This window comes from Methylobacterium sp. Leaf117 (assembly GCF_001422985.1).
In the GTDB taxonomy this organism is placed as follows: domain Bacteria; phylum Pseudomonadota; class Alphaproteobacteria; order Rhizobiales; family Beijerinckiaceae; genus Methylobacterium.
On sequence record NZ_LMNL01000012.1, the window covers coordinates 457700 to 513537 of the forward strand.

A 55838-nucleotide genomic window follows, 5' to 3' on the forward strand; every position below is an offset into this window, starting at 1 on the left:
GTGGCTGTTCGACGCCACACGGCAGGCCGACCTCGACGGGCTGGTGCGCATCGGCGTCGGCCGCGATGCCGCCGAGATCGCGTTCTCGACCCCCTGGGGCAACATGCAGCCGGTCAACCAGCAGATCCGGATCAGCCGCTCGGACGGGCAGGGCAGCCCGCCCCAGCGCACCGTCGACGCGATCTCCACGGAGGAGCCGGCCCCGCACGCGGGCGCGGCCTGAGGCGTCACAGGATGCGGTGATCCCCGGTTCCCCTGCCGGCGGGCGTACCGTACCCCTCGTGGCGAGCGGCGCGGCGCGGCCCATTCGCGGCTGCGTTCGAGGATGCGAATGTCTGTCCTTCAGGAGAGGGTCGAGCCATGGCCTATCGTCACATCGTCGGTCCACGCACCCACGTCTTCGCCGATCTCGCGACCCTGATGGCCAAGGCGACGCCGGTGCGCTCCGGCGACCGGCTCGCCGGCGTGGCGGCGGAATCGGCCGAGGAGGAGATGGCGGCGCGCTGGTGCCTCGCCGACGTGCCCCTGCGCGAGATCCTGGCCCGGCCGCTGATTCCCTACGAGGACGACGACGTCACCCGGCTGATCCTCGACACCCACGACGTGCCGGCCTTCGCGGACATCGCCCATCTCACGGTCGGCGACTTTCGCGAATTCCTGCTCACGGCCACGTCCGAGACCCTGGCGCGGATCGCGCCGGGCATCACCCCGGAAATCGCGGCGGCGGTCAGCAAGATCATGCGCAATCAGGACCTGATCCTGGTGGCGCGCAAGTGCCGGGTGGTCACGCGCTTTCGCAACACCATCGGGCTGCCGGGGCGCCTCGCGGTGCGGCTGCAGCCGAACCACCCCACCGACGATGCCGCCGGCATCACCGCCTCGATCCTCGACGGCCTGTCCTACGGCTGCGGCGACGCGGTGATCGGCCTGAACCCGGCCTCCGATTCGGTCTCGACCCTGAGCGGACTGCTCCGCCTCTTCGACGACCTGATCCGGCGCCTGGAGATCCCGACGCAGGGCTGCATCCTCACCCACGTCACCACCACGATCGAGGCGATGAACCGGGGCCTGCCGGTCGATCTGGTGTTCCAGTCGATCGCCGGCACGCAAGGGGCCAATGCCAGCTTCGGCGTGACCCTGCCGATCCTCCGGGAGGCGCACGAGGCGGCGCTGGCCCTCAAGCGCGGCACAATCGGCGACAACTGCATGTATTTCGAGACCGGGCAGGGCTCGGCCCTCTCGGCCGGCCAGCACCACGGCATCGATCAGCAGACCTTGGAGGCGCGGGCCTACGCGGTGGCGCGCCCGTTCCGGCCGCTGCTCGTCAACACCGTGGTGGGCTTCATCGGGCCGGAATACCTCTACGACGGCAAGGAGATCATCCGGGCCGGGCTGGAGGACCATTTCTGCGGCAAGCTCATGGGCGTGCCGCTGGGAGTGGACGTCTGCTACACCAACCACGCCGAGGCCGACCAGAACGACATGGACACCCTGCTGACCCTGCTGGGGACGGCGGGCTGCAACTTCGTCATGGGCATTCCGGGGGCCGACGACGTGATGCTGAACTACCAGTCGACCTCGTTCCACGACTCGCTCTACCTGCGCGAGGTGCTGGGCCTGAAGCGCGCCCCGGAATTCGAGGCCTGGCTCGCGCAGATCGGGCTCACCGACGCGGACGGCACCCTGCTGCAGGAGGGGCCGAGCGCCCGCCTCATCGCCGCCGCCCCCGGCCTGGGCGATCGGGGGATGGCCGCATGAGCGACGATCACACCGCGACGGACACCGATCCCTGGGCCCGCCTCGCGCGGCTCACCCCCGCCCGCATCGGCCTCGGACGGGTCGGGTCCGGCCTGCCCACCCGCGAGGTGCTGCGCTTCGGCCTCGCCCACGCCCAGGCCCGCGACGCCGTGCACACGCCCCTCGACGGGGAGACGGTCAGGGCCGGCATCGCGGCGCTCGGCTTCGACACCCTGGCGCTGGCCTCCGCCGCGCCGGACCGGGCGACCTACCTGCGCCGCCCCGACCTCGGCCGTGCCCTCGGGGACGAGGCGCAGGCCGCCCTCGCGGCCCGGGGCGACGGGCCGGTCGACCTCGCCCTGGTGGTCGCGGACGGGCTCTCGGCGCGGGCGGTGCACGAGGGCGCGGCCGGCTTCCTCGCCGCCTTCCAGCCGCACATCGCGCGCGCCGGCTGGCGCCTCGCCCCCGTCGTGGTGGCGACGCAAGCCCGGGTCGCCCTCGGCGACGGCATCGGCGCCGCGCTGAAAGCCCGCGCCGTAGTGGTGATCATCGGCGAACGGCCCGGCCTGTCCTCGCCGGACAGCCTCGGGCTCTACCTCACTTTCGGCCCGCGGGTGGGGCGCTCGGATGCCGAGCGCAACTGCATCTCGAACGTGCGCCCGGCCGGGCTCTCGCACGAACTGGCCGCCTTCAAGCTCGACTGGCTGCTGACCCAGGCCTTCGCCCTGGGGATCTCGGGCGTTTCCCTGAAGGACGGCAGCGGGCCGGCCCTGGAGGCGGCGCCGGACCCGACGAAGCTCGGGCCCGGCCCGACGGGGCAGCCGCCCGCCTGAAGGCCCGGCCAAGCTCCGCCAAGACGCCGGAGCGCGAAAACCGCTGCGGGCGCAGGTTGTTCGGAAGGTTTTCCGCACCAAAGCGTGGCTGTGGCGGGGTCGCAACACCCTGAAAGCATCCCGACTTTGCCTTGGGAGACCCCTTTCGCCGCCGCGATCCCGCCATAAACCGGGACCACCTCAGCAAGCGCGGTAAACGATAGTCCCCCCAACGCTTTACCGCGGAGTTCAGACGCTTTCCGAGAAACGGTCCGGTGGGACCGCGCGCCGTGGGTTTCCCCGGAACGCACCCACCTGTCCGCGGTCGCCCCGAGCTCACCCATGCGGATCAGGCCGGGGCGGCGAGACACCACGATGGACGCGCGTAAAACCGACAAGTCGAAGCTTCCGAGCCGCCATGTCACGGAGGGGCCCGAGCGCGCCCCCCACCGCTCGTACCTCTACGCCATGGGCCTCACCCGCGAGCAGATTCACCAGCCGCTGGTGGGCGTCGCCTCGTGCTGGAACGAGGCCGCGCCCTGCAACATCTCGCTGATGCGCCAGGCGCAGGCGGTCAAGAAGGGCGTCTCGGCCGCCAACGGCACCCCGCGCGAGTTCTGCACCATCACGGTGACGGACGGCATCGCCATGGGCCATGCCGGCATGCGCGCCTCGCTGCCCTCCCGCGAGGTCATCGCCGATTCGGTCGAGCTGACCATGCGGGGCCACGCCTACGACGCCCTCGTGGGGCTGGCCGGCTGCGACAAGTCCCTGCCCGGCATGATGATGTCGATGGTGCGCCTCAACGTGCCGGCGATCTTCATCTATGGCGGCTCGATCCTGCCCGGCTCCTTCCGGGGTCGCCCGGTGACGGTGCAGGACCTGTTCGAGGCCGTCGGCAAGGTCGCGGTCGGCGACATGTCCCTCGACGATCTCGACGAGCTGGAGCAGGTCGCCTGTCCCTCGGCCGGAGCCTGCGGCGCGCAGTTCACCGCCAACACCATGGCGACCGTCTCCGAGGCCATCGGCCTGGCGCTGCCCTATTCGGCCGGCGCCCCGGCGCCCTACGAGATCCGCGACAGATTCTGCATGACCGCGGGCGAGAAGGTGATGGAGCTCATCGCCAAGAACATCCGCCCGCGCGACATCGTCACCCGCAAGAGCCTGGAGAACGCGGCGGCCGCCGTCGCGGCCTCGGGCGGCTCCACCAACGCCGCCCTGCACCTGCCGGCGATCGCCCACGAATGCGGCATCAAGTTCGACCTGTTCGACGTCGCCGAGGTGTTCAAGCGGACGCCCTACATCGCCGACCTGAAGCCGGGCGGGCGCTACGTCGCCAAGGACATGTTCGAGGTCGGCGGCATCCCGCTCCTGCTCAAGACGCTGCTGGATCACGGCTTCCTGCACGGCGACTGCATGACCGTGACCGGCCGCACCATGGCGGAGAACATGGAGAAGGTGCATTGGAACCCGGACCAGGACGTGGTCCGCTCCGCCGCCACGCCCCTCACGCCGACCGGCGGCGTCGTCGGCCTGCGCGGCAACCTCGCCCCCGAGGGTGCCATCGTGAAGGTGGCGGGCATGTCGGAGGACAAGCAGGTCTTCACCGGCCCGGCCCGCGTCTTCGACGGCGAGGAGGCCTGCTTCGAGGCGGTCCAGAAGCGCACCTACCGGGAAGGCGAGGTGCTGGTCATCCGCTACGAGGGTCCGAAGGGCGGCCCCGGCATGCGCGAGATGCTGTCCACCACCGCCGCCCTCTACGGGCAGGGGATGGGCGACAAGGTCGCGCTGATCACCGACGGACGCTTCTCGGGCGCCACCCGCGGCTTCTGCGTCGGCCATGTCGGCCCCGAGGCGGCGATCGGCGGCCCGATCGGCCTGATCCAGGACGGCGACGTCATCACCCTCGACGCCATCAAGGGCACGCTCGACGTGGCCGTGACCGACGAGGAATTCGCCAAGCGCCGGGCCGCCTGGACCCCGCGCACCAACTCGGCCACCTCCGGCTACCTGTGGAAGTACCAGCAGACCGTCGGTCCGGCGGTGAACGGCGCGGTGACCCATCCGGGCGGCGCCGAGGAGACGCACACCTATGCGGACATCTAGGACAGCCCACGGCCGCGCCCTGCGGCCGGTCCGGGCCGCCCGGGATCGGCCGCTGGCGCTGCGCGTCCGTCGGCTCGCGGCGGCGGCGGGGCTCGTGTTCCTCGGCGCCGGTCCGGCGATGGCGCTCGACGCCACCGTGCGGACACCCGTGCCGACCGGCAACTATCGCAGCGCCCGCGAGGCCCTGCGCACGGGCGTGCGTGACTACAATGCCGGCGACAAGGTCGGCGCCGCCCGCGCCCTCGAATATGCCGCCGACCAGGGCCATGCCCTGGCGCTGTGGAAGCTCGGCCGCATGTATGCGGAGGGCGACGGCGTGCCCCACGACGACCTCAAGGCGTTCGAGTTCTTCTCGCGCATCGCCGACGATCCGACCGACGAGGGGCCGGATGCCCAGAACTCGGGCGTGGTCGCGAGCGCCTTCACGGCGCTCGGGGCCTACTTCCTCGACGGGATCAAGGGCACCTACGTGCGCCCGAATCCCGAGCGCGCCTACGACATGTTCAACTATGCCGCCTCGTATTTCGGCGACCCGAACGCGCAGTACAATCTCGGCCGCCTCTACCTCGACGGCACCGGCGTCGACACCGATGCGCGCCAGGCCGCGCGCTGGTTCAACCTCGCCGCCGAGAAGGGTCATGCCCCGGCCCAGGCCCTGCTGGGCCAACTCCTGGTCAACGGCCAGGGCGTACCGGCCCAGCGCGCCCGCGGGCTGATGTGGCTGTCGATGGCCCGCGACGCCGCACAGGGGCGCAAGGACGACTGGATCGTCGCCCTCTACGAGAAGGTCTGGGCCTCGGCGAGCGAGGAGGACCGCGCCGCCGCGATGGAGCAGGCCTCCCAGGCCAGCGCGCAGGTCACCGGCTCGGCCCGCCGCCGCCGCTGACCCGCGCGGGATCGGATGGATCCCGCAGCGAATTCGAGCGGAACCGTCAGTTCGCGCTCGTCCGCGCCGCCAGGGCGGTGACGAAGGACGGCCGCGCCAGGATGGCGTCGACATAGGCCGCCAGCTTGGGCCAGCGCCCGGCATCGACCCGCTCGCCCGCCAGATGCAGGTTGTGGAAACCCGTCACCACCGAGATGTCCGCGATGCTGAAGGCATCACCGACGAGGTAGGGCCCGTCGATCTGCGCCTCCAGGTAATCGTAGATGGGCGGCAGTTCCTCGGTCAGCGCCTTGGTGACGGCGGCCTCGTCGCCGGGCTTGCCCTGCATCTTCGGCTTCACGACCCGGTTGGCGAACGGCTTGATGATCACGTCGAACATCTCGGTGTCGCCGTACTTGTCGAACCAGATCGCGCGGCCGAGCGCCTTGGCGTCGGTCGGGTACAGCGCCGGGCTCGGAACCTTCGCTTCGAGATAAGTCAGGATCGCCGAGGAATCGGCGAGCAGAAAGCCGTCATCGTCGAAAGCCGGGATCTTGCCGAGCGGACTCGCCGCCTGGAAGGCCGGATCCGTGTCGTGGAAGAACAGCGGGATGTGCTCGAAATCCTGGCGCTTCTCGGCCAGGGCGACGAGGACCTTGCGGACGTAGGGCGAATAACCGGTGCCGTAGAGTTTCACGCGGGGGTTTCTCCTGGTGGATGGGGCAGCGTCTGCGCATAGAGACAGCGTAGCCCAACCCCCGGGGGAGCCGTTCGTTCGCTCACGCGTCGGTGAGTTCCACCGTCACCGGTACGTGGTCGGAGGGCTTCTCCAGGCCGCGCAGGTGCTTCTGCACCGAGGCCGAGACCAGCCGGTCGGCGGCCTGAGGCGAGAGCAGCAGGTGGTCGATGCGGATGCCGGCATTCCGGTTCCAGGCGCCGGCCTGGTAGTCCCAGAAGCTGTAGAGGCCCGGCCGCGGATCGCAGGCGCGGACCGCATCCGTGAAGCCCTCGGCCAGGAGGGCGCGGAACGCCGCCCGGCTCTGTGGCAGGAACAGCGCGTCCGCGCGCCAGGCCTCGGGATCGGCGGCGTCCTCGGGCTCCGGGATGACGTTGTAGTCACCGGCCAGGACCAGCGCCTCCTCGGTCTCGCGCAGAGCCCGCGCGTGGGCGCGCAAGCGCTCCAGAAAGCCGAGCTTGTAGGGGTATTTCGGGGTGTCGACCGGGTTGCCGTTCGGCAGGTAGATCGAGGCGACCCGGACCGGCCGCACACCCTCGCCGGAGATCAGCGCCTCGATGTAGCGGGCCTGCTCGTCGGTGTCGTCGCCCGGCAGGCCGCGGCGGATCTCGGACATGGCGAGCGGTGCCCGGACCAGCAGGGCGACTCCGTTATAGGCCTTCTGACCGAGGGTCTCGACTGCGTAACCCGCCGCCTCGATCTCGGCCCGGGGAAAGCCCTCGTCCTGACATTTCAGCTCCTGCAGGCAGACCACGTCCGGCTTGGCGTCGTCGAGGAACCCGACGAGGTGCCCGACGCGCTGCTTGATCGAGTTGACGTTCCAGGTGGCGATCCGCATGGGCAGGGGGTCTCTGAGGGCGTTTGCGCGCGAAGGTCCGTCATCGGGCCTTCGCTTCCGGCTGGCAAGGCTCGAAGCGGGCAAGGCTTGAGGCGGGCAAGGCTTGAGGCGGGCAAGGCTCGAAGCGGGCAAGGTTCCCGGAGCGCAAGGCTCGAGGCCTGGGATGGAGGGCCGGATGGCCGGGGACTGGTGGGCACCGATCTGCGCCTATTGCGAGCGGTCCGATCCGGGCTTCTGGGCAGAGCCGGTCAACGCCCTGTCGAACGGGGCCTTCCTGGCCGCCTCCGCCGCCGTGGTCTGGCGGATTCGGCGCTCGGGACGCTCCGACGGACCGGCGCTGCTCCTCGGCGCCCTGATGGCAATGGTGGGCCTGGGCTCGTTCCTGTTCCACACCCTGGCGGTGCGCTGGTCGCTGCTGGCCGACGTGATCCCGATCGCGCTGTTCATCCACGGCTACGTCCTGCTCGCCCTGCGGCGCTTCTTCGGCCTCGGCCTCGCGCCCGCGCTCCTGGCCACCCTGGCCTTCGCGGCCTTCGGCTTCGGCCTGGAGCCGGCCCTCGACGCGCTCACCGGGCGCTCGACGGAGGTGCTCACCAACGGTTCGGTCGCCTACCTTCCGGCCATCCTGGCGCTGGCGGGCGTCGCCGCCGGCCTGCTGCGGCCCCAGGCTTGTGCCCTCGGCCCGGCCCGCGCCGAGGCCGGGCGGGCGCTCCTGTGGATCGCGGCCCTGTTCTGCCTGTCGCTGACCCTCCGCACCCTGGACCGGGCAATCTGCCCGGTCTGGCCGCTGGGCACCCATGCCCTGTGGCATGTCCTGAACGCGGGCGTGCTCTTCGGGCTGACCCTCACCGCCGTCCGCTACCGCCGGCGCGGTGCGTGACCCGCACGGACGGCGGCGGACCGCCGTTTTGTTGCGCCCCCCGACAATTCGTTGCAGAAGATCGGGCCGCGTCGAGCGCGGCGCACGCATCCGCCGATCGACGCGAGACCCCCGCCGGGTTCACCGCCGGCGCGGCAGGTCCACGGCGCGACAGAGTGACGGACAGACAGCCATGACACAGAGCCTTCGCCTCGGCGTTGCCGGCCTCGGCACCGTGGGCGCCGCCGTCGTCCGCATGGTCGCCCGCCGGGCCGAAGCCCTCGGGCAGACCAGCGGGCGGGCGATTCGCGTCACCGCCGTCTCCTCGCGCGACAAGGGCCGCGACCGGGGCCTCGACCTCGCGGGCGTGAGCTGGTTCGACGATCCAGTGGCTTTGGCGCGCTCGGGCGAGGTCGATTGCGTGGTGGAGCTGATCGGGGGTGCCGAAGGCCCGGCCCGGGCCACCGTCGAGGCCGCCCTCGCGGCCGGCAAGCACGTGGTCACCGCCAACAAGGCACTGCTCGCCAAGCACGGCGCGGCCCTAGCCCGGCAGGCCGAGGCGGCGGGCGTGGCCCTGGCCTACGAGGCCTCCGTCGCGGGCGGCATCCCGGTGATCAAGGCCCTGCGCGAGGGCCTGACCGGCAATGCCGTGTCGCGCGTCTACGGAATCATGAACGGCACCTGCAACTATATCCTGACCCGGATGGAGCGCGAGGGCCTGACCTTCGAGGCCTGCCTCAAGGACGCCCAGGCCCTGGGCTATGCCGAGGCCGACCCGACCTTCGATGTCGAGGGCTTCGACACCGCGCACAAGCTCGCCATCCTGACCAGCCTCGCCTTCGGCACCGAAATCGACGCCGAGGGCGTCTCGGTCGAGGGCATCTCGGCGATCCAGCCCCTCGACCTGACCATGGCGGAGGAACTCGGCTACCGGATCAAGCTCCTGGGCGTGGCCCAGGCGGCGGCCGGCGGCATCGAGCAGCGGGTCCACCCGACGATGGTGCCGAAATCCTCCGCCATCGCGCAGGTCATGGGCGTGACCAACGCGGTCACCATCGACGCCGACGCGGTGGGCGAGCTCACCCTGATCGGCCCCGGCGCCGGGGGCGAGGCCACCGCCTCGGCCGTGGTCGCGGATATCACCGACATCGCCGCCGGCACCCGGCGCCCGACCTTTGGGCGGGCCGCGGCCGCCTTGAGTCCGTCGCAGCGCGTCGCCATGCAGCGGCACGAAGGCGGCTACTACATCCGCCTCACCGTGCACGACCGCCCCGGCGTCGCGGCCGGCGTTGCCACCCGCATGGCCGAGCGCGACATCTCGATCGAGAGCATCCTGCAGCGCCGCTCGGAGAGCGCCGCCACGAAGGACCCGCACGGCCGCTCGGGGCAGCCGGTGCCCCTGGTGCTGATCACCTACGCGGCCACCGAGGGCACCATCCGGGCGGCCCTCGATGCCATCGCGCAGGACGGGTTGCTGGCCGAGGCGCCTCAGCTGATCCGGATCGAGCGCGAGTAGCGACGGTTCCGTCCGGTTTGGTACGGTGTGTGGACCCACGACGATAAAGTGCGTGCTCGCGGCGAAACTTCGTGCCTCGCTCGCATTTTAGTTCATAAGGAGCGCCCGTAGAGAGGCGCAGGGGCGCGAGGCTCACATGTCCGGTGGCAATTTGGAATCGCGCGTGCCGGTGGCTCGCTCGCTGACGCTCGAACTCGCGCGCGTCACCGAGCGCGCGGCCATCGCGGCGGCCCGCCTGCGGGGGCAGGGCCGCGAGAAAGAGGCCGACCAGGCCGCCGTCGACGCCATGCGCCTCGAACTCAACCTCCTGCCCATCGACGGCACCGTGGTGATCGGCGAGGGCGAGCGCGACAACGCCCCGATGCTCTACATCGGCGAACGCCTCGGCACCGGCCACGGCCCCAAGGTCGATATCGCTGTCGATCCCCTGGAGGGCACCACCCTCTGCGCCAAGGACATGCCCGGCGCCATCGCGGTGACGGCCCTGGCGGAGGCCGGCTCCCTGCTGGCCGCGCCCGACGTCTACATGCAGAAGATCGCCATCGGGCCCGGCTATCCGGCCGGCCTCGTCGACCTCGACGCCAGCCCGGCCGACAACATCGCGGCACTCGCCCGGCACAAGGGCGTCGATCCGGCCCAGATCACCGCGATCATCCTCGACCGGCCGCGCCACATGCAGCTCGTGGCCGCCGTGCGGGCCACGGGGGCGGGCATCCGCCTGATCTCGGACGGCGATATCGCGGGCATCATCCACACCGCCAATGCCGACGCGACGGGGGCCGACATCTATCTCGGCACCGGTGCCGCGCCGGAGGGCGTCATCGCCGCCGGCGTGCTCCGCTGCATCGGCGGCCACATGCAGGGTCGCCTGATCCTCGACAGCCACGACAAGCGCGAGCGCGCCGCCCGGATGGGCATCAGCGATCCGAACCGGAAATACGAGCTGCGCGACATGGCCCGCGGCGACGTCATCGTGGCGGCCACCGGCGTCACCGACGGCGCCCTGCTCAGGGGCGTGCGCTTCAAGCCCGGCATGATCGAGACCGAGACCGTGGTCTACCGCTCGGCCACCGGAACGGTGCGCCGCATGCTGTGCGAACACCGCCAGGCCGACACCGCTGCGTCGTAGGGATCGGGCGCCGCACGGCGGGCGAACGCGAAGATCTCTTAAACCATCGAAGATCAAGATCGGCGGGCCGAAGACAAACGTCGGTCAGTGCTCGGCGCCGTCAGAGAAAGCACGGCAGAAGTTTCTCACGAAGATTTTTATGGGCCGTGAAACGCTGCTCGTGAGGACCGACGTCGATCTTCATACCTTGGCGGATACCTGGGCTTGAGAAGGTTCTTCCATGAACCCCGGGCCTGTGCCGACGCGGCGGGGCTTCGGACACCCGACGTTCGTTTCGGCAGGCCATCCCATGCTCACCACCATCAAAGGCCGCCTCGTCACGCTCCTCGGCGTGATGGGGCTTCTGCTGCTCGCCGCATCGGGGATCGGCAATCTCGCCCTGTCGGCCAACCACCAGAGCTTCAACGCGGTGTTCGGCGACCGCATCGTGCCGCTGCGCCAGTTCAGCCTGATCCGCGATGCCTATGACGACCTGCTGGCGACTTCGCGCGAACTCCGGAACCGGCACGGGCAGGCCAGCCGCGCGGAGGCGAAGATCGCGGCGGATCTCGGCAGCATCGGGACGCAGTGGTCGGCCTATCTCGCCACCTACCTGACGCCCGAGGAGAAGGACCTCGCCGCCGAGATGCAGCGGCGCATCGACCACAACGGCGCGGTCGCGGCCGACATCCTGCGCCGCCTCGCCGCCGGGGGCACACCGGATTTCGAGGCGACCCATGCGGCGCTGGTGAAGGGCATGGAGGAGGCCAACGCCGTCCTCAGCCGGCTCACCGCCCTGCAGGTCCGCGAGGCGCAGGCCGAGTTCGAGCGGGCCGAGACCGCGTCCGACGGGTCGCGCCTGGCGCTCCTCGTCCTGCTGGCCCTGGCCACCGCCGCGATCGGGGTCGGCCTCTACACCGTGCTGGCCCTGGTGGTGCGCCCGCTCGGCGGCATGACCGGCACCATGGTCCGCCTCGCGGGCGGCGATGTCGATGCCGCCGTCGCGGGGGCGCACCGCCGGGACGAGATCGGCGCGATGGCCCGCGCCGTCCAGGTCTTCAAGGACGCGATGATCGCCAAGCGCGACGCCGATGCCGCCGCGGCCGTCGAGGGCACGGCGAAGATGCGCCGGGCCGAAATCCTGGACGCGGCCACGCGGGCGTTCCAGGCCCAGGTCTCGCAGCTGACCCATGGTCTGTCCTCCGCCGCCACCGAGATGGAGGCGACGGCGTGGGCCATGAGCCGCACCGCCGACCAGACGGCCGACCAGGCCTCGCGTGCCGCCTCGGCCGCCGGGCAGACCTCGGCCAACGTCCAGACCGTGGCGGCCGCGAGCGAGGAGATGGCCTCCTCGATCGGTGAGATCGCCGCCCAGGTCGCCCGCTCGACGGCAATGGCCGAGCGGGCCGCCGAGAACGCCGCCGCCACCGACACGATCATGCTCGGCCTCGCCGATGGCGCCGAGCGCATCGGCACGGTGGTGGGCCTGATCTCCGGGATCGCGGCCCAGACCAACCTGCTGGCGCTCAACGCCACCATCGAGGCGGCCCGCGCCGGGGAGGCCGGCCGGGGCTTCGCCGTGGTGGCGGGCGAGGTCAAGGAGCTCGCATCCCAGACCGCCCGGGCCACCGCGACAATCTCCGATCAGATCACCACGATCCAGGGTGAGACCCGCCAGGCGGTCGCGTCGATCCGGACCATCGGGGCGACCATCGGCGAATTGCGCAGCATCGCGATGGGCGTCGCGGCGGCGATGGAGGAGCAGGGGGCGGCCACCCAGGAGATCGTCCGCAACGTGAACCAGGCCGCCCAGGGCACGCACTCGGTCACCCTCAGCATCGGCAGCGTGACCCAGGCCGCCGGCGAGACCGGTGCGGCGTCGTCCCAGGTCCTGGCCGCCGCCTCCGAGCTGTCGCGCCAGTCCGAACAGCTCGGGGCCGAGGTCGCGGGCTTCCTCGCCACGGTCCAGGCGGCCTGACACCGTAGACAGGCTGGCTGGGCTTGCCGGGAGCCCGTCTTTCGCGGCTGATGCCGGTGATCGCGAGCGCGTGTGGCATCGGGAGAACGGATGAGCGGGTCCCATGACGGCCGGCCGGGATGGGGAACGCGACGCCGGTTGCTCGCCGGCGGTCTCGGGGCCGCAGCGCTCGGCGCCCTGACATTCGGCGTTTCGGTGTTCGGCGTCGGGACGCGGTCCGAGCCATCGGAGGCGGGGCGGCGGAACCGTGAGATCGCCGACGCGCACTTGGCCAAGCGCCTGCCGGCGATCCGCGCGGCGCTGGCGGAAGCGGCTCCAGGCTTCGTGTTCCTGGCGGGCAACTCGCATGCCGAGCTTGTCGGCGACGTGCTGGCGCGGCGGCCGGACGTGGTCAACGGCGGCATCGGCGGCACCTCGGCCCGCCGCTATGCCGACGTGATCGACGCGTTGGTCTTCCCGGTCCGGGCCGGAATCGCGGTGCTGTTCGTCGGCACGAACGACATCCTGCGCCGGGCAGATCCCCTGTCGACGCGCACGTCCGGCGGATTCGAAGCGGCGGTGGCGCGCATCGTCACCGGGCTGGCGGCGCAGGCGGATCGCGTGCTGGTCGCCGCCGTGCCGCCGATCGGACCGGAGGCGCGAACGGGGCGCGATCCGGCGGCGGTGGCCGCCTACACGGCGATCCTGGAGCGGCTCTGCGCCCGGCACGGATGCCGGGTCTTCGACCCGTTCGCGGAGCTGCGCGACGGGGAACCGGGGCTCACCACCCGGGCGGTGCCGCCGGACGGCGTGCACCTGCAGGACTACGAGGCCCTGGCGGCCGGGATCGCGGCCTATCTGCGGGCGATGGCCGCCGACCGATCGCCGGACTGAACAGCCGGCCCTTAGTTGAACAGCGACCCGACGCCACCCTGGACGCGGCCGAGGCCCTGCTTGGCGATCGGGTTGCCGGGCTCGATCTGCGCGGCGCGCTGGTAGCTCTCGGTCGCTTCCTTCTTGCGGTTCGACTTCTCGTAGGCGAGGCCGCGATAGGCCCAGGAGGTCGCGTCCTTGTTGTTGACGTTGAGGGCCGCGTTGTAGTCCTCGATCGCCTTGTCGTACTGGTTGGTGGCGATCAGGCTCTGGCCCCGGGCGGCGTAGGGCGCCGCCACGAAGGGGTTGCGGTCGATGGCGGCGTCGAAATCCGCGATGGCCTGGGTGTTCTGGCCCTGCTTCTGCCGGACGAGCCCACGGGCGTGGTAGGCCTCGGCCGATTCCGGCGCGAGGCGGATCGCCTGATTGAGGTCGGTGGTGGCGCCGTCCAGGTCGCCCTGGGCGCGCAGCACGTTGGCGCGGCCGATATAGGCCGGGGCATAGTTCGGATCGGCCGAGATCGACTTCGAGAAATCCTGCAGCGCGGCGTCGTTGCGGCCGATCTGGCGGTTGGCGAGCGCGCGGTTGTTGTAGGCCGAGGCCGAGTTCGGGTCGATCTGCACCGCCTTGGTGAAGTCGCCGATGGCGTCGTTGAACTGGCCGGCCCGGGCATAGGCCGCGCCGCGCGTCACGTAGGCGGCCGCGTCGTTCGGGTTGCGCTGGATCACCTCGGAGAGCGAGGCGATGTTGACCGTGGTGGCGCCCGTCTGGTCGGATTCGAGCACGGCGAACTGGCGCGACGCGGTGGCACCGCCGCCATAGGTCTCGCAGCCCGCCAACGCGGCCGCCACGAGCGCCGTGGCCCCGATCAGCCCCGCCTTCGATGCCCGCAGCTTCAAAACCGTCATGGTCCTCGCTCCCCCCGGCATCGCGCGCGATGCCGCCCCCGAATCGATCGCATCCCCGCCCGGCATCCGCCTGGGCGGAACCGGGTGCGCCGGCACCCTCCCGCATCGCGGTGAATGCGCGCTTAAAATCGGCGACAGGTCTCGCTCAAGCGTTCGGATGTGGCGAAGGTATGTCCCGCCGGAAGCCGCGCTTCCGAAAGCATCGCGGACCGGTCAGGCCGGGGTCGGGTGTAGCAAACGGGCCGCGGTTTCGGGCCGGAATCAGGTCTTCGGCAGCAACTCGGTGACGTGCCCCATCTTGCGGCCGGGCCGGGCCTCGCCCTTGCCGTAGAGGTGGAGATGCGCGCCGGGGCGGGCCAGGATCGTGGCCCACGCTTCGACATCGTCGCCGATCAGGTTGTGCATCGCGACCGCCATGCCGCCGATCCGCGACGGATCGCCGAGGGGCCAGCCGCACACCGCGCGGACATGCTGGTCGAACTGAGAGGCGGTCGCCCCCTCGATGGTCCAGTGACCGGAATTGTGAACCCGTGGGGCGATCTCGTTGACCACGACCCGAGCGGGGCCATCCGCCTGGGGCACCAGGAACATCTCGACGGCCAGCACGCCGACATAGTCGAGCGCCTCGGCGATGCGCCGGGCGATGCCGATGGCGGCGGCCTCCGTCTGCGGCGCGATGCCGGGGGCGGGCACGCGGGTGACCGCGAGGATGTGGTCGCGATGCTCGTTGGCGCAGGGGTCATAGGCCGCGAACGCCCCGTCGGCGCCGCGGGCGGCCACCACCGAGACCTCCGCCTCGAACGGCACGAAGCCTTCCAGGATGCAGGGCGCGCCGTTGAAGTCGGCCAAAATCGCCGCCGCGTCGGCGTCACCCTCGGCCCGGATCATGCGCTGGCCCTTGCCGTCATAGCCGAAGCGGCGGGTCTTCAGCACCGCCGGACGGCCGATCTCGGCCAGCGCCCGGGTCAGGTCCTCGGGCGTGTCGACGGCCCGGAACGGCGCGGTCTCGATGCCGAGATCGTTGATGAAGCGCTTTTCGGTGAGCCGGTCCTGGGTCGTCGCCAGGGCGGCGGCATTGGGATGCAGCGGCGCCTTGGCGGCCAGGGCTTCGGCGGCCTCGGCCGGGATATTCTCGAACTCGTAGGTGACCACGTCGACGCTGGCCGCGAAGCGCGCCAGGGCGGCCACGTCGTCATAGGCCGCGACCGTGCGCTCGGACGACACGTCGAAGGCCGGGCTGTCGGCGTCGGGGGCGAAGATGTGGACCTTGAGGCCGTAAGGCGCGGCCGCGAGGGCGATCATGCGGCCGAGTTGGCCGCCGCCCACGATGCCGAGGGTCGCGCCGGGCTGGAGGGGAGGGCGTGCGGTCACGAACGGGGACTTCTCAAGACGGGCTGCTTTTCCAAGGGTCACGAGGCTTCAGGGGAGATCGTTGCGCGGCGTTTCGGCGACGCTGGCGGTCTGCGCGGCACGCCAGGATTCGAGCCGCGCGGCGAGGTCCGCGTCGGTCAGAGCCAGGATGGCGGCGGCGAGCAGGGCGGCGTTGACCGCCCCCGCCCGCCCGATGGCGAGGGTGCCCACCGGGATGCCGGCCGGCATCTGCACGATGGAGAGCAGGCTGTCCTGGCCAGACAACGCCTTCGATTCGACCGGCACGCCGAGGACGGGGAGGGACGTCATCGCCGCCGTCATGCCGGGCAGGTGGGCGGCGCCGCCGGCTCCCGCGATCACAACCTGGAAGCCTTCCGCCTTGGCGCCCTTGGCGAAGGCCACGAGGCGGTCGGGCGTGCGATGGGCCGAGACGATGCGGTCGTCATGGGCGACGCCGAGCGCATCCAGCGTCTCGGCCGCATGCCGCATGGTCGCCCAGTCCGACTGACTGCCCATGATGATCGCGACCGGGGAGGCTCCCGCCATCGTCGTCACATCCCTTCGCGCACATGCGAGACAAGCCGGGCGACGTGCCGAGGCTACCGGAACGCCGAATACAAAAGCGACGCCGCGCCCGCAAGGGAGCAGGCCATCGCGGCAGCACGCCGAGGCACCCCCGTCGTCAGGCGATGATGTCGGGGGTGATCTGGTCCTCGAGATAGGAGATCCGGTCGCGCAGGGAGAGTTTGCGCCTCTTCAGGCGCTGGATCTGGAGCTGGTCGGCGATCACGCCGAGTTCGAGGGCATCGATCGCCCCGTCGAGGTCGCGATGTTCCTGCTTCAGCCGCGCCAACTCGTCGGCCGGTTCCACCGAGGCATCGTTATCGAACTGAACCGCCATCGCACCTGATGTCCCGGGCCACCGTCATGGGGGACCATGCGACAGCCTGCCGGCCCCGGCAAGAACCCGGCCGGGCTCCTGCACAACCATCCGCGGGCGCGACCCCGCGCCTGCGCAAAGATCCATCACGCCAAAAATTCATCACGCCAAAAATCCAGCAAGCATGGCCGTCGATACCCTTCGACAGCCGGCTGATCATATGCCAGTCTGGCCCCGTCGAAACGAGACAGGAGACACAGCTCATGTCACTGCAGACGCACCTGACCCAGCTCGCCCGCAAGCACGAAGCCCTCGAGCGGGAGATCCACAACGCCACCGTCCGACCCTCGGCGAACGACCTGCGCATCGCAGAGCTCAAGAGACGCAAGCTCCACCTCAAGGACGAGATGAACCGCCTGCGAACCGATACCGACGCGCTGCATTAGCGGCCGTCCCGTTCCTCCCTCGTAGTCTCTAGAGCGTTCGCCGCCGCCGCTGGTCTCCAGGGCGGCGGTTTTCGTTGGGAAGGGACTTTCGTTGGGAAGAGGCTCTGCGCCGCTGTTCGTCAGGACCGTGCAGTCCGGCGGCGAAAAGTCCGGTAGAGTGCCGGGCAAACCGGCGCGCACGACCGGTCGCCCGCAGGATACGCCATGGACGCCACGCCTCACGCCCCGAACCCGCGGCCCGGCCGCTATGCAGAGACCCACGCGGCCTCGCTGGCCGATCCGGAGGCCTTCTGGCTCGACGCGGCACGGGCGATCGACTGGGCCAGCCCACCGACCCGCGCCTTCGATCCGACGCTCGGCGCCTATGGCCGCTGGTTTCCCGACGCGACCCTGAACGCCTGCCACAACGCCGTCGATCGCCACGTCGCCGCCGGGCGCGGCGACCAGGCGGCGATCCTGTACGATTCGCCCGTCACCGGCACGAAGCGCCGAATCACCTACGCGGAGCTGCGCGATTCGGTGGCGGTGCTGGCCGGCGTGCTGCGCGATCTCGGAGTCGGGCGGGGCGATCGCGTGGTGATCTACATGCCGATGGTGCCCGAGGCCCTGTTCGGGATGCTTGCCTGCGCCCGGCTCGGAGCCGTCCATTCCGTGGTTTTCGGCGGCTTCGCCGCCAACGAGCTGGCGATCCGCATCGAGGACGCCGCCCCGAAGGTGGTGCTGGCCGCCTCCTGCGGCATCGAGCCGAGCCGCGTCGTCGCCTACAAGCCGCTGCTCGACGCGGCGCTGGCGGCCTCGACCCACCTACCGGCCGCCTGCCTCATCCTCCAGCGCCCGCAGGGCCCGGCCGATCTGGTGCCGGGGCGCGACCACGACTGGGCCGAGACGGTGGCGCGGGCCGCCGCCGCGGGCCGGGAGGCCGCATGCGTGAGCGTGGCGGCCACCGACCCGCTCTACATCCTCTACACCTCGGGCACGACGGGGAAGCCGAAGGGCGTGGTGCGGGACACCGGCGGCTACTGCGTGGCGCTGGCCTGGTCGATGCCCAACCTCTACGCCGTGGCGCCGGGCGAGACCTACTTCTGCGCCTCCGACATCGGCTGGGTGGTGGGCCATTCCTACATCGTCTACGCGCCCCTGCTGCAGGGCTGCACGACGGTGCTGTACGAGGGCAAGCCGGTCGGCACGCCCGATGCCGGCGCCCTGTGGCGGGTGGTCTCGGATTACGGCGCCGCCTGCCTGTTCACCGCGCCGACGGCGCTCCGGGCGATCAAGAAGGAGGACCCGCGGGCCGAGCGGGTCGGCGCCTACGACCTCTCGGCCTTCCGCACCCTGTTCCTCGCCGGCGAGCGGGCCGATCCCGATTCGGTGGCCTGGGCCGAACGCACCCTCGGCCGACCGGTCATCGACCATTGGTGGCAGACCGAGACCGGCTGGGCCATCGCGGGCAATCCGGTCGGCCTCGAAGCCTTGCCGGTCAAGCACGGCAGCGCCTGCGTGCCGATGCCCGGCTACGACCTCAAGGTCCTCGACGAGGCCGGCAAGCCGGTGCCCGCCGGCACCATGGGTACCATCGCGCTGAAGCTGCCCCTGCCGCCGGGCTGCCTGCCGACCCTCTGGGGTTCGGAGGCGCGCTTCCGGTCGAGCTACCTCGCCACCTTCCCGGGCTGGTACGACACCTCGGATGCCGGCATCGTCGATTCCGACGGCTACGTCACCGTGCTGGGGCGCACCGACGACATCATCAACGTCGCCGGGCACCGGCTCTCCACCGGCGGCATGGAGGCGGTGCTGGCGAGCCACCCGGACGTCGCCGAATGCGCCGTGATCGGCATCCGCGACGCCCTGAAGGGCGAGCAGCCCTGCGGCTTCGTCGTGCTGAAATCGGGCGTGGACCGGTCGACGGCGGCGATCGAGGCCGAGCTGGTGGCCCTGGTCCGCGACCAGATCGGCCCTGTCGCGGCCTTCAAGCTGGCGCTCACCGTGCAGCGGCTGCCGAAGACGCGCTCGGGCAAGATCCTACGCGGAACCATGAAGCGCATCGCCGACGGCGAGCCCTGGACGACGCCGCCAACCATCGACGATGCCGGCGTCCTCGACGAGATCGGCGCCAGCCTGAAGAGCCGGGGGATCGGAGGAGGCGGAACGGGGCAGGGGAACCGATCGGGCGGGTAGCCAAGCGCGCGCCGGCGCGCCACCTATGCGGGGACGCCGCCGCGCATGCAGCCAGGCCCGTGGCCCAGCCAGCATGCATCCAAGCCGGAGCCCCGCATGAATGCCCGCCTGTTCGAGCCCCTGCGCCTCGACGACCTCACCCTCGACAACCGCATCATCGTCGCGCCGATGTGCCAGTACTCGGCCCATGCGGGCGAGGCCGGCGATTGGCACCTGATGCATCTCGGCCAGATGGCGATGTCGGGCGCCGGCCTCCTCACCCTGGAGGCGACCGCGATCTCGCCGGAGGCCCGCATCTCGCCCACCGACCTCGGGCTCTATTCCGACGAGACCGAGCGGGCGCTCGGCCGCGTCCTCGATGCGGTTCGGGGCTATGCGCCGGTGCCGATCGCCATCCAGATCAACCATGCGGGCCGCAAGGCTTCCAGTCGCGCCCCCTGGGACGGCGGCGCCCAGATCGACCCGGAGGCTCCGGACGGCTGGCGCACGGAAGGCCCCTCGGCCCTGGCGCACGGGGACGGCGAGGTCGCGCCCCACGCCCTCGATTCGGAGGGGCTGAAGCGCATCCGCGACGGCTTCGTCGAGACCGCGCGGCGCGCCCTGCGCCTCGGCGTCGACGGGTTCGAACTGCACGGCGCCCACGGATACCTCCTGCACCAGTTCCTGTCGCCGCTCTCGAACCAGCGCACCGACCAGTATGGCGGCTCGCTGACCAACCGGATGCGGTTTCCCCTGGAATGTTTCGAGGCGGTGCGCGAGGTCGTGCCGGCCGGCAAGCCGGTCTGGATGCGGGTCTCGGCCACCGACTGGGTCGAGGACGGCTGGACCCTGGAGGAGACGGTGGAATTCGCCCATGCCCTGAAGCGCCGGGGCGCGGCGGCGATCCACGTCTCCACTGGCGGCCTCTCCACCCGCCAGCAGATCCCGCTCTCGGCGGGATACCAGGTGCCCTTCGCCGAGCGGATCAAGGCCGAGACCGGTCTCACCACCATCGCGGTCGGGCTCATCACCGAGGCGGCCCACGCCGAATCGATCCTCAAGGAGGGCAAAGCCGACGCGGTCTCGCTGGCGCGAGCCCTCCTCTACAACCCGCGCTGGCCCTGGCACGCGGCGGCCGAGCTCGGCGCGCAGGTGCGGGCGCCCCGGCAGTACTGGCGTTCGCAGCCGCGTCAGTTCAAGGACCTCTTCACCGATACCCGGCACGGACAGCGCTGAGCGAGCCCGGCGAAACCTCCCGGCCCTCGGCCGCTTCCCTTCTGTCACCCCGCCGCGGCGGGCGTTTCGCGAGAGACACACGGCATGGACGACGACGACGTCACGACCTTCGCGGTGGAGCGGGTCCGCCTCGACATTGAGAATGGCATCACCCTGATCTCGGGGGCCGACGACGAGGAGGAACCGGCGGGCTACTTCATCATCCAGATCGAGAAGGGCGATCCGGACGGGCCGCTGATCGAGGTCTTCGGCGAGGACCTGACCCAGTCGGACGGCGTCACCGGCCTCGAACTCGGCCTGCGCCACATGCGCTTCGACTTCGACCCGCGCAGCACCATTGGGGCCGAGATGCCCTGCGTGCGGATCGAATCACGCACCGAGATCCCCGAGGGCGTGCGCGCGCGCCTCTCGGTCGCCTTCGGCAAACGGGCCAGGCGGGCCTGACACTCATCCATCACAGAGGCGAGGAGGCGTTCCGTGGAGACCCGAGCCGTGGCGATCAAGGTCGGCGACTACGTCGCATCCGACGACAACGAGGCCACCATGACGGTGGTGGCCCTGGACGGGGACCGGGCCCTGTGCCGCTGGTTCGTGGACGGCGACGTCGATGGCGACGAGCAGGAGGCCTGGATCGACCTGACCGCCCTGACCGTTCTCTAGGACGGAGAGCAACCCGGGAGGGGACATGTCCGAGATCGAGGACAAGCGGCATGAGATCGCCGAACTGATCGCGCTGGAGCTGGGCTTCGGCGACCTCGACGCCGCGAGCGCGGCCGATCGGGCGGTCATCGAGCGGCAGACCGACGAGACCATCGCGGGCTGTGCGGCGGACAGCCCGGAGCCGGCCGACTGCACCGAGGCCAACATCCGCCTGCGCGGCCTGCTCCAGCAGTACCGCGCCCTCCAGATTCTTCGTGACGACCAGATCCTTCGCAGCGATGAGGCCGATGCACGGCTGGCGGAGGAGGGCGAGGTCTTCAGCCGCGAGGACGATGCCTGAGGCCGGAGGTCAGCGCGCCACCGCTCCGACCATCGGGCCGAGGGGGCGGCTGATGTCCTGGCGCTTCATCGACGGGGCATAGAGGCTCGACACGCTGCCGTCGAGAAACAGCGCGTTGCGGCAGCCCAGGCCGTCCTTGAACAGGCGCGCGAAGGCGCCGAAGCTCACCGGACGCTCCGAGATCGCGAACACGGCGGTGCGCCCGTCGTCGCGCACCCCGACGCCGTTGCGGATCTTTTGGCTCGGGCCGTCGGCGGAGATCTTGGGATGGATGTGCCCGTCCACCACGAGCATCGGGCCGGATTGCGTGGCGAAATCGGGCTTGGGCGGGCTGCGCAGGTAGCGGCCCGTCTCCATCACCCCGGCCCGGTCGCCCTTCACCCAGAAGATGCCATTCGGCTTGAGATGGAAATTGCCCGGCCCGTTGGCGGTGGAGACGCCCTTCAGCTCGCGCCCGTCCTCGATGTAGAGCCCGACCGGGGCCTGACCTTTGTCGTACATGCCGGCATTCATGGCGAAGCGGAGGGACGCGCCCTGCTTCTCCGCCAGAGTCGAGAGCGAGGAATAGGGCAGGCCGTCCGCCCCGAGCCAGAACAGGCGCACCCGCTCACGCCGCAGGTCGACCGTGCACACCGTATAGGTCTCGCCCTCCGCCAGGACGGCGCGGCAAGGTGCCGACACCGCGGAGGACACCGGGGCAGGGACCGGGGCAGGGACCGACGCCGCTTTGGGAGGGGAGGCCGGAGCGGCGAATGCCGTGCCGGTCAGCGCGAGGCCGAGGCAGGCGGCGCGGATCAGGGTCCGGACCTGACCCGGAGAACGGCTCGTCCCAAGGCGAGCCCGCGCGACACCCTGAACCATCATCATCCCGCATGTCCGCCGACCGCGCGCCGAGGGATCGCGGCGGTGGCCCGCTTCCTCGCCCGAAACCGACGCTGATTTCAAGAGCGCCCGCACGCGGGCAATGGGTCAAGTGCGCCCGCACGCGGGCGACGGGCGGAGGTGGGTTTCACGAAAGCGGGAGGGATGCAACGCACCTGAACCGTTTCCGGTGCCACGGCGTTCTCAGTCATAAGGGGACTGTTTTCGATTCTCTCGGAGTATCCTGCGATGAAACGAGTGGTTCTGGCCTCTGCGGCCATGATCGGCGCCCTCGCGATGATCCCGGCCACGGTCGAGGCCCGCGGCTTCCATGGTGGTGGTTTCCACGGCGGCGGATTCGGCGGCGGTGGGTTCCGGGGCGGCTTTGGCGGCGGCGGTTTCCGGGGTGGCTTCGGCGGCTATCGCGGCGGCTTCGGGGGATACCGCCATGCCGGATTCGGCGGCTACCGCGGCGGCTTCGGTGGTTATCGCGGCGGCTATTACGGCCGTGGCTATGGACGCGGTTTCGGCTACGGTCTCGGCGGCCTGGGTCTCGGCGTCGGCCTTGGTCTCGCCGCCGGCGGTCTCTACGGTGGCTACGGCCCGGGCTACGGCTACGGCTACGCCCCCGTCGGCTACGGGGCCTACGATTACGGCTACGGCGGCGGCTGCTACACTGTCCCGCGCGTGCGCTGGACGCCTTACGGCTATCGCCGGGTGCTGATCGAGCGCTGCTACTGAGCCGTTCCGGCGACACGGAAAGGGCCGCTGCGTGCGGCCCTTTTTCGTTGGGCGACGGATTTCCGGCCGATCAGCGACGCCGCTCGTCGCGGCGCTCCATCTTAACGACGCCGCTCGTCGCGGCGCTTGACCTCAGCGACGCCGCTCGTCGCGGCGCATCACCTCAGCGACGCCGCTCGTCGCGGCGCATGGGCATCGCGTCGATGGTGTCGAACAGCGCACCGGCCGCCAGCGGAGATGAGTCGGTCCGTTTCGCCCCGCCGTCCTTACCGACCAGGACGACCCGGAACGTACCGCCCGGCAAACCGAGTGCGCCGCGCAGCCGATGGGCCTCCGGGGTGTCGCCGATGGCCTCCAGGGTTACCAGGTCCCGCTCCCTCACACCCGGCGCGGCCTTCGCCAGAATGGCGCGCTGCGCGGCGAGGTTCGGATCGGCGGCGTCGGGCGCCGAGAGCACTAGAACCCGCGAGACCCAGCGATACCGGGCCAGCGCATCCTCTGCGGCCTCCGCCGCGCCGATCCCCAGCAGCGTCGCACCGATCATCAACCCCAGCCGCATCCGCGTCCTCCCGCCTGAGCGTTCCGATCGGACAACGCGCAACCGCCCCGCGCGGAACCCGGCGCCCGGTTCGTGCGGTCGATTCGACGCGTCGTCTTCGCCCCGCTGCATCCATTTTCGCAATCCGGCCCCCGTTCTCGTTCATGGAACCGCGTTGCGCATTCATCGACGTTTTCTGTTCTTTCGCGTTGCCCATTTTCCGCGTTGCCCGTTTTTCCGCGTTGCCGGCTCTTCCGCCATGTCTGCCATCCGCGTTGTTGACTGCATGCCGGGCCGGCCGTGCCCACCTTCTGGCCCACTCACCCGTTCGTCGATTCGCCCGCCATCGCGCAGGCATGAGAATCCCCGGAGACGCCATGACCGCCGTTCCTGCGACCACCCTCAATCGCCGCATCGTCCTCGCCGCCCGCCCGCACGGCGAACCGAACGCGTCGCACTTCCGCCTGGAAGAGGCACGGATGCCGACCCCGCAGGCCGGCGAGGTGCTGCTCGCCAACCGCTATCTCTCCCTCGATCCCTACATGCGCGGCCGCATGAGCGCGGCGAAATCCTATGCCGAGCCCGTCGCGATCGGCGACACCATGGTGGGGGCCACCGTGGCTGAGGTCGCGGCCTCGAACCATCCCGATTACCGCGTCGGCGAATGGGTGGTGGGGTTCGGCGGCTGGCAGGATTTCTATACCGCGGCGGGTGAGGGCCTGCGCAAGCTCGATCCCGAAGCGGCCCCCGTGACCACCGCCCTCGGGGTCCTCGGGATGCCCGGCATGACCGCCTATACGGGCCTCCTCAACATCGGACAGCCCAAGGCCGGCGAGACCGTGGTGGTGGCCGCCGCCGCTGGACCGGTCGGCTCCCTCGTCGGGCAGATCGCCAAGCGCAAGGGCGCGCGGGCGGTGGGCATCGCGGGCGGCCCCGAGAAATGCGCCTATCTGCGCGAGACCCTCGGTTTCGACGTCGCCCTCGATCACCGGGCCGAGGATTTCCCCGACGCCCTGGCGGCCGCCTGCCCGGACGGCATCGACGTCTATTTCGAGAATGTCGGCGGGGCGGTGTTCGATGCGGTGCTGCCGCTCCTCAACACCTTCGCGCGTATCCCGGTCTGCGGTCTCGTCTCCGGCTACAGCGCCACCGAACTGCCGCCCGGGCCGGACCGGATCCCGCTGCTAATGCGGGCGATCCTGTCGAAGCGCCTGCACGTCCAGGGCTTCATCGTCTGGGATTTCGCCGCCCAGGAGCGGGACTTCCTCGCCGAGGTCGGCAGCTGGCTCCGCGACGGGCTGATCGTCCACCGTGAGGACATCGTCGACGGCCTGGAGAACGCCCCCGACGCCTTCGCGGGCCTGCTGAAGGGGCGCAACTTCGGCAAGCTCCTCGTGCGCCTCGGGTGAGGCCGAGGGCAAGGCGCATCCCCGCGATGCGCCTTGCCAAAAGATGAGAACAAATATAGAACGTGAACCTGCGCGAATCCCGTGAGAGTCACGGGGACAGTTCGCTGGCCGCGATTGCCCGGAGCCGTTCGGAAGCTCATGAAAGGCGACATCGCGGCCGCCGGGAGGACGGGTCCCGGAGCTGCGGCGCATCGTGAGATCGATCGGTAGGAGAGAGCGGCATGGCCGGCAGCGTGAATAAGGTGATCCTGGTGGGCAATCTCGGGCGCGATCCCGAGACGCGGCGCCTCGCCTCCGGCGATCCGGTGGTGAACCTGCGCATCGCCACATCCGAGTCCTGGAAGGACAAGATGTCGGGTGAGCGCAAGGAGAAGACCGAATGGCACTCGGTGGTGATCTACAACGAGAATCTCGCCCGCGTGGCGGAGCAGTACCTGCGCAAGGGCTCGAAGGTCTATATCGAGGGCCAGCTCCAGACCCGCAAATGGGCCGACCAATCCGGCGCCGAGAAGTACACCACCGAGGTGGTGCTGCAGCGTTTCCGCGGTGAGCTAACGCTCCTCGACGGGCGCAGCGGCGGCGGCGAGATGGGCATGGACGAAGAGGGCGGCGGCCAGATCAGCCGCGGCGGCGATTTCGGCGGCGGTGGCGGACGCGGCGGCGACCGGGGCGGGGATTACGGCGGTGGTGGCGGTGCCGGCGGCGGCCGCTCGTCCGGTGGCGGCGGCGATCGCCGGCCCGCATCGGGTGGGGGCAGCGGCGGCTCCAAGCCGAACTTCGACCTCGACGACGATATCCCGTTCTAGAGTTTGTCAGGGATCAGGGGAAACCGGTGATCCCGACCAGACACACGAGAACGGAAGACTCCCGGGCCAAGGTCTTCAAGGCCACGCGCCGTACCGAAGATCGTCCCTCACGGATCAGCCGAGCCCTCGCGGCGGCTGACGGGCGCGGCACCGGGGGTGTCGCGCCCGTTCGCGTTCGGCGGACGGCCGTCTCTCGCCACCCCCGCACGAAAGCGTCCTGGGCGACGCCTGCGCAAACCGTTGGCTGCCAGAGGGTTAAGGCTGATTTGGTGGCCTGCGCCATCGAAATGCGCTATGGCTTTGGGCAGGACCATGCGTGGCCCGGCCCGATCGCCGGTGATGCGCACACACATCCCGTGAGCGGGCGCGCCTGACCGGCGCCGCCGACGCTCCGGGCCTTCGTATCAGCAGAGACCGAAGACCTTGGCAGACAACGAACTTCCGGGCGCCGGCACGCCGCCGCCCGCCTCCGATATCAAGCCCGTCTCCATCACCGACGAGATGAAGCGCTCCTACCTCGATTACGCCATGAGCGTGATCGTGAGCCGGGCGCTGCCGGATGCGCGCGACGGCCTCAAGCCGGTGCACCGGCGCATCCTCTACGCGGCCTACGAGAGCGGGCACCTGCCCGAGCGCAAATACGTCAAGTCGGCCCGCATCGTCGGCGACGTGATCGGTCTCTACCACCCGCACGGCGACCAATCGATCTACGACGCCTTGGTCCGCATGGCCCAGGACTTCTCGATGCGCCTGATGCTCATCGACGGGCAGGGCAATTTCGGCTCCGTCGACGGCGATCCGGCGGCGGCCATGCGCTACACCGAGTCGCGTCTCGCCAAGCCCGCCAACGCGCTGCTGGCGGATATCGACAAGAACACCGTCGACTTCCAGCCGAACTACGACGAGTCGCGCGAGGAGCCGACCGTCCTGCCGGCCCGCTTCCCCAACCTGCTGGTCAACGGCGCCGGCGGCATCGCGGTGGGCATGGCCACCAACATCCCGCCGCACAATCTCGGCGAGCTGATCGACGCCTGCGTCGCCCTCATCGACGAGCCCGGCCTGTCGATCGAGCAGCTCACCGAGATCGTGCCCGGCCCCGATTTCCCCACCGGCGGTTCGATCCTGGGACGGGCCGGCACGCGCCAGGCCTACGCCACGGGGCGCGGCTCGGTCATCATGCGGGCCAAGTCCCACGTGGAAGAGCTGCGCAAGGAGCGCGAGGCGCTGATCTTCACCGAGATCCCGTATCAGGTGAACAAGGCGACTCTGATGGAAAAGATCGCCGAGCTGGTGAAGGAGAAGCGCATCGAGGGCATCTCCGACCTGCGCGACGAATCCGACCGCGACGGCATGCGCATCGTGGTCGAGATCAAGCGCGACGCCATGGCGGACGTGGTGCTCAACCAGCTCTACCGCTTCACCCCGCTGCAATCGTCCTTCGGCTGCAACATGGTGGCGCTGAACGGCGGCCGCCCCGAGCTGATGAACCTGAAGGACCTGCTCCAGGCCTTCATCGATTTCCGCGAAGAGGTGGTGTCCCGCCGGACCAAGTTCCTCCTCAACAAGGCGCGCGAGCGCGCCCACGTGTTGTGCGGCCTCGCCATCGCGGTCGCCAACATCGACGAGGTGATCCGCCTGATCCGGACCTCGCCCGACCCCAACAGCGCCCGCGACGCGCTGATGGCGCGCGACTGGCCGGCCCACGACATCGCGCCGCTGATCGCCCTCGTGGACGATCCGCGCCACCGGGTGTCGGACGACGGCACCTATCGCCTGTCCGAGGTCCAGGCCCGCGCCATCCTCGACCTGCGCCTGCAGCGCCTGACCGCCCTCGGGCGCGACGAGATCGGCGACGAGTTGAAGAAGCTCGCCGACGAGATCGCCGACTATCTCGACATCCTGCGCTCGCGCCTGCGCATCATGGGTATCGTCAAGGACGAGTTCGCCGAGGTCCGCGAGGCCTACGCCACCCCGCGCCGGACCATGATCCTCGACTGGGACGCCAACGTCGAGGACGAGGACCTGATCCAACGCGAGGACATGGTCGTCACCGTGTCCCACGCGGGCTACGTCAAGCGCGTGCCGCTCTCGACCTACCGCTCCCAGCGCCGCGGCGGCAAGGGCCGCTCCGGCATGGCGACCCGCGACGAGGATTTCGTCACCCGCCTGTTCGTGGCCAACACCCACACGCCGGTGCTGTTCTTCTCGAACCAGGGCCAGGTCTACAAGGAGAAGGTCTGGCGCCTGCCGATGGCGGCGCCGAACGCGCGCGGCAAGGCGCTGGTCAACATCCTGTCCATGGATGCCGGCACCGAGCGCATCACCACCATCATGCCGCTGCCGGAGGACGAGGCCTCCTGGGAGACCCTGGACGTCATGTTCGCCACCGCCAGCGGCGGGGTCCGGCGCAACAAGCTCTCGGACTTCGTGCAGGTGAACCGCGCCGGCAAGATCGCCATGAAGCTCGATGAGGGTGACCACATCGTCCACGTGGAGATCTGCCGCGCCGACCAGAACGTGCTGCTCACCACCCAGGCGGGCCAGTGCATCCGCTTCCCCGTCGAGGATGTCCGCGTCTTCAAGGGCCGCGATTCCACCGGCGTGCGCGGCATCAACCTGGCCAAGGACGACCGCGTCATCTCGATGACCATCCTCAACAGCTTCGACGCCAGCCCCGAGGAGCGCGCCGGCTACCTGAAGATGCGGCGCGCTGTGATCGGCGACGGCGTCGAGGGCGAGGAGACGACGAGCCCCGAGGCGGAGGAGGGCGTCGCAGAGGCCAGCGCGATCTCGCTCGATCGCTACAACGAGATGGGCGCCAACGAGCAGTTCGTGCTTACGCTGTCGGAGCGCGGATTCGGCAAGCGGACGTCGTCCTACGAATACCGGACCTCGGGCCGCGGCGGCAAAGGCATCACGGCCATGCGGGTCAATGCCCGCAACGGCAACCTCGTGGCCTCCTTCCCGGTCCAGCCCTCCGACCAGATCATGCTGGTCACCGATGGCGGCCAGCTCATCCGGGTGCCGGTGGACGACATCCGCATCGTCGGCCGCGCCTCGCAGGGCGTGACGGTGTTCAACACCGAGAAGACCGAGAAGGTCGTGTCGGTGGAGCACATTGAGGGCGAGGACGAGACCGAGGGCGGCGACGAGGCCGCGTAGGCCACGGCGCACGGCCACGATCGACACGGGCGGGCCTTCGGCGGAGGACCCGCCCGTGTCGTTTCCGGGCTGAGGGGTTGCTTCGCGGCTGAGGGCTTCCTTCCCGACTGAGGGGTTCCCTCCGGGCCGGAGGTTCCGTTTCGAGACGAAATGCTCTACCCCGGGCCGCGATGATCCGCACCGCCCTCTATGCCGGCTCGTTCGACCCGGTCACGAACGGACACCTCGACGTCATCCGTCAGGCGTGCCGGCTCGTGCACACCCTCGTCATCGCCATCGGTGTGCATCCCGGCAAGGCGCCGATGTTCTCGCCTGAGGAGCGGGCGGAGCTTCTGCGCCTCACCTGCGAGCCCCTGGCCGAGGCCGAGGGCACGGCGCTGACGATCGTGACCTTCGACGACCTCGCGGTGACGGCGGCGCGACGGGTCGGCGCCAGCGTCTTCATCCGCGGCCTGCGCGACGGCACCGACCTCGACTACGAGATGCAGCTCGCGGGCATGAACGGCGCCATGGCGCCGGAGGTGCAGACCGTGTTCCTGCCTGCGTCTACGGGCGTCCGGCCCATCACCGCCACCCTGGTCCGCCAGATCGCCGCCATGGGGGGCGATGTTTCGCCGTTCGTGCCGCAGGTGGTGGCGACGCGCCTCGCGCAGCGCTTCGGCACGGCCTGAACGCCACTGATTCCCTCCGTCACGTCCAACGAGAGACCGCTGATTCTCATGACTTCTGGCAAAAAGACTTTCGGACTCAACCGCCGGGTCGCCCTTCTGGCCGTGGCCGGCCTGCTGGCGACCGCACCGGCGGCGCGGGCGGCGGACGAGAACACCGTCTACCTCGACACCAAGGACGGCCGCGTCACCATCGAGCTGCGGCCCGAGCTGGCGCCGAAACACGTGGCGCAGCTCAAGACCCTGATCAAGCAGGGCTTCTACAACGGCCTCAAGTTCCACCGGGTGATGGACGGCTTCATGGCCCAGACCGGCGACCCGAAGGGCAACGGCACCGGCGGCTCGAGTCTGCCCAACATTCCGGCCGAGTTCTCGCAGGCCTCGTTCCGTCGCGGCACGGTCGGAATGGCCCGCTCGTCGGACCCGAATTCGGCCAATTCCCAGTTCTTCATCTGCCTCGGCGACGCGCCGTTCCTGAACGGCCAGTACACGGTGGTGGGGCTGGTCTCCTCCGGGATGGAGGCCGTCGACGCGATCAAGAAGGCCGCCCCGGGCGCGCCCGGCGGCGCGGTCCAGAACCCCGACAAGATCGTGAAGATGCAGATGGCACAGGGGGCCAAGTAAGGTGCGGCAGGGCGGCCTGCGGAGCGCCCTGATCGGAGCGGCCACGCTCACGGTCTCGGCCGTCGCGCAGGCCGCCCCGTCGACCGGCCCGCTGAGCCTTCCCGAAACCCTGCGCGGCACCGTCCGGGTGCCGGTCCCGGGCCGGGCGGACGCGCGCCCACCTGCTGATACGCTCCGAAGCCTGTATCCCGTCCTCGCCGCCTGCTGGAAAATCCCGCAGGGGCTGACGGGTTTGGGGCGCGCCGAGATCACGACCCGCTTCGCGCTCCGGCGCGACGGCAGCGTCATCGGCGCGCCGCGCGTCACCTACGCGACGCAGGATTTGGATACCCGTGCCGACCGCATCCTCACCGATGCGACTCTGGCGGCGATCCGGCGCTGCACGCCGGCCCGGATCACCCCCGCCCTCGGCGCGGCCATTGCGGGGCGCCCCATCGCGCTCCGCTTCATCTACCAAGGACCCAAGGGACAAGGAGTCTAGACCCATGGCAGAGACCGAGACCATCATCCTGGAGACCACCAAGGGCCGCGTCGTGATCGGGCTCCGCCCCGACCTCGCCCCCAGCCACGTCGAGCGCCTGAAGACGCTCGCCGGACAGGGCTTCTATGACGGGGTGCCGTTCCACCGCGTCATCGACGGCTTCATGGCCCAGACCGGCGACCCGACCGGTACCGGCTCGGGCGGCTCCGACCTCCCCGACCTGAATGCCGAGTTCAACGCCGAGCCGCACGTGCGCGGCACCTGCTCGATGGCCCGCACCAACTTCCCGCACTCGGCCAACTCGCAGTTCTTCATCTGCTTTGGCGATGCCCGCTTCCTCGACAAGCAGTACACCGTCTGGGGCAAGGTGGTTGAGGGCATGGACGTGGTTGACACCCTGAACAAGGGCGAGCCGCCGCGCACCCCCGACAAGATCGTCAAGGCGACCGTCGGCGCCGCCTGATCCGACCCGGATCGACCGGTCTTCGGGGAACGCTTCTTGGGGAACGGTTCTTGGGGAACGCTTCTTCGGGAACGATCGATCTTGAAAGACGTGTCCGCGCGAGAGCGCGGGCACGTCTTTCGTTTTACGGGGTCCGTCCTCAATTCCCGCCGCACCCGGTCCCGTCGCCGACCGGCCGGGCGATCACGGCCCGGCCATGTCGGCCAGGACCGCCTCCGCCGCGACCAGGTCCTCCGGCGCATTGATGTTGGCGAACGGATCGTAGGGTTCCACCGGCCACGATACCGCGACGGCCGCGTGGCGCCTCAGGAAGGCGCCGACCCGGCGCTCGCCCCGCACCACGAGGGCCTCGCGCAAGTCCGCCCGCAGGGCCACCGGCCACAGCGCCACCGTGAAGTGTTCGCGCGCGCCCGAGGCCGCCATCGCGATGGTGCCGACCGGTTCGGCCGCGTCGGCGAGTCGGGCGACGAGGTCGAGGGGCAGGAACGGCGCATCGCCCGAAACGCTGGCGAGATGGGTCACCACCGGATGGTGGGACGCCGCGTGATCGAGGCCGGCGAGAATGCCGGCCAGGGGACCCGGGTGGTCCGGAACGCCGTCGGGCACGACCGTGCCGGGAAACCCCGGAAACCGCGCCGGGTCGCCATTGGCGTTGAGGATCAGGCCGGCCCCGCATTGCGGCGCCAAGCGCGACACCACGCGGTCGAGGAGGGTGCGGCCGCCGAGCTGGCGCAGCGGCTTGTCGCCGCCGCCCATGCGTCGCGAGAGCCCTCCGGCGAGGACGACGCCCAGCACCGGTGGCATCGGCCTACTCGATGACGATGCGGGGGGCTGCGCGCGGGGCCGGGCCGCCGGTCAGGTTGGCCCAGAGCTTGGCGGCGATGCCGCGATAGACCTGCGCGTGCGGCCCGTCCGGGTCCACCGCCACCACGGGGCGGCCGGCATCGGAGGTCTCGCGGATGGTCATGTTCAGCGGCACCTCGCCGAGGAACGGCACCTCCAGGCGCTCGGCCTCGGCGCGGGCGCCGCCATGCCCGAAGATGTGCGAGGCAGTGCCGCAATGTGGGCAGATGAAGGTCGCCATGTTCTCGATGACACCGAGGATCGGCACCGCGACCTTACGGAACATGGTGACGCCCCGGCGGGCGTCGATCAGGGCCAGATCCTGGGGCGTCGAGACGATGACGGCGCCGGAAAGCGGCGTCGCCTGCGCCATGGTGAGCTGGGCATCGCCGGTGCCGGGGGGCATATCGACCACCAGCACGTCGAGTTCGCCCCAGGCGACTTCGCGCAGCATCTGAGTGATGGCGGATTGGACCATCGGACCGCGCCAGATCATCGCCGTCTCGGGTTCGATCAGGAAGCCGATCGACATCACCTTGATGCCGAAGCCCTCCATCGGGGCGAGCAGGCGCTCCTCGATGACGCGGGGCTTGCCCGACAGGCCGAACAGCTTCGGCACCGAGGGTCCGTAGATGTCGGCATCGAGCAGACCGACCTTCAGGCCCTGCGCGGCGAGCGCGAGGGCGAGGTTGCAGGCCGTGGTGGACTTGCCGACGCCGCCCTTGCCGGAGGCGACCGCGACGATGTGGCGGACGCCCGGCAGGGCCGGGCCGGTGCGAGGCGGCGGGGCCGCCGCTGCGCGACCGGAGGCGGGGGGCTGGGGCGGCGGCGGCGTCTGGGCCGATTGGTTCGGGCCGCGCTCCGAGGTCAGGCTCGCGAACACGCCGGAGACGCCCGGTGTCGCCAGGAGCGCGCCCTCCGCCCGGCGCCGGATCGGCTCGAACCGCTCGGCTTCGCTCGGGTCGATCAGGATCGAGAACATGACCCGGTTGGTCGGATCCACCACCACCTGCGACAGGCGGCCGGAGGCCGGCAGGGTGGTCCCGGCCGCGTCCACGGTCACGGTCGAGAGCACCTTCAGGACGTCGTCACGGGTGATCGCCAAGGGGCCGGCTCCTTACCGCGTCCGGCCGAAACGGCTGGGGCGGGAGACTAACGGGGAAGCGCGGATCGTCCGGCGGCGGCCGTCCCATCCACGGGGAACCCATGCGACAGCACAGGCGCCGCCCGAGCGCAAGGCTTGCCCGACCTCCCGGGGGCGAGACCGCGGGTCGCGGGTGGGCGCTGGCCGGATCGGGACGAGGGCGCCGGCATCATCCGCCAAGATCCGGGTTTCAGAGACTTCATTCAGATTTCGCTAGGCATGAGGCGAGGGGACGAGGGGGACTTTGCGTCCACCCGCCCCTCGGCAACGTTCGATAGGCCACATAAGGAGGGCGCCGGACGGCGGCCTCGCTCCTCTCAGGATCGACCATTCGTGTTTCATTGGTTGCGTTTTCGGTTTCCGACTTCGGTACGGGGCTCGCAGGTCCGTGCGCGCGGTGACGTCGCCGACGGCGACCTGACGATGAGCCGCACGCTGCTGCGGTTCTCGCGGCCCGTCTCGGCCCGCTTCGAGATCGACACCGGCCGGGAGCGGGCGCTGCATCTGCGCCGCACGATCCTGATCGGCCTCGTGTTCCACAACGCCTACAATCTCACGACGGCGCTGCTGATGCCCGGCATGCTGCCCCTGGCGATGGGCCTGAGACTGCTGCTGGTCACGCCGATCGGCCTGCTGCTGGCCTGGTCGGTGACCCGGATGTCGGGTCCGCGACGCGAGCGCATGGTCACCGCCACGATGCTGCTGGTGACGGCGGTGCCGATCCTGCTGTTCAGCCTCGAGCGCGAGACGGTGAGCGCCGTCTGCTACATCGAGTATCCGCTGATGATGGTGTTCGCCACCATGATGCTGGTGCTGAGATTCCCGCACGCTCTCATCCTCACCGGCCTCAGCGCGGCGGCGTCCTTCGCCAGCATCGGGCTGCGCTCGGACCTCTCGTCCGAACTCGCCCTCTGCCTCGCCTTCCAGACCCTGACCGGCAGCTTCTTCGTGCTCTACGGCAACCACCAGATCGAAGGGGTCCGGCGGCGGGCCTACCTGGTTTCGCTCCGCGAGATCCTGCGCTCGGCCGGCCTGGAGCAGGACCGGCGGGTGCTCACCGTCCTGTCCGAAACCGACGCCCTGACGGGCTTGGCCAACCGCCGCGCCCTGGATTCCGCCCTGGCCGCAACCGCCGGGGAAACCCGCGGAATCGCCCTGTTGATGATCGACGTCGATCACTTCAAGCGCTTCAACGACGCCTATGGCCATCCGGCAGGCGATGCCTGCCTGCGCCGGATCGCCGAATCCCTGTCCGGCGAGACGCGCAACGGCCGCGATTGCGTGGCGCGCTACGGCGGCGAGGAATTCTCGATTCTCATGCGGGGCTGCGATGCCCGGGCGGTCGACCGCGTGGTGCGACGGCTGCGGGCCGGCATTGCCGGGCTGGCCATCCCGCATGGCGGGCGCGGCGATGGCCACGGTCTCGTCACCGTGAGCATCGGGATCGCGGTGGCGGGGTCGGGCCGGGCGACGTCGGCCGACGAACTCCTCCGCGAGGCGGACGGCGCCCTCTACGAAGCCAAGCGCTACGGCCGCAACTGTCACGTCGTGCGATACATCGGCGGGGCCACCATGATGCCGGAGGACCGGCGTCTCGGACGGCTCGGGGCGATGCGCCGCCAGCCGCCGCGCGTCACGCACCAGACCGCGGCCCCGACCAAGATGGCCTCGGCGACCAAAGTGGGCCCCCCGATCAAGCCCCCCGCGCTCGCCTCCGAAACCAATGCCGCCCTCGCCCGTTGAGGACACGATCCGGTTGCGTGCGAGCGCGCCGGGATGCCGTTCGACGAGTTGGAGATGACGATCCCATGCACCAGGGCAACCACCGCGACCACGAGGGCGCCAAGAAGCTGTTCGCCCTCATCAAGGAGGTCAAGGTCGCGATGATGACCACCGCCGACCAGGACGGGAAGCTCTACAGCCGCCCGATGTGGTGCCAGGAAGCCGATGAGAACGGCGACCTGTGGTTCTTCACCAAGCTGCATTCGCCCAAGACGGCCGAGATCAGCAAGGACAACCAGATCAACCTCGCCTATTCCGACCCGTCGAGCCAGACCTACGTGTCGATCGCCGGCAAGGCCGAGATCGTCACCGAGCAGGCGACGATCGACGACAAGTGGAGCGAGAGCCTGAAGACCTGGTTCCCGAACGGCAAGGACGACCCGGAAGTCGCCCTGATCCGCGTGCACCCCGAGAAGGGCGAGTATTGGGACAGCCCGAACGCCACGATGCTGCACGTCTACGGCTACGTGAAAGCCGCGCTGACCGGTGAATCCCCGAAGACCGAGACCAAGAAGGTCGATCTCGCCTGAGCGGATCCGCCGGCGTGACCAGAACGGGCGGCGTGCCGAGGGGCGCGTCGCCCTTTTTCGTGATGGCGCAGGGTCGCCCACCCGTCGCGCCCGGCGCCGCTCCTCATGCCTGCTCCGTGCGGGGCACGATTGACTTGTTGCCGGATGCCGTGCGCCTCTTCCGGCGCGCAGACGCCGGAGATCCGCGCCAGGGACCGTGATCCGAACCATGCTCGATCTGGCCACGCGGGTGTACAATCACAGCTTCAAGATCGACCCGATCGTCCGGTCTCTGCTCGACACCGATTTCTACAAGCTCCTGATGGCGCAGACGATCTTTCGCCGCCATCGCGACGCGCGCGTCACCTTCGGGATCCAGAACCGCTCGCGGCAGGTGCGCCTGGCCGAGTTCGTCGATGCGGGCGAGTTGCGCGAGCAGCTCGACCACGCCCGCTCGGTCCGCTTGAGCCGGGGCGAGTCGACCTGGCTGCGCGGCAATACCTTCTACGGCCAGCGCCAGATGTTCTCGGCCGACTTCATGGATTGGCTCGAGGGCTTCCGGCTGCCCGAATACGAGCTGGAAGCCCGGGACGGGCAGTACGTCCTGACCTTCCACGGCCCCTGGCTCGAAACCACCATGTGGGAGGTGCCGGCGCTCGCCATCCTTAACGAGCTGCGTACGCGCGGCGTCGTGCGCCATCTCGGCAAGCTCGACCTGCAGGTGCTCTACGCCCGCGCCATGACGCGGGTCTGGGAGAAGATCGAGCGGCTGCAGCGCCTGCCCGGCCTCTCCATCGCGGATTTCGGCACGCGCCGGCGCCACGGCTTCCTGTGGCAGGACTGGTGCGTCGAGGCGATGCACGAGGCCCTGGGCGACCGCTTCCTCGGCACCTCGAACTGCCTCATCGCCCTGCGGCGCGAGGTCGAGGCGGTCGGCACCAACGCCCACGAACTGCCGATGGTCTACGCCGCCCTGGCCGACGACGATGCGGGCTTGGCCCGCGCACCCTACGACGTGCTGGCCGACTGGCAGCAGGACTACGCCGGCAACCTGCTGGTGATGCTGCCCGATACCTATGGGACCACGGGCTTCCTGGCGAACGCCCCCGACTGGATGAACGCCTGGACCGGCATCCGCATCGACTCGAAGGAGCCGATCGCCGGCGGAGAGGAGGCCATCGCCTGGTGGCGCTCGCGCGGCTCGGACCCCCGCGAAAAACTCGCGATCTTCTCCGACGGGCTCGACATCGACACCATCGAGGCGATTCACGCCCATTTCCACGGCCGGATGCGCATCGGCTACGGCTGGGGCACCCTTTTGACCAACGACTTCCGCGGCCTCGTGCCGGATGGCCGCCTCGAACCGATCTCCATCGTCTGCAAGGTCATCGACGCCGACGGGCGGCCCACCGTGAAGATCTCGGACAATCCCTCGAAGGCGATCGGTCCGGCCGAGGCGATCGCCCGCTACACCCGGGTCTTCGGCGTCGAGGGTCAGGCGGCGATGCCGGTTCTGGTCTGAGACGCAAGCCCGACTCCCAGACGCAAGCCCGACTCTCAGATGCGGGCCTGACTCCGAAATGCGAACCTGACTTCGAGACGCAAGCCCGCGCCTCAGGTCGCGGATTGAACGATCACCCCGTACCAGCCCAGCCCCGCATAGGTCTCGTAGCCGGGGGTGCGGTGGAAGGCGACGGTGCGACCGGTCCGCGGGTCGAGATCGGCACCGCTGTCCCGTCCGGCGATGCCGAGCGGCAGGGTTTCTTCCAGCACGCCGCGCCCGTCCGAAGCGGCGATCACCCGCTGCCGGGCATCGACCAGCAGGACGCGGGTCCGCGCCCGGTCCTCGTCGGCGACGCGGACGCCCTCGACGATGGCGCGGGCCTGGGCCTGCCAGTCAAAATGGATCGCCAGAACGCCGATGGGCGCGGCCCGGCTGTTGCCCTCCTGGCGGATGCTGGCGCAGTAGGTGGCGACCTGCGCCCCGTTCAGGAGCGGCTGACACATGACGTCGGCGGCCACGTAGGCGTCGCCGTCGGGGAGGGCGGCCGCACGCTGGAACCACGCCTGATCGGCAACATTGCGGCCCACGACGTCGGGATAGCGGTCCGGCCGTCCATGGGCCAGGACCTTGCCCTGGAGATCGCAGATCCACAGGTCGAGATAGACCGTGTAGGCATCCAGAATGATGCCGAGTCGGGCGGTGGCGTGATCGGACGTCGCGCGCGCCGGCGCCGCCGCGCAGGCGACCAGCGCGGCATCCGTCGCCCACCAGCGCACGTCGCAGGTCCGCTCATAGAGATTGCGGTCGATCAACTCGACCGCATTCAGGGCCAGGTCGATCAGCCGCGTCGTCTGCGACTCCTCCGCGAAGCTTTTGACCCGGACCTGCAGGCCGGCGATGCGGTTCGACAGCTCGACCTCGAGAGCCTTGGCGACGCTCTCGACCTCGGCACCGATCGCCCGCACCTCCTGCGCGACCACGGAGAAGCCCCGGCCCATCTCACCGGCCCGCGCCGCCTCGATCAGGGCGTTCAACGCGAGAATCTTGACCTGCCCGGTGATCGCCTGGATGCGGCGGCTCTTGTCGGAAGAGATGCGCTGCAGCGCGGCGATTTCCGTCGCGATGTCACGAAGGTTCGTGGCGTCGGACGCATCCGATCCGGGGGCCACCTCAATCGCCGCGTCGTACAAACCCGCCTCCAGTCATTCTGCCTGGTCGATCGCTCATCGAGCCTCCGACACGGGATAAGAGAACAAGTTTATCGTTCCCTTAAACGGCAATCTATCGTTGTTTTTCGGCGATGATACTGTGCCTCGGTGTCGTTCTTCCAAATACAGAAGACCGATATTCATTTTGATACGGAGAGATGTCAGCCTCCGTCACAACGTCGATCCGGCTGCCCCAATCGGTTGCTCCCGCGTCCGATCGCACAAAGCGCCCGACAACCTGAGATTTCGTCCGGTCGCTACCGAGTGAGATCTTCAGCTCATCACGCAAGAGCCCCGCACGTTCCGAAATCGGCAGCCCATCATCGACGAACCGTCCCGGCGCTCCTGTCATGAACAGGTGCTTTACAGGCGCACCGCTCCCGCAGTCATGCGTCGGATGCAGGCCTTCCGCATGAGATCACGGTTTCGCGACGAGTCGAACGGGTCCGAGGGATCGTTTTCGCCAAGCTCATCGTTCTTCGGGCAGCCTTCTCATCGCCGTAGCCCGGTCGACGGGAGCGCGCGCGTTGCGTCGAGAACCGGAATCGGAATGGCCCTGACATCGACCCCAAAGCCGTCCCTCGTCCCTCCGCGACCGACACGCATCGCGGCGGCCGCAACGCCGCCCCAGGCTCTCACCTCCCCGTTGATCGTCGCGGCCCTGATCATGGCCGGGCTCTATGTCGGACGCGACGTCCTGATCCCGATCGCCATCGCGATCCTGCTCTCCTTCGTGCTCGGCCCACTGGTGAACCTGCTGCGGCGCTGGCATTTCGGCCGCTTCCTGTCTGTCGCCACCTCGGTGGTCCTCGCGCTCGGCACTGCCGCAGCCCTGGCGACCCTGATCGGCGTCCAACTCGCCGACATCGCCAAGGACGTCCCGCGCTACCGGAGCACCATCGAGCGCAAGATCGAGGGCCTCAACGACACCCCCGCCGGGCGCCTGGCCGGCTACGTCGCGAGCATCGGCCGGACGATGCACGAGAGCCAGGAGGAGGCGAAGCCGGAGCCGAAGCCCGAAGTGAAGTCCACGGGGCCGAATCCCCAGGCCAATCCCGCCCCGCCCGACAAGGCGATCCTGGTCGAGGTGAAGGAGCGCGTACCGGGTCCGGTGACGCTGGCGGGCACGCTGCTCTCGCCGATCCTGCATCCCCTGGCGACCATCGGCATCGTGTTCGTGGTGCTGCTCTTCCTGCTGATGCAACGCGAGGACCTGCGCGACCGGATGATCCGGCTGGCCGGGTCCAGCGATCTCCACCGCACCACCGTGGCGATGGACGATGCCGCCAAGCGCCTCAGCCGCTACTTCCTGGTCCAGCTCGCCCTGAACGCCTCGTTCGGCCTCGTGGTGGGCATCGGCCTCTACATCCTCGGCGTACCGAACCCGGTCCTGTGGGGCATCTTCTCGGCGCTGATGCGCTTCGTGCCCTACGTGGGCGCCTTCGTCTCGGCCCTGTTCCCCCTCGCGCTCGCAGCCGCGGTCGACCCAGGCTGGTCGATGGTGATCGGAACCCTGATCCTGTTCCTGATCCTCGAGCCCCTGGTCGGGCATTTCATCGAGCCGATGCTCTACGGCCAGTCGACCGGCATGTCGCCCTTCGCGGTCCTGGTCTCGGCTCTGTTCTGGACCTGGCTGTGGGGACCTGTCGGCCTGCTGCTCTCGACCCCGCTCACGGTCTGCCTGGTGGTTCTCGGTCGCCACGTCGACAAGCTCGAATTCCTCGACGTGCTGTTCGGCGACCGGCCGGCCCTGACGCCGGTGGAGAACTTCTACCAGCGCATCCTGGCCGACGACCCCGAGGAGGCGCAGGAGCATGCCGACCTCATCCTGAAGAACTGCTCGCTCACCGCCTATTACGACGAGGTGGTGGTGAAGGGCCTCGAACTGGCGGCCCGGGACGCGGCCCGCGGCGTGCTCACCACGGACCAGAAGACCGACATCCGCACCAGCGTCGGCGGCCTGATCGCGGAGATGGCGGACCGCGACGATTTGCGCGGCGACACCGAGGCCAAAGCCGACCCGGACGCGCCGCGCCCGGAGCCGGTGCCGGAGACGTGGCGGCCCGCCGGCACGGTCCTGTGCGTGGCCGGACGCAGCTTCGTCGACGAATCCGCCTGCGCGATCCTGGCGCAACTGCTGGGCAAGCGCGGGATCGGCGTCCGGGTGGTGCCGTTCTCAGACGTTTCGCGCGCGAAGATCGCGGACCTCGATCCCGGTCCCGCCAAGCTCGTCTGCATCGTGTCGATGGCGATCAGCGGCGAGCCGACCCACCTGCGCCGGCTGACCGAGCGCCTGCGCCGGACGCTGCCCGACGCCCGGCTCGTCCTCGGCCTGTGGCAGGCCGACGATGCCGGTCTCGACGAGGCGACCCGGCGCCGGGCCGTCGATGCCGACATTCACGTCTCCTCGCTGCGCGCCGCCGTGGACGCGGTGGTGGCCGCCGCCCATGGCGAGGTCATTCCCGCGCCGAAGGCCCCGGAACCGGAGGGCGAATTCGCCCGGGTGCAGCCGATGCCCGCCTGAAGCCCTGCTGGCCGGCATGGTTCTTCGGGGGCGATGTTTGGACTTGACCATGCCCCCTCGGGTCCGCTTCGCTGCGCCGCGTTTCTGAGGAGGACAGGCCGATGAGTGTGGTCGATCTCGCGCGGTTCATGGACGATCTTGCGGACGCCTCGGGGCAGGCGATCCTGCCGTTCTTCCGGGCTGCCTTCGGCATGGACGACAAGGCGCGGGGCGGGGCCGCCTTCGACCCCGTGACCGAGGCCGACCGGGCCGCCGAGGTGGCGATGCGCGGCATGATCCGCCGTCATTTCCCGACCCACGGCATTCTCGGCGAAGAGTTCGGTTCGGAGAATCTGGAGGCCGAGTGCGTGTGGGTGCTCGACCCCATCGACGGGACGCGCGCCTTCCTCTCGGGCCTGCCCACCTGGGGCACGCTGATCGGCCTGACCCATCACGGTGCGGCCGTGCGCGGACTGATGCACCAACCCTATCTCGGCGAGCGCTTCTCCGGCGACGGCGCCAGCGCCCGCCTGCGCTCGGCACGCGGCGAGCGCCAGCTCCTGACCCGGCGCGGCACTGCCCTGGATCAGGCCATCCTCGCCACCACCGACCCGCGCCTGTTCGCGCAAGGCGAAGAGCGCGAGCGCTTCCTCGGCCTCGAAGAGGCGGTGCGCCTCTCCCGCTACGGCACCGATTGTTACGCCTATTGCATGCTGGCGGCCGGGCAGATCGACCTCGTGGTCGAGGCCGGCCTGAAGCCCTACGACATCGTCGCCCTGATCCCGATCGTCGAGGGGGCCGGCGGCATCGTCACGACCTGGGACGGCGGCCCCGCCACGGGCGGCGGGCGCATCGTCGCCGCCGGCGACCGCCGGCTGCACGAGGCGGCCCTGCGCCACCTCGACCCCTGAGGCTTAGGCCTCGACCCGGTCCTTCTCGATCGGTTCGGAGGTGTCGGAGCCCGGCATGAAGGCATCGAAGGCGGCCCAGAAATCCTGGCGGATGGCGTCCCGCTCCGACAGGATCTCGTGGCGGGCATCGGGCAGCACCAGGACATGGCCGGCCCGGAGGCCACGGGCGAAGCGCTCGGTGATGTGCGTGCCGCAGACCGGATCGGCGCCGGCGGCGATGATCAGGGTCGGCAGGGTGATGCGTCCCGGAACGGCCGGATCGGCGAGGCGCTTCATCGCCCGGAAGGCGCCGGTGAGCCAGGCGATGCTCGGATCGCCCACCGCCCCGGCGCCGACGTCGCGTGCGGCGGCGGCATTGCGGGCATAGCGCTTCGGGTCCTGGCACAGGCGGTTGTTCCGGTACGGCTTCGTCGCCATCGAGACCGCCGAGCCGAACGGGATATAGGCCCGCCCACGTCCGATCGCGTGGAGGAGCCGGGCCAGTACCGCCGCGCCCGCGGGCCAGCGCACCATGCGGATCGACAGCATCGGCGCCACCGTGACGAGGCGCCGGAACGGCAGCCATCCGTCATGGGCGCCGGTCAGCGCGATGGCGCCGCCCATGGAATGGGCGAGACCCAGATGTGGGTGGGGCATCGACGGGCGCAGGATCGCCTCCTCAATCGCCTTCAGGTCGAGGCGGTAATCGTCGAAATGGGCAACGTGGCCCCGATGCGGATCGTCGGTCTGCCGCTGCGACTCTCCCTGTCCACGCCAATCGAAGGCGACGACGGCGAAGCCGCGCCCGCGCAGGTCGGTGATGGTCTCGTAGTACTTCTCGATGAATTCGGCCCGGCCCTGGAGCAGGCAGACCGTCCCCTTCACCAACCGGGTGGTGGGGCGCCAATGCGCGGCGCGCAATTCGATCCCGTCCTCGGTGCGCACCGCCTTCAAGGCACCGCCCGGCGGAACGGGATTGTCGGGGGTGGAGCGCAGGGTCAGCATCGCGGACGTCTCACGTCAGGAAAGGGGCTTGAAAAATTTCGAGTGCGGGGCTGGTCGAGGCTCTTGCGAGCGTGGAGAGCCGCGCCAATATCACGGAGGCACCGGCCAATACGGCGGTGCGACTGGTCCGGCCCTCGGGCGGACCCAGACTGTGCATGTTGCTTCTTATGGAGAATATGTGATGCGTCAGTTCGACCTTGCTCCCCTGTATCGTTCCACCGTCGGTTTCGACCGCCTGTTCTCGGCCCTCGACCAGTTCGTCAGTGCCGACGCGGCGCCGACCTATCCGCCCTACAACATCGAGCGCACCGGCGAGAACGCCTACCGGATCACCGTGGCGGTGGCCGGCTTCACGGACTCCGATCTGTCGATCGAGGTCAAGGAGAATGCGCTGACTCTGAAGGGCGAGCGTCAGTCCGATCCGTCCAGGCCGGCGGAGTTTCTGCACCAGGGCATCGCGGCCCGCGCCTTCGAGCGCCGGTTCCAGCTTGCCGACTACGTGCAGGTGACGGGCGCTGCTCTCGAGAACGGTCTCCTTCACATCGACCTGGTTCGCGAGATTCCGGAAGCCAAGAAGCCACGCCAGATTCAGATCGCGACGACCCGCGCGTCCAACGCCCCCGTCATCGAGGGCGCCGTTCAGCAGGCCGCCTGATCGGCGATCGGCTCCGACACAGGATGCGGTGAAGGGCGCTCCGGCCGCAAGGCCGGGGCGCTTTCATGGTTTTCAGAATCCGTCGTCGAGCCAGTCGCCGCGACTCGGCTCCCGGCAGCGATAGCCGACGAAGCAGCGCGGCGTGTCGCCGGCCGGCACGAAGGCCGGAACCGTGATTTCGGTGATCTCGCAGAAGCTGCGGTCACGTACGAAGCGGTCATAGGTCTGGCCGCCGGTTCCGAGCACGAGCCCGCCCTGGCGGTCGACCAATCCCTTCGCCTGGCGGCAGGACATGGCATTGGTCGAGGGCCGCTGCGCCAGCGACGGACCTGCGATCATCACGATCGCGCCTGCGAGGCAAACGACACGAAGGGTCCGGCAGCGGGTCATGCCGCGAGAACGCGATTCATGGTCCGGATGATCCCCTTCCGAGCCGTTCGGCCTGTCAGAGGTCGCCGAAGATCAGCTGACCCTGCGGGCTCGGACGCCGGGCGGGAGCATTCGGCTTGGCACTCCTGGCGCGTTTGGCTCCCGGCTTCGCTGCCGCGCGCTGGACGGCGGGACGCTGAGCCGGGGGATCGGCGCGCAGCCGTGCCTTGGCCCGGTCGCGGGCGATCGCTTCCGGCGCGTGCGGATCGTCGTCGAGCCACTTGCCGCGCTTGATCACCTCGTTGACGCGGCCCTGATTGACCCCGACCTTGAAGGCGATCTCCTGCTGGGTCATGCCGGTGGAAGCGTGCAGTTCCAGGATCGCGCGGGCGAGGTCCGGCGTCATCTTCTGCCCGGTGAGGCGGCGGGCCGGCTTGATCGTGCGCGTGGCCCGGTCGCGTTCCCGCAGACGTTCGAGCAGGGCGAGGGCCATGTGCATGCCGTGCTCGCGCAGGGACTCCTCGAATTCCTTCAACGTCGCCATCGTCGGCATCCTCATCGCCGCGGGGTTCCGTGAGGCCGGAACCGCGGCTGTTCTATCAACGCGACCGAAACGCCAGGGTTGCGCCGGACAGACGGTGAGGGTTGAGCCTCGTCGACCGCGTTGACAACGACCAACCTGCGCCATCCACCGGTATTCGCACCCGGAGCGGCGGTCCGACATCTGGAACTTGCTGGTCCGCGCCGGGCGGCTCCGCTTCGAAGCCCGCGCCCGGGTTATCCGATCCGGTCGCCGCGATCGCCCGTGGCAACCGGCGCGGCATTCGGCTAAACCGCCGATCCTGCCGCGGTTTTCGAGGATCCCGCCCGATGATCAGCCCGATCGTTTCCGTCTCGCGCACCGGGCCGGCGCCCGGTACGCCTTCCCTGGTGGATGCCCTGGAGAACGGCGCGGTCCTGATGTTCCCGGATCTCGACTTCCCGCTGAGCGCCTTCGAGCAGCGCTTCGTCGAGCGGCCCTTCGCCGACGGCAAGGCCAAGAACGTCAACATCCGGCGTGCCGCCGCCACCCTAAGGGGCGCCGCCGGCACGCCGGAGGAGCAGGAGGCCCTGCGCCAGGTCCTGATCCGCTACCGAGCCTTCGCCGAGGCGCTGATCACCGAGCATCTTCCGGCCTATGCCGGCAAGGTCACGCTGGCCGGCACCTCGTACCGGCCCTTCGACGTCGACCGGCGCAAGCTGAGCTGGCGCCGCGACGACACCCTCCTGCATGTGGACGCCTTCCCGTCGAACCCGATCGGCGAGAAGCGCATCCTGCGCATCTTCCGCAACATCAATCCCAACGGGCAGCCGCGCCACTGGCGCGTCGGCGAGGACTTTTCCGCGATGGCGGAGAAATTCCTGCCGCGGCTGCCGGGCTATTCGCCGCTCTCCGCCCGGATGCTGGCGCTGCTCAAGATCACAAAGGCCCGGCGCAGCGAGTACGATCACCTCATGCTCCACCTGCACGACGCCCTGAAGCAGGACATGACCTACCAGGAGACGGCGCCGCAGGCCGACGTGCATTTCGCCCCCGGACAGACCTGGGTGACCTTTTCCGACCTCGTCATGCACGGGGCCATGGGCGGCCGTTACATGCTGGAGCAGACCGGCTACCTCGCGGTCGCCGATCAGGCCCGACCCGAGCGCAGCCCGCAGCGCCTGCTCGCCAAGGCCCTCGGCCGCCCCTTACGCTGACCGCAACGCCCTTTCACGATCGGAGACCGACCCATGATCCTCGAAATCGCCCAGATCGACGTCAAGCCCGGCCTGGAGGCCGAGTTCGAGGCCGGCATCGCCGAGGCCGCCGCGATCTTCGAGGCCGCCCAGGGCTGTCGCAGCTTCGCGGTCCGTCGCTCCATCGAGAAGCCGCAGCGCTACCGCCTGCTCATCGAATGGGAGACCCTGGAGAACCACACCGTGGACTTCACCGGCTCCCAGGCCTGGAAGGATTACCGGGCGATGGTGTCGCCCTGCTTCGAGGGGCCCCCGAGCGTCGAGCACACCGAACTGACGCTCCAGGCGTTCTGAGCGGGTCTAGCGGCCGGACCCACGCACCAGCATCTTGATGCGGTCGTCGAGCTTCCTGACCCGCTCGCGAATGCCGGCGGTGCTGCAGCTCGTGAGGGTTTCCCCGGCGAAGAACCCGAACTGCTCCTCCCGATCGCGGCAGGCCAGGACCGGCGGCAGGGCGAGCACGAGGCCGAACGGCGCGGCGAGCAGGAACAGGTTGAGGACGAGCGACGCGACCCAGCCGAGGGTGACGGTGCGGACCTCCGCTTCCTCGCCCTCGCGCGCGGCACGGTGGAAGGACCGCACCAGCCTGGGCCGATAAAGGGTATCGCGGAGTTGCGCCCCGCCGGACCGGGCCGTGGGCGGCGCGGTGTAGGGATCCGTGGCGTCCTCGGCTTCCGGCCGCAGCCCGTAGGGATCGTCGGTGAGCACGCCACCGGATTGAAGCTTCATCGCGACGTCCTCTCAAGATGCCGGGCGAGACCCCGAGGGCCGGTTCGACGCATCGATGTCTACCGGATGCTGTTCACGACGGTGCGGAGGTTGCCGTCCAGGTTGAGCACCCGGCCGGCGAAATCGCGTCGGGCGCAGACCGTACTGCGCAGGATTTCGGGAACCCACGATCCGCGCGAGACACTCTGGCAATCCATCAGCAGGGTCGCGCCGAGCAGGATCGACATCGGCCCCAACATCAGTGCGAGCTTGAACAGGCGCAGGACGCCGAAGCCGCTCCGCCGTCTCCGGGCGGGACGCACGTCGCGCCGCCTCGGCGAGGCGGAGTGATCGGGCTCATCGTCCCCTTCGGCCTCGCGGGCGCCGAAGGTCTCCACGTAATAGGCTTCGAGCTTGCTGCGCTTCATCGGTGAGCATCCGCCGATCCGGCTGATAACGTCGTTGTGACCCCGTCATACCCGAGCTTGCGTCGAGGGCGGGCTAACATCCGCCCGGGGACTGCGACAACGTTGGGTTGTGGTTTCCGAATGCTTGCCGGATCGAACCGTTCGAACCGGTTTCCGGTGACATCCGGCCACGGACTGCGTACCTAGGGACCGACATGTCCCACCGGTTCCCAGCGCCGCCACCGGTCGACCCTTACACGAGCGATCCTCGCCCATGATCCAACGCCCCCTGCGCATCGGCACGCGTGGAAGCCCGATGGCCCTGGCTCAGACCGGGATGGTCCGGGACCAGATCGTCGCCGCCAATCCCGGCCTCGAGACCGAGATCGTGGTGGTCAACACCGTGGCGGACCGCATCCTCGACCGTCCGCTGTCGGAGATCGGCGGCAAGGGGCTCTTCACCAAGGAACTGGAACAGGCGCTCTACGCCGACGTGGTCGACGTCGCCGTGCATTCGATGAAGGATGTCGAGACCTGGTTGCCGGACGGGCTCGTCATCGCCTGCATCCTAGAACGCGACGACCCGCGCGACGCGTTCCTGTCGCCGCGCGCCGCCGGCTTCGCCGATCTCGCCCCCGGCGCCCGGGTGGGGACCTCCTCCCTGCGCCGCGCGGCCCAGGTGCTGATGCGGCGGCCCGACCTGCGGATCGTGCCCCTGCGCGGCAACGCCAACACCCGGATGCGCAAGTTGGAGGAGGGCACCTGCGACGCCACCCTGCTGGCGCTTTGCGGCCTGGAACGCCTCGGCATGGCGGATATGGCGCGCAGCGTCCTCGACGTCGGCGAGATGCTTCCGGCCGTGGCCCAGGGTGCCCTCGGCATCGAGTGCCGCGAGGCGGATGCCGAGGTGCGCGCACTCCTCGCCCCCCTGGTCTCCGCCCGCGCCACCGCCGAGCTGGATGCCGAACGCGGCCTTCTGGCCGAACTCGATGGGTCGTGCCGGACGCCGATCGCGGCGCTGGCCCGGATCGCAGGCGATACACTGACCCTCGACGGTCTGCTGTTCCTGCCCGACGGCAGCGCTCATTGGGGCGTGCAGCGCGCCGGACCAGTCGCCGATGCGGCTCGGATCGGCCGCGAGGCCGGCGCCGAACTGAAGCGCGCGGCGGGCGACACCTACGCGCGGCATCTTCAGTAGGAACGGGGCCTTCGAAGGTCCCGGACGCCCTTCAGACGAGGCTGCGTTCGATCGCCTCCTCGTCGCAGACGATGCCGGCGGCGCGCACGTATTCGAGGCCGAGCGGATGGGTGAGGGCAGGGGCCGTTCCGGCTTCGGTGAAGGCCTCCAGGAAGACCCGCATCACGTGCGCCACCGCGACCGGCGTGACCGAGCGCAGATCGTCGGCATAGTAGCGGCCGGCATTGGCGGTGCTGGTGACGATCTCGTAGGCGGGGAAGTAGACGGCGCGCGGCTCGGCCGCGACGATCTCCTCGGCGGCGACCCGCAACGCCGCCTTGCTGTAGGTGTTCGAGACCAGCACGTGCCGGTCGGCATAGGTGGCGATCAGCGGCACCGGCGACACCGTGAGGATCACCCGCGCGCCCGGGTTCACCGCGAACAGGCGCGCGAGGAAAGCCAGCATGTCGTCGCGCACGTCGCCCGCCCGCGCATTCACGAAGGCGTAGGTCTCCGGGTCGAAGCTGCCGCCGATGACGCCGGGAGCGACGGGCAGCATCGCGCCGTCCGGCCGGTGCATCCAGCCCTCGGTCAGCCCGAGGGTGAAGACGAAGACGTCCAGGGTCTCGAACATCGCCCGCACCGCGGCGAGATGCGTCGCGCGCGCCGCCTCCAGGGCCTCCGGATCGGGAAAGCCGTCCGGTTCGATGCCCGGACGAAACGGGTCCACGAGGCGCCCGTCCGGGCGCGTCCAGGCCGCGAGGGCCGGTGTGTAGGTCCCGTAAGCGCGATCGAAGAGCTGCAGCAATTGGCGGGCGGTGTAGACGTTGCCGTACCGGGCCGAATAGGTGCCGTATTGCCGGTCGGCCGCGATGTCGGGGGCCAGCCCCTCGGGCGCCGTCTCGGCGAGGTAATGCCCGAAGCCGGCCTCGGTCAGGGCGCGGGCGACGTGCTGGGCGAAGCACGAGCCGGCCGTCGCCACCCGGGCGTCTCGCGCGATGGTGAAGCGCTCCGATGGCCCCGGGGCGAGGGCGAAGGGTGGCACCCCGGCCACCACCTTGCGCCAGAATCGCTCGGCCGGTAGATCGGCGTAAGGGTTCATCACCACGGCGGCATCTCCATCCGATCGCTCACGCATCTGCCGCGCACCACCACTCCGTCGGGTTCCCTCGCGGCGCGGGTCGCACCCCTGGCGCGCTCGGTCTCATCGTTGAGATCCTGGGCGGGAGCATGGCGCAGGGCGGCCCCCTCCGTCGATCCGACCCGCACCGGTCCGCGCCTCGCCGTGCTGGGAAATTGCCAGGCCGAAGGGGTCGCCCAGGCGCTACAGCTGATGGTCCCGACCGCTCGCGTCGCGCTGATCCCCCTGGGGCGTCTCACCCGGCACTACGGAACCCTCGATCGCCTGCGCACTCACCTGGACGCCTTCGATCACGTCTTCACGCAGTTCTTCCCCACGGGCTTCGTCGAGGGCGGCAACGTCCACGCCCTGGCGGAGGGCGACCCACGCGTCCGCCTGTTCCCCACCATCCTGTTCCCCGGCTACCACCCCGACATGGTCCATGTCGGCGATGTCGGCGCGCTCTCCGCAGCGCACCTCGTGCGCTCGCCGGTCGGCCCCTACCACTCGGCCATCATCCTGTGCGCCTATCTCGAGGGCCTGAGTCCGGCGGACACCGTGGCCCTGTTCCGGGACTCCACCTACGCGCAGCTCGGCTATTACGAGGCCTGGAACGAGGCGGCGGCCTACCTCCTCGGCGGCGGCCGCGACATGGTCTTTCCGCTGGAGGCGGATCTTGCCCGGTGGTCACGCCGCGGCTGCTTCATGCATGTGCTCAACCACCCCAAGCTCTTCGTGCTCGCCGACATCGCCCGCCGCCTCGCCAGCGAAGCCGGGCTCGCGCCGGTCGACGTGCCGGTGGAGGATTACCTGCCCGACGAACTCGCCGCCGACGTCGTCTGGCCGCTCTATCCGGATTTGGCCGCGCGCTACGGCCTGCCGGGAACGATGGTGTTCAAGGACAAGGCCCGCGGCGCGGCCTTCCCGAAGCTCTACGACCTTCCGGCGTTCGTCGCGGCGAGTTTCGCGATCTATCGGCGGCACGATCCGGCGGCGCTCGCGTGCACCCGCGTCGAGGCCTGGCGGGCCGATCCGGCGGTCCGGGCGATCTTTCGGGCCTGATCGCCGGGGCTCAGGCCAGCGCGGCGCGGGCGTCCGCGCTCCGGTCGGCCGGCCCCGTCCGCATCAGAGCGCCGGTCAGATCCACCACATCCTGGATGCGAAACGGTTTGCCGAGAAAGACGCTGTCCGGCACGGCGCGCCGGTCGCTGCAGCCGCTGGTCGAGGTGTAGATCACCGGGCAGTCCGGATTGAACTGCCGGAAGGCGTCCGCGACCGTCCAGCCGTCGATGAGGCCCGGCAGGTTGATGTCGGTGAGCAGGAGCGCGAACCCGCCCTCGGGACTCGCAGGCTGGGTCCCGGCCCGCCGGATCGCGGCGATTGCGGCCTCGCCGCTGGAAACCGACACCACGGCAATGCCGCTCCGCTCGCAGAGGCCCGTGAGCATGTCGAGGAGAAGGTAGTTGTCCTCCACCATGAGGACGTGACGGTGTCGCATCGATCGCACCAGAGGCTTTGCACCCTCGACTTGGTCCGATATTGGTTAAGTGACGATCAACGGATGCAGTGTTTCGGCGAAGTCGCGGTTATGGCGTCGTCGTGGCTTCGGCAAAAACGTGGCCACAGGACTTCTTGGAACGCCCCCATGCCGGATCATCCGCTCCCCGAAGCCGGGACGTCCCCGGCGCGGTCCGGGTCGGTCGCTGCGATGCGCCCGGTCTACGATCCCGGGACCCTGACCGAACTCGAAGGCATCTTCGGCCGTCCGCGGCTGATGGACCTGCTCGACCGCCTTAGGACGGAGATCGCCCAGCGCCTGCGGGCTCCGGCCTCGGACCGGGCCACCCTCGGCCACGATGCCCACACGCTGCTCTCGGTGAGCGGGTCGCTCGGCTTCAACGAACTGTCCGGCCGCTGCGCCGAGATGGAACGGGCCTGCCTGCAGGGCGCCGACCTGACGCGGCCGCTCGCCGCGGCACAGGCGGCCGCCACCAACGCGATCGCGGCGATCGAGACCCTTCGGGATCGCCCCTGACGCGACTTAGACGAAGACGGATCGCAGCGGGCGTTCTGGGCGGCACCTCAGGTTCAGTCCCGCCTGTTGCCGCTGCGCAACAGCCTGATCCTTAACGGTGGCGGCCCGGCCGATGTGCTGCCGATGTCCTACCGATGCCGCAATCGCGCGCGATTCCGAACCGTGTCGTCCGGGTCGACCTCCGGTCCTTCTGCGACGCGTTCGGGTCCGCATCCCAGCAATCTGGCCGGATTCGGAAAGGGTTGCTCAAGGTTGACGGAACCTTCGCTTAACCGAGATCGCCTAAGAACCGCCCATGCGGCCCCGAGGGGGCCCCACGAGGCGCCGTCGCCCCGATTGTGATCGATTTGGCGGCACTGCCCGAGGAGAACAGGATCATGTCCATGACCGCGCGCTTCCGCGTGTTTCCGCTGGCGGCCGCCCTCTGCGCCGCTCTCAGCGTCGCCGCCTGTACCAATGACAAGGATCTCGCCGACGCGTCCGGGTTCGGTGCCGGTGGCGGCGGCCTGAACGGCGGCGCCAATACGCCCGGCAGCGCCCAGGACTTCGTGGTGAACATCGGCGACCGCGTGTTCTTCGAATCGGACTCCACCGACCTGACCTCCACCGCCACCGCCACCCTCGACAAGCAGGCGAACTGGCTGCAGCGCTACCCGCGCTACACCTTCCTGATCGAGGGCCACGCCGACGAGCGCGGCACGCGCGAATACAACTTCTCGCTCGGTGAGCGGCGCGCGCAGTCGGTCAAGGATTATCTCGCCTCGCGCGGCATCGCGGGCGGACGCATCCGCACGGTCTCCTACGGCAAGGAGCGTCCGGTGGCGGTCTGCAACGACATTTCGTGCTGGTCGCAGAACCGCCGCGCCGTCACCGTGCTCGACCGGGGCGCCGGTTCGTAAGCCACCGGACGCCCCGTCGCCGTGCCGCGCGTGCGGCGACGGGGTCTCGTATTCGCCAAGGCACAACGCTTCGAAAAATCGCCGGGCAGGTCGGGCGGGCCGCACCGGGCCGCATTTTTGCCGTGCGGCACGGCATTTGGTATCGGACGGATTCTGTCCCCGGGACAACGCCCTCGTCCTTTGACCACCGGTAACCACCGCCATGCTTGCCCGCCTCCTCCGCGCAACCCGCCTCGCTGTCGCGACGGGCCTCGTCTCGGGACTTCTGCTGTCGGGATCTCCGGTGCCGTCCCAGGCGCAGGATGCGTCGGACTTCGTGGTCCGGCTCAACCGGCTGGAGAATCAGTCGCGTCAGACCGCCGGGCAGATCGAGACGCTGCAATACGAGAATCGCCAGCTCAAAGAGCAGCTCCGCAAGTTCCAGGAGGACGTGGAGTTCCGGCTTCAGGAGATGAAGGGCGGACGCCCAAGCCCCCCGGCGGGCACCAATCCGGCCGCGGCCAAGCCGCAGAAGCGCAGCGACGCCTTCGATCCCGACCAGAACCCCGGTCGTCCCGGCGCCCCGATGCAGCTCGGGACCACGACGCCGACCGCGCCCGTCGCCGAGGCGCCGCGCATGCGCAGCTTGCCTCCGACGGTCGTGGATTCCGACGACGACGAGCCCGGCCTGACCCCGCCCGGCCTCGGCGGCCCGGTGGACCTGACGCCGCCGGCGCGGGTTCCCACCACGGGCGCGCTGCCGAATCCGCCGCGGCCCGGCAGCGTCGCCGCCACCGGATCGGGCGATGCCCGCGCCGACTACGAGACCGCCTACGCCTACATCCTGCAGCGTCAGTACGAGCAGGCGGAGATGGGCCTGCGTCAGTTCATCCAGTCCCATCCGCGTGATGCACTGGTGCCGGCCGCGACCTACTGGCTCGGCGAGAGCTACCTGCAGCGCAACCGCAATCGCGAGGCGGCCGAGCAGTTCCTGAAGGTCTCGACCGATTACGCCCGTTCGGCCCAGGCGCCCGACGCCATGCTGAAGCTCGGCGCCTCGCTCAACGCGCTCGGCGCCCGCGAACAGGCCTGCGCGACCCTGGCGGAACTGGAGCGGAAGTTTCCCTCGGCCAGCGCCAGCGTCCGCCAGGGCGTGAGCCGCGAACAGAAGCGCGCGCGCTGCGCCGCCTGACCATCGCGCCGGAGACGGTCGAGGCCGCGATCCGGCCCTGGCTCGGCACCGAGGCGGTGCTGCTCGCGGTCTCGGGCGGGCCGGACTCGACGGCTCTCATGGGCGCGGCCGCGCGGGCCGGGTCCGCCGCGCCGCTCCACGTCGCCACCATCGACCACGGCCTGCGCCCGCACTCCGCCGCCGAGGCTGCCGCGGTGGCGATGGCCGCCCGGACCCTCGGCCTGCCGCATCGGACGCTCGTCTGGACCGGACCGAAGCCGGCCAGTGGCGTGCAGGCCGCGGCGCGCGCGGCGCGCTACGAACTCCTGGCGGCGCATGCCGGGTCCCTCGGCGCCGGCCTCGTGCTGACCGGCCACACCCGCGACGATCAGGCGGAGACGGTCCTGATGCGGCTGCTGGCGGGGAGCGGCCCGGCCGGCCTCGCGGGCATGCGCCCGACCCGTGATCTGACCTCCTCGATCCGCCTGGGGCGGCCCTTCCTGGGCCTCGCGAAAGCCGACCTCGTCGATTACTGCGCGGCGCGGGGACTGGCCTTCATCCGCGATCCCTCGAACGGCGACGACCGTTACGCCCGCGCCCGCCTGCGTCGCCTGCGGCCCGACCTCGACCGGGAGGGACTGAGCACCGACCGCCTGTGCCGCCTGGCGGAGCGCTGCGGCCGAGACGACGCCGCCCTGGCCGCGTGGGCCGGCACGGTCTTCGCGGATGCGACGACGTCGCAGGCCGGAGGGACGATCCGTCTCGACGGCACCGCCCTGCGCGCCCTGCCGGATGCGGTGCTTCTTCGTGTCGCGAGCCTGGCCGTCACCCGCCTTACCGCGACGTGGGACCATTCCGTCGGCCGCGAGCGCCTGGAGCGTCTGGAGCGTCTGGTCCTCGACGGGCTGGTTCCGGCGCTGCGCAGCGGCACGCCTCTGCGTCGGACCCTGCGCGAGACCCTGTTCGAGGTGACCCGCACCGGTGATCTCGTCCTGACACCGGCACCGACGCGCCGGACACCAGGGACTGCGTCGCAGCATTAGGACTGTGTCGAAGCATAAGGCTTGTCACCCGAAGGTTCGGAGATGGCCTTGTCGCCGCTTCACGCCCATGGCTACGTCGCTGCGGCTGCGTGCCCATGGCTGGGGCCATGACATGGACGGCACGTCGACTTGGCAAGGGGTGACTCGCTGCCTACATTGGGAGCGAGCGTCAGGATTGACTCGCCCCATTTCGCGCGGCGGGCCCGGACGCCTCCAGGGAAAGATCGATGAACCCGAATTTCCGCAATTTCGCCTTGTGGGTCGTCATCTTCCTGCTCGTGCTCGCCCTCGTGACCCTGTTCCAGAACCCGGGTCATCGCGGTGGCGGCTCCGAGATCGCCTACAGCCAGCTTCTGAACGATGCCGATTCCGGCAAGATCCAGACGGTTGTGATCTCCGGGCAGGACGTCAGCGGCACCTATGTGGGCGGCGGCAACTTCACCTCCTACGCCCCGAATGATCCGAGCCTCGTCTCGAAGCTCCAGAGCAAGGGTGTGCAGATCACCGCGCGCCCGCCATCGGACAACACGCCGTGGTTCATCCAGTTGCTGGTCAGCTGGTTGCCGATCCTGGTGTTCATCGGCGCCTGGATCTTCCTGTCCCGCCAGATGCAGTCCGGCGCGGGGCGCGCCATGGGCTTCGGCAAATCGAAGGCCAAGCTGCTGACCGAGGCTTCCGGCCGCGTCAGCTTCGACGACGTCGCTGGCGTCGAAGAGGCCAAGGAGGATCTGCAGGAGATCGTGGAGTTCCTGCGCGACCCGCAGAAGTTCCAGCGCCTCGGTGGCCGTATCCCGCGCGGCGTGCTCCTCGTCGGTCCCCCTGGTACGGGTAAGACCCTGATCGCCCGGGCGGTCGCGGGCGAGGCCAATGTGCCATTCTTCACCATCTCGGGCTCGGACTTCGTCGAGATGTTCGTCGGTGTCGGCGCATCCCGCGTGCGCGACATGTTCGAGCAGGCCAAGAAGAACGCCCCCTGCATCATCTTCATCGACGAGATCGATGCGGTCGGCCGTCATCGCGGCGCCGGCCTCGGCGGTGGCAACGACGAGCGTGAGCAGACCCTGAACCAGCTCCTGGTCGAGATGGACGGCTTCGAGGCCAATGAGGGCGTGATCATCATCGCGGCCACCAACCGGCCGGACGTGCTCGATCCCGCTCTGCTGCGACCGGGCCGTTTCGATCGCCAGATCATGGTGCCGAATCCCGACGTCGTCGGCCGCGAGCGCATCCTGCGCGTCCACGTCCGCAAGGTGCCGCTGGCGCCGGATGTCGACCTCAAGGTCATCGCCCGCGGCACCCCGGGTTTCTCGGGTGCCGACCTGATGAACCTGGTCAACGAGTCGGCGTTGCTCGCCGCCCGTCGCGGCAAGCGCATCGTCACGATGCACGAGTTCGAGGACGCCAAGGACAAGGTGATGATGGGCGCCGAGCGGCGGACCCTGGTCATGACCGAGGACGAGAAGCGCCTGACCGCCTATCACGAGGGCGGCCACGCCATCGTGGCCTTCAACGTGCCGGCGACTGATCCCGTCCACAAGGCGACGATCATTCCGCGCGGCCGGGCGCTGGGCATGGTCATGCAGCTGCCCGAGCGTGACAAACTGTCGATGTCGTTCGAGCAGATGACCTCGCGCCTCGCCATCATGATGGGCGGACGTATCGCCGAGGAGATGACCTTCGGCGCCGACAAGGTGACCTCGGGCGCCCAGTCCGACATCGAGCAGGCCACCCGCCTCGCTCGCATGATGGTCACCCGCTGGGGATTCTCGCCCGAGCTTGGCACCGTTGCGTACGGCGAGAACAACGACGAGGTCTTCCTCGGCATGTCGATGGGCCGGCAGCAGACGGTGTCGGAAGCCACCGCCCAGAAGATCGACGCGGAAGTTCGTCGCCTCGTCGAGACCGGCCTGGAAGAGGCGCGCCGCATCCTCGGCGAACACAAGGACGACCTCGAGG

57 protein-coding genes (2 of these 57 running past the window's edge) are annotated in these 55838 nt (G+C 69.8%); 39 read left to right on the forward strand and 18 right to left on the reverse strand.

What is annotated here, in order from left to right:
* The 5 genes from ASF57_RS09070 to ASF57_RS09090 all read left to right on the forward strand — a co-directional run.
* Positions 1 to 223, forward strand: partial view of a transglutaminase family protein gene (locus ASF57_RS09070; RefSeq protein ID WP_056184357.1) — the final stretch only. The gene continues 638 nt to the left of window position 1, outside the view; only the last 223 of its 861 coding nucleotides appear in the window; the start codon falls outside the window, past its left edge; its stop codon occupies positions 221 to 223.
* Positions 224 to 360: 137 nt separating this feature from the next.
* The gene (locus ASF57_RS09075; protein WP_056482167.1) at positions 361 to 1758 is read left to right on the forward strand and encodes an ethanolamine ammonia-lyase subunit EutB; all 1398 of its coding nucleotides are present in this window, start codon (positions 361 to 363) and stop codon (positions 1756 to 1758) included.
* Complete coding sequence (gene eutC, locus ASF57_RS09080; RefSeq protein WP_056482170.1) at positions 1755 to 2570, forward strand: ethanolamine ammonia-lyase subunit EutC; 816 nt, start codon at positions 1755 to 1757, stop codon at positions 2568 to 2570. Before ASF57_RS09075 ends, eutC begins: the two co-directional genes overlap by 4 nt.
* A 354-nt stretch (positions 2571 to 2924) precedes the next feature.
* Positions 2925 to 4655 (forward strand): dihydroxy-acid dehydratase, encoded by a 1731-nt coding sequence (gene ilvD, locus ASF57_RS09085; RefSeq protein WP_056184157.1) that lies wholly within the window; start codon positions 2925 to 2927, stop codon positions 4653 to 4655.
* Between the two features lie 118 nt (positions 4656 to 4773).
* Positions 4774 to 5541 carry a tetratricopeptide repeat protein gene (locus tag ASF57_RS09090; RefSeq protein WP_200935847.1) on the forward strand — a complete coding sequence of 256 codons (768 nt, stop codon included), beginning with the start codon at positions 4774 to 4776 and terminating at the stop codon, positions 5539 to 5541.
* A gap of 46 nt (positions 5542 to 5587) precedes the next feature.
* Here the strand turns inward: ASF57_RS09090 and ASF57_RS09095 are convergent, their stop codons facing one another.
* Both ASF57_RS09095 and xth read right to left on the reverse strand, forming a co-directional pair.
* The gene (locus ASF57_RS09095) at positions 5588 to 6217 is read right to left on the reverse strand and encodes a glutathione S-transferase family protein (RefSeq protein WP_056184154.1); all 630 of its coding nucleotides are present in this window, start codon (positions 6215 to 6217) and stop codon (positions 5588 to 5590) included.
* Positions 6218 to 6299: 82 nt separating this feature from the next.
* Complete coding sequence (gene xth, locus ASF57_RS09100; RefSeq protein ID WP_056482173.1) at positions 6300 to 7094, reverse strand: exodeoxyribonuclease III; 795 nt, start codon at positions 7092 to 7094, stop codon at positions 6300 to 6302.
* Positions 7095 to 7269: 175 nt separating this feature from the next.
* Between xth and ASF57_RS09105 the strand changes: the two genes are divergently transcribed.
* The 5 genes from ASF57_RS09105 (at position 7270) to ASF57_RS09125 (ending at position 13428) form a co-directional block, all read left to right on the forward strand.
* Positions 7270 to 7974, forward strand: coding sequence for a ceramidase domain-containing protein (locus ASF57_RS09105; RefSeq protein ID WP_056482774.1), 705 nt, complete (start codon positions 7270 to 7272; stop codon positions 7972 to 7974).
* Between the two features lie 172 nt (positions 7975 to 8146).
* Positions 8147 to 9469: a homoserine dehydrogenase gene (locus ASF57_RS09110; RefSeq protein WP_056482176.1), complete on the forward strand. Its 1323-nt coding sequence runs from the start codon at positions 8147 to 8149 to the stop codon at positions 9467 to 9469.
* 136 nt (positions 9470 to 9605) lie between these two features.
* Positions 9606 to 10598, forward strand: a complete 993-nt coding sequence (gene glpX, locus ASF57_RS09115) for a class II fructose-bisphosphatase (RefSeq protein ID WP_056184148.1) — start codon at positions 9606 to 9608, stop codon at positions 10596 to 10598.
* Positions 10599 to 10887: 289 nt separating this feature from the next.
* Positions 10888 to 12555 (forward strand): methyl-accepting chemotaxis protein, encoded by a 1668-nt coding sequence (locus tag ASF57_RS09120; protein WP_056482179.1) that lies wholly within the window; start codon positions 10888 to 10890, stop codon positions 12553 to 12555.
* Positions 12556 to 12645: 90 nt separating this feature from the next.
* Positions 12646 to 13428, forward strand: coding sequence for an SGNH/GDSL hydrolase family protein (locus ASF57_RS09125; protein ID WP_082503798.1), 783 nt, complete (start codon positions 12646 to 12648; stop codon positions 13426 to 13428).
* A gap of 11 nt (positions 13429 to 13439) precedes the next feature.
* Here ASF57_RS09125 and ASF57_RS09130 read toward each other — a convergent pair whose 3' ends face one another.
* From ASF57_RS09130 to ASF57_RS09145, 4 genes are all read right to left on the reverse strand, one after another.
* On the reverse strand, positions 13440 to 14315 hold the full coding sequence (locus tag ASF57_RS09130; RefSeq protein WP_056482185.1) for a tetratricopeptide repeat protein: 876 nt from the start codon (positions 14313 to 14315) through the stop codon (positions 13440 to 13442).
* 261 nt (positions 14316 to 14576) lie between these two features.
* The gene (locus tag ASF57_RS09135; RefSeq protein WP_082503799.1) at positions 14577 to 15686 is read right to left on the reverse strand and encodes a 5-(carboxyamino)imidazole ribonucleotide synthase; all 1110 of its coding nucleotides are present in this window, start codon (positions 15684 to 15686) and stop codon (positions 14577 to 14579) included.
* A gap of 48 nt (positions 15687 to 15734) precedes the next feature.
* Positions 15735 to 16232 carry a 5-(carboxyamino)imidazole ribonucleotide mutase gene (gene purE, locus ASF57_RS09140; protein ID WP_056482191.1) on the reverse strand — a complete coding sequence of 166 codons (498 nt, stop codon included), beginning with the start codon at positions 16230 to 16232 and terminating at the stop codon, positions 15735 to 15737.
* 136 nt (positions 16233 to 16368) lie between these two features.
* Positions 16369 to 16587 carry a DUF465 domain-containing protein gene (locus ASF57_RS09145; protein ID WP_056482194.1) on the reverse strand — a complete coding sequence of 73 codons (219 nt, stop codon included), beginning with the start codon at positions 16585 to 16587 and terminating at the stop codon, positions 16369 to 16371.
* Between the two features lie 242 nt (positions 16588 to 16829).
* On the opposite strand from ASF57_RS09145, the gene ASF57_RS09150 reads away from it, so the two are divergent.
* The 6 genes from ASF57_RS09150 (at position 16830) to ASF57_RS09170 (ending at position 21402) form a co-directional block, all read left to right on the forward strand.
* On the forward strand, positions 16830 to 17012 hold the full coding sequence (locus ASF57_RS09150; protein WP_056184134.1) for a DUF465 domain-containing protein: 183 nt from the start codon (positions 16830 to 16832) through the stop codon (positions 17010 to 17012).
* A 204-nt stretch (positions 17013 to 17216) separates the two neighbouring features.
* Entirely contained in the window at positions 17217 to 19187 is a 1971-nt protein-coding gene (locus ASF57_RS09155; protein WP_056482197.1) for a propionyl-CoA synthetase, read from the forward strand.
* A gap of 96 nt (positions 19188 to 19283) precedes the next feature.
* On the forward strand, positions 19284 to 20402 hold the full coding sequence (locus ASF57_RS09160) for an NADH:flavin oxidoreductase/NADH oxidase (protein WP_056482200.1): 1119 nt from the start codon (positions 19284 to 19286) through the stop codon (positions 20400 to 20402).
* An 84-nt stretch (positions 20403 to 20486) separates the two neighbouring features.
* Positions 20487 to 20846 carry a hypothetical protein gene (locus tag ASF57_RS09165; RefSeq protein WP_056184127.1) on the forward strand — a complete coding sequence of 120 codons (360 nt, stop codon included), beginning with the start codon at positions 20487 to 20489 and terminating at the stop codon, positions 20844 to 20846.
* A gap of 33 nt (positions 20847 to 20879) precedes the next feature.
* Positions 20880 to 21062, forward strand: a complete 183-nt coding sequence (locus tag ASF57_RS25570; protein ID WP_056184125.1) for a hypothetical protein — start codon at positions 20880 to 20882, stop codon at positions 21060 to 21062.
* A gap of 25 nt (positions 21063 to 21087) precedes the next feature.
* Complete coding sequence (locus ASF57_RS09170) at positions 21088 to 21402, forward strand: hypothetical protein (protein ID WP_056184123.1); 315 nt, start codon at positions 21088 to 21090, stop codon at positions 21400 to 21402.
* A 9-nt stretch (positions 21403 to 21411) separates the two neighbouring features.
* On the opposite strand, the gene ASF57_RS09175 is transcribed toward ASF57_RS09170, so the two are convergent.
* Positions 21412 to 22269 (reverse strand): phosphodiester glycosidase family protein, encoded by an 858-nt coding sequence (locus ASF57_RS09175; RefSeq protein ID WP_244476875.1) that lies wholly within the window; start codon positions 22267 to 22269, stop codon positions 21412 to 21414.
* 243 nt (positions 22270 to 22512) lie between these two features.
* Between ASF57_RS09175 and ASF57_RS09180 the strand changes: the two genes are divergently transcribed.
* Positions 22513 to 23004 (forward strand): hypothetical protein, encoded by a 492-nt coding sequence (locus tag ASF57_RS09180; protein WP_056482203.1) that lies wholly within the window; start codon positions 22513 to 22515, stop codon positions 23002 to 23004.
* Positions 23005 to 23167: 163 nt separating this feature from the next.
* Here the strand turns inward: ASF57_RS09180 and ASF57_RS09185 are convergent, their stop codons facing one another.
* Positions 23168 to 23563, reverse strand: coding sequence for a DUF4174 domain-containing protein (locus ASF57_RS09185; protein ID WP_056482206.1), 396 nt, complete (start codon positions 23561 to 23563; stop codon positions 23168 to 23170).
* 356 nt (positions 23564 to 23919) lie between these two features.
* Between ASF57_RS09185 and ASF57_RS09190 the strand changes: the two genes are divergently transcribed.
* The 7 genes from ASF57_RS09190 (at position 23920) to ASF57_RS09220 (ending at position 31155) form a co-directional block, all read left to right on the forward strand.
* A complete protein-coding gene (locus tag ASF57_RS09190) occupies positions 23920 to 24951 on the forward strand; it encodes an NADP-dependent oxidoreductase (protein ID WP_056482209.1) in 1032 nt (343 codons plus the stop codon).
* Between the two features lie 221 nt (positions 24952 to 25172).
* On the forward strand, positions 25173 to 25757 hold the full coding sequence (gene ssb / locus ASF57_RS09195; RefSeq protein WP_056184115.1) for a single-stranded DNA-binding protein: 585 nt from the start codon (positions 25173 to 25175) through the stop codon (positions 25755 to 25757).
* Between the two features lie 423 nt (positions 25758 to 26180).
* Positions 26181 to 28919: a DNA gyrase subunit A gene (gene gyrA / locus ASF57_RS09200; RefSeq protein WP_056184113.1), complete on the forward strand. Its 2739-nt coding sequence runs from the start codon at positions 26181 to 26183 to the stop codon at positions 28917 to 28919.
* A gap of 170 nt (positions 28920 to 29089) precedes the next feature.
* Positions 29090 to 29590, forward strand: a complete 501-nt coding sequence (gene coaD, locus ASF57_RS09205; RefSeq protein WP_056482212.1) for a pantetheine-phosphate adenylyltransferase — start codon at positions 29090 to 29092, stop codon at positions 29588 to 29590.
* 48 nt (positions 29591 to 29638) lie between these two features.
* Complete coding sequence (locus ASF57_RS09210; protein ID WP_056184108.1) at positions 29639 to 30211, forward strand: peptidylprolyl isomerase; 573 nt, start codon at positions 29639 to 29641, stop codon at positions 30209 to 30211.
* 91 nt (positions 30212 to 30302) lie between these two features.
* Positions 30303 to 30692: a hypothetical protein gene (locus tag ASF57_RS09215; protein ID WP_056482780.1), complete on the forward strand. Its 390-nt coding sequence runs from the start codon at positions 30303 to 30305 to the stop codon at positions 30690 to 30692.
* A 4-nt stretch (positions 30693 to 30696) separates the two neighbouring features.
* On the forward strand, positions 30697 to 31155 hold the full coding sequence (locus tag ASF57_RS09220; RefSeq protein WP_056184106.1) for a peptidylprolyl isomerase: 459 nt from the start codon (positions 30697 to 30699) through the stop codon (positions 31153 to 31155).
* 183 nt (positions 31156 to 31338) lie between these two features.
* Here ASF57_RS09220 and mobA read toward each other — a convergent pair whose 3' ends face one another.
* The gene (gene mobA, locus ASF57_RS09225; RefSeq protein ID WP_056482215.1) at positions 31339 to 31959 is read right to left on the reverse strand and encodes a molybdenum cofactor guanylyltransferase MobA; all 621 of its coding nucleotides are present in this window, start codon (positions 31957 to 31959) and stop codon (positions 31339 to 31341) included.
* Positions 31960 to 31963: 4 nt separating this feature from the next.
* A complete protein-coding gene (locus tag ASF57_RS09230) occupies positions 31964 to 33103 on the reverse strand; it encodes an Mrp/NBP35 family ATP-binding protein (protein ID WP_056482217.1) in 1140 nt (379 codons plus the stop codon).
* Between the two features lie 462 nt (positions 33104 to 33565).
* Here ASF57_RS09230 and ASF57_RS09235 point away from each other — a divergent pair, with 462 nt between their 5' ends.
* The 3 genes from ASF57_RS09235 to pncB all read left to right on the forward strand — a co-directional run bounded on the left by ASF57_RS09235 (position 33566) and on the right by pncB (position 36955).
* Complete coding sequence (locus tag ASF57_RS09235) at positions 33566 to 34885, forward strand: GGDEF domain-containing protein (protein ID WP_162241553.1); 1320 nt, start codon at positions 33566 to 33568, stop codon at positions 34883 to 34885.
* Positions 34886 to 34950: 65 nt separating this feature from the next.
* Positions 34951 to 35454 (forward strand): pyridoxamine 5'-phosphate oxidase family protein, encoded by a 504-nt coding sequence (locus ASF57_RS09240; RefSeq protein ID WP_056184098.1) that lies wholly within the window; start codon positions 34951 to 34953, stop codon positions 35452 to 35454.
* Between the two features lie 208 nt (positions 35455 to 35662).
* A complete protein-coding gene (gene pncB, locus ASF57_RS09245) occupies positions 35663 to 36955 on the forward strand; it encodes a nicotinate phosphoribosyltransferase (protein WP_056482225.1) in 1293 nt (430 codons plus the stop codon).
* A 92-nt stretch (positions 36956 to 37047) separates the two neighbouring features.
* Here pncB and ASF57_RS27225 read toward each other — a convergent pair whose 3' ends face one another.
* Positions 37048 to 38061, reverse strand: coding sequence for a methyl-accepting chemotaxis protein (locus ASF57_RS27225; protein ID WP_274533553.1), 1014 nt, complete (start codon positions 38059 to 38061; stop codon positions 37048 to 37050).
* Positions 38062 to 38695: 634 nt separating this feature from the next.
* Between ASF57_RS27225 and ASF57_RS09255 the strand changes: the two genes are divergently transcribed.
* Entirely contained in the window at positions 38696 to 40669 is a 1974-nt protein-coding gene (locus ASF57_RS09255) for an AI-2E family transporter (protein ID WP_056482228.1), read from the forward strand.
* Between the two features lie 101 nt (positions 40670 to 40770).
* The gene (gene hisN, locus ASF57_RS09260; RefSeq protein WP_056482231.1) at positions 40771 to 41559 is read left to right on the forward strand and encodes a histidinol-phosphatase; all 789 of its coding nucleotides are present in this window, start codon (positions 40771 to 40773) and stop codon (positions 41557 to 41559) included.
* A 3-nt stretch (positions 41560 to 41562) separates the two neighbouring features.
* Here hisN and ASF57_RS09265 read toward each other — a convergent pair whose 3' ends face one another.
* Entirely contained in the window at positions 41563 to 42543 is a 981-nt protein-coding gene (locus tag ASF57_RS09265; protein WP_056482234.1) for an alpha/beta hydrolase, read from the reverse strand.
* A 181-nt stretch (positions 42544 to 42724) separates the two neighbouring features.
* On the opposite strand from ASF57_RS09265, the gene ASF57_RS09270 reads away from it, so the two are divergent.
* Positions 42725 to 43198, forward strand: a complete 474-nt coding sequence (locus tag ASF57_RS09270; protein ID WP_056482238.1) for an Hsp20 family protein — start codon at positions 42725 to 42727, stop codon at positions 43196 to 43198.
* Between the two features lie 72 nt (positions 43199 to 43270).
* Here the strand turns inward: ASF57_RS09270 and ASF57_RS09275 are convergent, their stop codons facing one another.
* On the reverse strand, positions 43271 to 43537 hold the full coding sequence (locus ASF57_RS09275; RefSeq protein ID WP_156376034.1) for a hypothetical protein: 267 nt from the start codon (positions 43535 to 43537) through the stop codon (positions 43271 to 43273).
* Between the two features lie 106 nt (positions 43538 to 43643).
* Positions 43644 to 44111, reverse strand: a complete 468-nt coding sequence (locus tag ASF57_RS09280; protein WP_056184082.1) for a hypothetical protein — start codon at positions 44109 to 44111, stop codon at positions 43644 to 43646.
* A gap of 326 nt (positions 44112 to 44437) precedes the next feature.
* Between ASF57_RS09280 and ASF57_RS09285 the strand changes: the two genes are divergently transcribed.
* Positions 44438 to 45304 (forward strand): Kdo hydroxylase family protein, encoded by an 867-nt coding sequence (locus ASF57_RS09285; RefSeq protein ID WP_056482244.1) that lies wholly within the window; start codon positions 44438 to 44440, stop codon positions 45302 to 45304.
* Between the two features lie 33 nt (positions 45305 to 45337).
* Positions 45338 to 45637 (forward strand): antibiotic biosynthesis monooxygenase, encoded by a 300-nt coding sequence (locus tag ASF57_RS09290; protein WP_056482248.1) that lies wholly within the window; start codon positions 45338 to 45340, stop codon positions 45635 to 45637.
* A gap of 6 nt (positions 45638 to 45643) precedes the next feature.
* Here ASF57_RS09290 and ASF57_RS09295 read toward each other — a convergent pair whose 3' ends face one another.
* Both ASF57_RS09295 and ASF57_RS09300 read right to left on the reverse strand, forming a co-directional pair.
* A complete protein-coding gene (locus ASF57_RS09295) occupies positions 45644 to 46072 on the reverse strand; it encodes a hypothetical protein (protein WP_056184074.1) in 429 nt (142 codons plus the stop codon).
* 59 nt (positions 46073 to 46131) lie between these two features.
* Positions 46132 to 46479 carry a hypothetical protein gene (locus ASF57_RS09300; protein WP_056482251.1) on the reverse strand — a complete coding sequence of 116 codons (348 nt, stop codon included), beginning with the start codon at positions 46477 to 46479 and terminating at the stop codon, positions 46132 to 46134.
* A gap of 253 nt (positions 46480 to 46732) precedes the next feature.
* On the opposite strand from ASF57_RS09300, the gene hemC reads away from it, so the two are divergent.
* Positions 46733 to 47656 carry a hydroxymethylbilane synthase gene (gene hemC / locus ASF57_RS09305; protein WP_056482254.1) on the forward strand — a complete coding sequence of 308 codons (924 nt, stop codon included), beginning with the start codon at positions 46733 to 46735 and terminating at the stop codon, positions 47654 to 47656.
* Positions 47657 to 47687: 31 nt separating this feature from the next.
* Here the strand turns inward: hemC and ASF57_RS09310 are convergent, their stop codons facing one another.
* Positions 47688 to 48737, reverse strand: coding sequence for a GSCFA domain-containing protein (locus ASF57_RS09310; RefSeq protein WP_056482257.1), 1050 nt, complete (start codon positions 48735 to 48737; stop codon positions 47688 to 47690).
* Between the two features lie 108 nt (positions 48738 to 48845).
* Here ASF57_RS09310 and ASF57_RS09315 point away from each other — a divergent pair, with 108 nt between their 5' ends.
* Positions 48846 to 49817 carry a WcbI family polysaccharide biosynthesis putative acetyltransferase gene (locus ASF57_RS09315; RefSeq protein WP_280138748.1) on the forward strand — a complete coding sequence of 324 codons (972 nt, stop codon included), beginning with the start codon at positions 48846 to 48848 and terminating at the stop codon, positions 49815 to 49817.
* A 10-nt stretch (positions 49818 to 49827) separates the two neighbouring features.
* Here ASF57_RS09315 and ASF57_RS09320 read toward each other — a convergent pair whose 3' ends face one another.
* Positions 49828 to 50253, reverse strand: a complete 426-nt coding sequence (locus ASF57_RS09320; protein ID WP_056482263.1) for a response regulator — start codon at positions 50251 to 50253, stop codon at positions 49828 to 49830.
* 147 nt (positions 50254 to 50400) lie between these two features.
* Between ASF57_RS09320 and ASF57_RS09325 the strand changes: the two genes are divergently transcribed.
* The 5 genes from ASF57_RS09325 to ftsH all read left to right on the forward strand — a co-directional run.
* Positions 50401 to 50790, forward strand: coding sequence for an Hpt domain-containing protein (locus tag ASF57_RS09325; protein ID WP_082503801.1), 390 nt, complete (start codon positions 50401 to 50403; stop codon positions 50788 to 50790).
* A gap of 377 nt (positions 50791 to 51167) precedes the next feature.
* A complete protein-coding gene (gene pal, locus ASF57_RS09330; RefSeq protein WP_056184345.1) occupies positions 51168 to 51689 on the forward strand; it encodes a peptidoglycan-associated lipoprotein Pal in 522 nt (173 codons plus the stop codon).
* A gap of 202 nt (positions 51690 to 51891) precedes the next feature.
* The gene (ybgF, locus tag ASF57_RS09335; protein ID WP_056482266.1) at positions 51892 to 52860 is read left to right on the forward strand and encodes a tol-pal system protein YbgF; all 969 of its coding nucleotides are present in this window, start codon (positions 51892 to 51894) and stop codon (positions 52858 to 52860) included.
* A 56-nt stretch (positions 52861 to 52916) separates the two neighbouring features.
* Positions 52917 to 53882, forward strand: coding sequence for a tRNA lysidine(34) synthetase TilS (gene tilS / locus ASF57_RS09340; protein WP_082503802.1), 966 nt, complete (start codon positions 52917 to 52919; stop codon positions 53880 to 53882).
* Between the two features lie 227 nt (positions 53883 to 54109).
* Positions 54110 to 55838, forward strand: partial view of an ATP-dependent zinc metalloprotease FtsH gene (ftsH, locus tag ASF57_RS09345; RefSeq protein ID WP_056482272.1) — the 5' portion only. It continues 188 nt past the right edge of the window; the window shows 1729 of its 1917 coding nt (coding positions 1–1729); it begins with the start codon at positions 54110 to 54112; its stop codon lies off the right edge, out of view.

Coding starts and splice junctions, on each gene's coding strand:
- ASF57_RS09175 (WP_244476875.1), bottom strand. CDS start 22,269: ATGATGATGGTTCAGGGTGTCGCGCGGGCTCGCCTTGGGACGAGCCGT.
- ASF57_RS09255 (WP_056482228.1), top strand. CDS start 38,696: ATGGCCCTGACATCGACCCCAAAGCCGTCCCTCGTCCCTCCGCGACCG.
- coaD (WP_056482212.1), top strand. CDS start 29,090: ATGATCCGCACCGCCCTCTATGCCGGCTCGTTCGACCCGGTCACGAAC.
- ASF57_RS09105 (WP_056482774.1), top strand. CDS start 7,270: ATGGCCGGGGACTGGTGGGCACCGATCTGCGCCTATTGCGAGCGGTCC.
- ASF57_RS09130 (WP_056482185.1), bottom strand. CDS start 14,315: ATGACGGTTTTGAAGCTGCGGGCATCGAAGGCGGGGCTGATCGGGGCC.
- eutC (WP_056482170.1), top strand. CDS start 1,755: ATGAGCGACGATCACACCGCGACGGACACCGATCCCTGGGCCCGCCTC.
- ASF57_RS09310 (WP_056482257.1), bottom strand. CDS start 48,737: ATGAACCCTTACGCCGATCTACCGGCCGAGCGATTCTGGCGCAAGGTG.
- hemC (WP_056482254.1), top strand. CDS start 46,733: ATGATCCAACGCCCCCTGCGCATCGGCACGCGTGGAAGCCCGATGGCC.
- ASF57_RS09240 (WP_056184098.1), top strand. CDS start 34,951: ATGCACCAGGGCAACCACCGCGACCACGAGGGCGCCAAGAAGCTGTTC.
- ssb (WP_056184115.1), top strand. CDS start 25,173: ATGGCCGGCAGCGTGAATAAGGTGATCCTGGTGGGCAATCTCGGGCGC.
- glpX (WP_056184148.1), top strand. CDS start 9,606: ATGTCCGGTGGCAATTTGGAATCGCGCGTGCCGGTGGCTCGCTCGCTG.
- ASF57_RS09170 (WP_056184123.1), top strand. CDS start 21,088: ATGTCCGAGATCGAGGACAAGCGGCATGAGATCGCCGAACTGATCGCG.
- ASF57_RS09280 (WP_056184082.1), bottom strand. CDS start 44,111: ATGGCGACGTTGAAGGAATTCGAGGAGTCCCTGCGCGAGCACGGCATG.
- ASF57_RS09265 (WP_056482234.1), bottom strand. CDS start 42,543: ATGCTGACCCTGCGCTCCACCCCCGACAATCCCGTTCCGCCGGGCGGT.
- ASF57_RS09190 (WP_056482209.1), top strand. CDS start 23,920: ATGACCGCCGTTCCTGCGACCACCCTCAATCGCCGCATCGTCCTCGCC.
- ASF57_RS09235 (WP_162241553.1), top strand. CDS start 33,566: ATGAGCCGCACGCTGCTGCGGTTCTCGCGGCCCGTCTCGGCCCGCTTC.
- ASF57_RS09210 (WP_056184108.1), top strand. CDS start 29,639: ATGACTTCTGGCAAAAAGACTTTCGGACTCAACCGCCGGGTCGCCCTT.
- ASF57_RS09075 (WP_056482167.1), top strand. CDS start 361: ATGGCCTATCGTCACATCGTCGGTCCACGCACCCACGTCTTCGCCGAT.
- ASF57_RS09165 (WP_056184127.1), top strand. CDS start 20,487: ATGGACGACGACGACGTCACGACCTTCGCGGTGGAGCGGGTCCGCCTC.
- ASF57_RS09145 (WP_056482194.1), bottom strand. CDS start 16,587: ATGGCGGTTCAGTTCGATAACGATGCCTCGGTGGAACCGGCCGACGAG.
- ASF57_RS09185 (WP_056482206.1), bottom strand. CDS start 23,563: ATGCGGCTGGGGTTGATGATCGGTGCGACGCTGCTGGGGATCGGCGCG.
- ASF57_RS09090 (WP_200935847.1), top strand. CDS start 4,774: ATGGCGCTCGACGCCACCGTGCGGACACCCGTGCCGACCGGCAACTAT.
- ASF57_RS09180 (WP_056482203.1), top strand. CDS start 22,513: ATGAAACGAGTGGTTCTGGCCTCTGCGGCCATGATCGGCGCCCTCGCG.
- mobA (WP_056482215.1), bottom strand. CDS start 31,959: ATGCCACCGGTGCTGGGCGTCGTCCTCGCCGGAGGGCTCTCGCGACGC.
- ASF57_RS09275 (WP_156376034.1), bottom strand. CDS start 43,537: ATGATCGCAGGTCCGTCGCTGGCGCAGCGGCCCTCGACCAATGCCATG.
- ASF57_RS09125 (WP_082503798.1), top strand. CDS start 12,646: ATGAGCGGGTCCCATGACGGCCGGCCGGGATGGGGAACGCGACGCCGG.
- ASF57_RS09160 (WP_056482200.1), top strand. CDS start 19,284: ATGAATGCCCGCCTGTTCGAGCCCCTGCGCCTCGACGACCTCACCCTC.
- ASF57_RS09320 (WP_056482263.1), bottom strand. CDS start 50,253: ATGCGACACCGTCACGTCCTCATGGTGGAGGACAACTACCTTCTCCTC.
- ASF57_RS09325 (WP_082503801.1), top strand. CDS start 50,401: ATGCCGGATCATCCGCTCCCCGAAGCCGGGACGTCCCCGGCGCGGTCC.
- xth (WP_056482173.1), bottom strand. CDS start 7,094: ATGCGGATCGCCACCTGGAACGTCAACTCGATCAAGCAGCGCGTCGGG.
- ASF57_RS09270 (WP_056482238.1), top strand. CDS start 42,725: ATGCGTCAGTTCGACCTTGCTCCCCTGTATCGTTCCACCGTCGGTTTC.
- ASF57_RS09300 (WP_056482251.1), bottom strand. CDS start 46,479: ATGAAGCGCAGCAAGCTCGAAGCCTATTACGTGGAGACCTTCGGCGCC.
- ASF57_RS09155 (WP_056482197.1), top strand. CDS start 17,217: ATGGACGCCACGCCTCACGCCCCGAACCCGCGGCCCGGCCGCTATGCA.
- ASF57_RS09150 (WP_056184134.1), top strand. CDS start 16,830: ATGTCACTGCAGACGCACCTGACCCAGCTCGCCCGCAAGCACGAAGCC.
- ybgF (WP_056482266.1), top strand. CDS start 51,892: ATGCTTGCCCGCCTCCTCCGCGCAACCCGCCTCGCTGTCGCGACGGGC.
- ilvD (WP_056184157.1), top strand. CDS start 2,925: ATGGACGCGCGTAAAACCGACAAGTCGAAGCTTCCGAGCCGCCATGTC.
- ASF57_RS09110 (WP_056482176.1), top strand. CDS start 8,147: ATGACACAGAGCCTTCGCCTCGGCGTTGCCGGCCTCGGCACCGTGGGC.
- pal (WP_056184345.1), top strand. CDS start 51,168: ATGTCCATGACCGCGCGCTTCCGCGTGTTTCCGCTGGCGGCCGCCCTC.
- pncB (WP_056482225.1), top strand. CDS start 35,663: ATGCTCGATCTGGCCACGCGGGTGTACAATCACAGCTTCAAGATCGAC.
- ASF57_RS09290 (WP_056482248.1), top strand. CDS start 45,338: ATGATCCTCGAAATCGCCCAGATCGACGTCAAGCCCGGCCTGGAGGCC.
- purE (WP_056482191.1), bottom strand. CDS start 16,232: ATGGCGGGAGCCTCCCCGGTCGCGATCATCATGGGCAGTCAGTCGGAC.
- hisN (WP_056482231.1), top strand. CDS start 40,771: ATGAGTGTGGTCGATCTCGCGCGGTTCATGGACGATCTTGCGGACGCC.
- ASF57_RS09220 (WP_056184106.1), top strand. CDS start 30,697: ATGGCAGAGACCGAGACCATCATCCTGGAGACCACCAAGGGCCGCGTC.
- ASF57_RS09285 (WP_056482244.1), top strand. CDS start 44,438: ATGATCAGCCCGATCGTTTCCGTCTCGCGCACCGGGCCGGCGCCCGGT.
- ASF57_RS09295 (WP_056184074.1), bottom strand. CDS start 46,072: ATGAAGCTTCAATCCGGTGGCGTGCTCACCGACGATCCCTACGGGCTG.
- ASF57_RS09120 (WP_056482179.1), top strand. CDS start 10,888: ATGCTCACCACCATCAAAGGCCGCCTCGTCACGCTCCTCGGCGTGATG.